Origin of the sequence: Mycolicibacterium sarraceniae (assembly GCF_010731875.1) — a bacterium.
GTDB lineage: Bacteria > Actinomycetota > Actinomycetes > Mycobacteriales > Mycobacteriaceae > Mycobacterium > Mycobacterium sarraceniae.
In genome coordinates this window covers 2,505,002-2,560,675 of sequence record NZ_AP022595.1, presented here as the reverse complement: position 1 = coordinate 2,560,675, position 55,674 = coordinate 2,505,002, and the positions used below count along the sequence as shown (strand labels likewise).

At 65.5% G+C, this 55,674-nt stretch carries 57 protein-coding genes, 1 tRNA gene and 8 pseudogenes (2 of these 66 only partly in view); 23 read left to right on the top strand and 43 right to left on the bottom strand.

Annotation, left to right across the window (positions count from 1 at the left end; genetic code table 11):
* Positions 1-336 carry the 5' portion of an NAD(P)/FAD-dependent oxidoreductase gene (locus G6N13_RS12855; protein ID WP_163697508.1) on the bottom strand. Its footprint begins 861 nt before the window's first position, so the window shows 336 of its 1,197 coding nt (coding positions 1-336); it begins with the start codon at positions 334-336; its stop codon lies off the left edge, out of view.
* Between the two features lie 66 nt (positions 337-402).
* On the opposite strand from G6N13_RS12855, the gene G6N13_RS12850 reads away from it, so the two are divergent.
* The gene (locus tag G6N13_RS12850; protein ID WP_163697506.1) at positions 403-1,575 is read left to right on the top strand and encodes an acyl-CoA dehydrogenase family protein; all 1,173 of its coding nucleotides are present in this window, start codon (positions 403-405) and stop codon (positions 1,573-1,575) included.
* Positions 1,576-1,660: 85 nt separating this feature from the next.
* Here G6N13_RS12850 and G6N13_RS12845 read toward each other — a convergent pair whose 3' ends face one another.
* Positions 1,661-2,719, bottom strand: a complete 1,059-nt coding sequence (locus G6N13_RS12845) for an NAD(P)H-dependent amine dehydrogenase family protein (protein ID WP_163697504.1) — start codon at positions 2,717-2,719, stop codon at positions 1,661-1,663.
* Between the two features lie 82 nt (positions 2,720-2,801).
* Here G6N13_RS12845 and G6N13_RS12840 point away from each other — a divergent pair, with 82 nt between their 5' ends.
* On the top strand, positions 2,802-4,001 hold the full coding sequence (locus G6N13_RS12840) for a lipid-transfer protein (protein WP_163697502.1): 1,200 nt from the start codon (positions 2,802-2,804) through the stop codon (positions 3,999-4,001).
* 294 nt (positions 4,002-4,295) lie between these two features.
* Here G6N13_RS12840 and G6N13_RS12835 read toward each other — a convergent pair whose 3' ends face one another.
* Entirely contained in the window at positions 4,296-5,921 is a 1,626-nt protein-coding gene (locus G6N13_RS12835) for a long-chain fatty acid--CoA ligase (RefSeq protein ID WP_163697501.1), read from the bottom strand.
* A gap of 35 nt (positions 5,922-5,956) precedes the next feature.
* Here G6N13_RS12835 and G6N13_RS12830 point away from each other — a divergent pair.
* Both G6N13_RS12830 and G6N13_RS12825 read left to right on the top strand, forming a co-directional pair.
* Positions 5,957-6,162: pseudogene (locus tag G6N13_RS12830) on the top strand (YnfA family protein); the annotation flags it as partial.
* 72 nt (positions 6,163-6,234) lie between these two features.
* The gene (locus G6N13_RS12825) at positions 6,235-6,546 is read left to right on the top strand and encodes a hypothetical protein (protein WP_163697499.1); all 312 of its coding nucleotides are present in this window, start codon (positions 6,235-6,237) and stop codon (positions 6,544-6,546) included.
* Here G6N13_RS12825 and G6N13_RS12820 read toward each other — a convergent pair.
* The 3 genes and pseudogenes from G6N13_RS12820 to G6N13_RS12810 all read right to left on the bottom strand — a co-directional run bounded on the left by G6N13_RS12820 (position 6,543) and on the right by G6N13_RS12810 (position 9,568).
* Positions 6,543-6,919: pseudogene (locus tag G6N13_RS12820) on the bottom strand (nitroreductase/quinone reductase family protein). The gene G6N13_RS12825 and the pseudogene G6N13_RS12820 overlap by 4 nt on opposite strands.
* A 21-nt stretch (positions 6,920-6,940) precedes the next feature.
* The gene (locus G6N13_RS12815; RefSeq protein ID WP_163697495.1) at positions 6,941-8,083 is read right to left on the bottom strand and encodes a YncE family protein; all 1,143 of its coding nucleotides are present in this window, start codon (positions 8,081-8,083) and stop codon (positions 6,941-6,943) included.
* Between the two features lie 487 nt (positions 8,084-8,570).
* Positions 8,571-9,568, bottom strand: a pseudogene (locus G6N13_RS12810) (oxygenase MpaB family protein).
* 101 nt (positions 9,569-9,669) lie between these two features.
* On the opposite strand from G6N13_RS12810, the gene G6N13_RS12805 reads away from it, so the two are divergent.
* The gene (locus G6N13_RS12805) at positions 9,670-10,266 is read left to right on the top strand and encodes a TetR/AcrR family transcriptional regulator (RefSeq protein ID WP_163697493.1); all 597 of its coding nucleotides are present in this window, start codon (positions 9,670-9,672) and stop codon (positions 10,264-10,266) included.
* 186 nt (positions 10,267-10,452) lie between these two features.
* Here G6N13_RS12805 and G6N13_RS12800 read toward each other — a convergent pair whose 3' ends face one another.
* Positions 10,453-10,737, bottom strand: coding sequence for a hypothetical protein (locus G6N13_RS12800; RefSeq protein ID WP_163697491.1), 285 nt, complete (start codon positions 10,735-10,737; stop codon positions 10,453-10,455).
* A gap of 96 nt (positions 10,738-10,833) precedes the next feature.
* Here G6N13_RS12800 and G6N13_RS12795 point away from each other — a divergent pair, with 96 nt between their 5' ends.
* The 3 genes and pseudogenes from G6N13_RS12795 to G6N13_RS25135 form a co-directional block, all read left to right on the top strand.
* Positions 10,834-12,303: an amino acid ABC transporter substrate-binding protein/permease gene (locus G6N13_RS12795; protein WP_179964982.1), complete on the top strand. Its 1,470-nt coding sequence runs from the start codon at positions 10,834-10,836 to the stop codon at positions 12,301-12,303.
* The gene (locus tag G6N13_RS12790; RefSeq protein ID WP_163697489.1) at positions 12,300-13,073 is read left to right on the top strand and encodes an amino acid ABC transporter ATP-binding protein; all 774 of its coding nucleotides are present in this window, start codon (positions 12,300-12,302) and stop codon (positions 13,071-13,073) included. Before G6N13_RS12795 ends, G6N13_RS12790 begins: the two co-directional genes overlap by 4 nt.
* A 251-nt stretch (positions 13,074-13,324) precedes the next feature.
* Positions 13,325-13,454: pseudogene (locus G6N13_RS25135) on the top strand (organic hydroperoxide resistance protein); the annotation flags it as partial.
* A gap of 219 nt (positions 13,455-13,673) precedes the next feature.
* On the opposite strand, the gene G6N13_RS12775 reads toward G6N13_RS25135, so the two are convergent.
* Positions 13,674-15,638 (bottom strand): glycoside hydrolase family 2 protein, encoded by a 1,965-nt coding sequence (locus G6N13_RS12775; protein ID WP_163697487.1) that lies wholly within the window; start codon positions 15,636-15,638, stop codon positions 13,674-13,676.
* 377 nt (positions 15,639-16,015) lie between these two features.
* On the opposite strand from G6N13_RS12775, the gene G6N13_RS12770 reads away from it, so the two are divergent.
* Positions 16,016-17,050, top strand: a complete 1,035-nt coding sequence (locus G6N13_RS12770; protein WP_235677747.1) for a CobW family GTP-binding protein — start codon at positions 16,016-16,018, stop codon at positions 17,048-17,050.
* Between the two features lie 14 nt (positions 17,051-17,064).
* On the opposite strand, the gene G6N13_RS26185 is transcribed toward G6N13_RS12770, so the two are convergent.
* The 7 genes and pseudogenes from G6N13_RS26185 to G6N13_RS25710 all read right to left on the bottom strand — a co-directional run bounded on the left by G6N13_RS26185 (position 17,065) and on the right by G6N13_RS25710 (position 22,511).
* Positions 17,065-17,421, bottom strand: coding sequence for an acyl-CoA dehydrogenase family protein (locus tag G6N13_RS26185; protein WP_163697485.1), 357 nt, complete (start codon positions 17,419-17,421; stop codon positions 17,065-17,067).
* A 238-nt stretch (positions 17,422-17,659) separates the two neighbouring features.
* Positions 17,660-18,064, bottom strand: a complete 405-nt coding sequence (locus tag G6N13_RS12760) for a hypothetical protein (RefSeq protein ID WP_179964981.1) — start codon at positions 18,062-18,064, stop codon at positions 17,660-17,662.
* A complete protein-coding gene (locus G6N13_RS12755; RefSeq protein WP_235677746.1) occupies positions 18,061-18,642 on the bottom strand; it encodes a hypothetical protein in 582 nt (193 codons plus the stop codon). Before G6N13_RS12755 ends, G6N13_RS12760 begins: the two co-directional genes overlap by 4 nt.
* A gap of 357 nt (positions 18,643-18,999) precedes the next feature.
* Positions 19,000-19,350, bottom strand: coding sequence for a hypothetical protein (locus G6N13_RS12750; RefSeq protein ID WP_163697481.1), 351 nt, complete (start codon positions 19,348-19,350; stop codon positions 19,000-19,002).
* Between the two features lie 175 nt (positions 19,351-19,525).
* Positions 19,526-20,295: pseudogene (locus tag G6N13_RS12745) on the bottom strand (ExeA family protein).
* A 38-nt stretch (positions 20,296-20,333) separates the two neighbouring features.
* Positions 20,334-21,856, bottom strand: a pseudogene (locus tag G6N13_RS12740) (DDE-type integrase/transposase/recombinase).
* Between the two features lie 34 nt (positions 21,857-21,890).
* Complete coding sequence (locus G6N13_RS25710) at positions 21,891-22,511, bottom strand: helix-turn-helix domain-containing protein (protein WP_163694516.1); 621 nt, start codon at positions 22,509-22,511, stop codon at positions 21,891-21,893.
* Between the two features lie 504 nt (positions 22,512-23,015).
* On the opposite strand from G6N13_RS25710, the gene G6N13_RS12730 reads away from it, so the two are divergent.
* Complete coding sequence (locus G6N13_RS12730; RefSeq protein ID WP_163697478.1) at positions 23,016-23,642, top strand: methyltransferase regulatory domain-containing protein; 627 nt, start codon at positions 23,016-23,018, stop codon at positions 23,640-23,642.
* A complete protein-coding gene (locus G6N13_RS12725; protein ID WP_220096749.1) occupies positions 23,594-23,839 on the top strand; it encodes a hypothetical protein in 246 nt (81 codons plus the stop codon). The genes G6N13_RS12730 and G6N13_RS12725 overlap by 49 nt, the downstream gene beginning before the upstream one ends.
* Before the next feature lie 11 nt (positions 23,840-23,850).
* On the opposite strand, the gene G6N13_RS12720 is transcribed toward G6N13_RS12725, so the two are convergent.
* Positions 23,851-24,648, bottom strand: coding sequence for a glycoside hydrolase family 16 protein (locus tag G6N13_RS12720; RefSeq protein ID WP_235678070.1), 798 nt, complete (start codon positions 24,646-24,648; stop codon positions 23,851-23,853).
* Positions 24,649-24,743: 95 nt separating this feature from the next.
* On the opposite strand from G6N13_RS12720, the pseudogene G6N13_RS26365 reads away from it, so the two are divergent.
* A pseudogene (locus G6N13_RS26365) lies at positions 24,744-24,911 on the top strand (tyrosine-type recombinase/integrase); the annotation flags it as partial.
* 100 nt (positions 24,912-25,011) lie between these two features.
* On the opposite strand, the gene G6N13_RS12715 reads toward G6N13_RS26365, so the two are convergent.
* The 3 genes from G6N13_RS12715 to G6N13_RS12705 all read right to left on the bottom strand — a co-directional run bounded on the left by G6N13_RS12715 (position 25,012) and on the right by G6N13_RS12705 (position 27,292).
* A complete protein-coding gene (locus G6N13_RS12715; RefSeq protein WP_163697473.1) occupies positions 25,012-25,449 on the bottom strand; it encodes a type I restriction enzyme HsdR N-terminal domain-containing protein in 438 nt (145 codons plus the stop codon).
* Positions 25,450-25,751: 302 nt separating this feature from the next.
* Positions 25,752-25,825 (bottom strand) — tRNA-Leu (locus tag G6N13_RS12710).
* A gap of 87 nt (positions 25,826-25,912) precedes the next feature.
* Positions 25,913-27,292: a cation:dicarboxylate symporter family transporter gene (locus G6N13_RS12705; protein WP_163697471.1), complete on the bottom strand. Its 1,380-nt coding sequence runs from the start codon at positions 27,290-27,292 to the stop codon at positions 25,913-25,915.
* A 106-nt stretch (positions 27,293-27,398) separates the two neighbouring features.
* Here G6N13_RS12705 and G6N13_RS12700 point away from each other — a divergent pair, with 106 nt between their 5' ends.
* From G6N13_RS12700 to mmsB, 5 genes are all read left to right on the top strand, one after another.
* Entirely contained in the window at positions 27,399-28,928 is a 1,530-nt protein-coding gene (locus G6N13_RS12700; protein WP_163697469.1) for a sensor histidine kinase, read from the top strand.
* Positions 28,925-29,605, top strand: coding sequence for a response regulator (locus G6N13_RS12695; RefSeq protein WP_163697467.1), 681 nt, complete (start codon positions 28,925-28,927; stop codon positions 29,603-29,605). Before G6N13_RS12700 ends, G6N13_RS12695 begins: the two co-directional genes overlap by 4 nt.
* A 164-nt stretch (positions 29,606-29,769) precedes the next feature.
* Complete coding sequence (locus G6N13_RS12690; protein ID WP_163697465.1) at positions 29,770-31,290, top strand: CoA-acylating methylmalonate-semialdehyde dehydrogenase; 1,521 nt, start codon at positions 29,770-29,772, stop codon at positions 31,288-31,290.
* Positions 31,287-32,453 (top strand): acyl-CoA dehydrogenase family protein, encoded by a 1,167-nt coding sequence (locus tag G6N13_RS12685; protein WP_163697463.1) that lies wholly within the window; start codon positions 31,287-31,289, stop codon positions 32,451-32,453. The genes G6N13_RS12690 and G6N13_RS12685 overlap by 4 nt, the downstream gene beginning before the upstream one ends.
* A 16-nt stretch (positions 32,454-32,469) precedes the next feature.
* Positions 32,470-33,339 carry a 3-hydroxyisobutyrate dehydrogenase gene (mmsB, locus tag G6N13_RS12680; RefSeq protein WP_163697462.1) on the top strand — a complete coding sequence of 290 codons (870 nt, stop codon included), beginning with the start codon at positions 32,470-32,472 and terminating at the stop codon, positions 33,337-33,339.
* On the opposite strand, the gene G6N13_RS12675 is transcribed toward mmsB, so the two are convergent.
* The 5 genes and pseudogenes from G6N13_RS12675 to secY all read right to left on the bottom strand — a co-directional run bounded on the left by G6N13_RS12675 (position 33,336) and on the right by secY (position 37,071).
* Positions 33,336-33,845, bottom strand: coding sequence for a MarR family winged helix-turn-helix transcriptional regulator (locus G6N13_RS12675; RefSeq protein WP_163702064.1), 510 nt, complete (start codon positions 33,843-33,845; stop codon positions 33,336-33,338). The genes mmsB and G6N13_RS12675 overlap by 4 nt on opposite strands.
* 347 nt (positions 33,846-34,192) lie before the next feature.
* A pseudogene (locus G6N13_RS12670) lies at positions 34,193-34,324 on the bottom strand (sigma-70 family RNA polymerase sigma factor); the annotation flags it as partial.
* Between the two features lie 75 nt (positions 34,325-34,399).
* A complete protein-coding gene (gene map / locus G6N13_RS12665; RefSeq protein ID WP_163697460.1) occupies positions 34,400-35,197 on the bottom strand; it encodes a type I methionyl aminopeptidase in 798 nt (265 codons plus the stop codon).
* 6 nt (positions 35,198-35,203) lie between these two features.
* Positions 35,204-35,749 carry an adenylate kinase gene (locus G6N13_RS12660; protein WP_163697458.1) on the bottom strand — a complete coding sequence of 182 codons (546 nt, stop codon included), beginning with the start codon at positions 35,747-35,749 and terminating at the stop codon, positions 35,204-35,206.
* Positions 35,746-37,071 carry a preprotein translocase subunit SecY gene (gene secY, locus G6N13_RS12655; protein ID WP_163697456.1) on the bottom strand — a complete coding sequence of 442 codons (1,326 nt, stop codon included), beginning with the start codon at positions 37,069-37,071 and terminating at the stop codon, positions 35,746-35,748. Before secY ends, G6N13_RS12660 begins: the two co-directional genes overlap by 4 nt.
* Before the next feature lie 287 nt (positions 37,072-37,358).
* Here secY and G6N13_RS12650 point away from each other — a divergent pair, with 287 nt between their 5' ends.
* The 5 genes from G6N13_RS12650 to G6N13_RS12630 are packed head-to-tail and all read left to right on the top strand — an operon-like array spanning position 37,359 to position 41,447.
* Positions 37,359-38,279, top strand: a complete 921-nt coding sequence (locus tag G6N13_RS12650) for a class I SAM-dependent methyltransferase (protein WP_163697454.1) — start codon at positions 37,359-37,361, stop codon at positions 38,277-38,279.
* Positions 38,276-39,211, top strand: coding sequence for an SAM-dependent methyltransferase (locus G6N13_RS12645; protein ID WP_163697452.1), 936 nt, complete (start codon positions 38,276-38,278; stop codon positions 39,209-39,211). The genes G6N13_RS12650 and G6N13_RS12645 overlap by 4 nt, the downstream gene beginning before the upstream one ends.
* 3 nt (positions 39,212-39,214) lie before the next feature.
* Positions 39,215-40,141 (top strand): class I SAM-dependent methyltransferase, encoded by a 927-nt coding sequence (locus G6N13_RS12640; RefSeq protein WP_163697450.1) that lies wholly within the window; start codon positions 39,215-39,217, stop codon positions 40,139-40,141.
* A complete protein-coding gene (locus tag G6N13_RS12635; protein WP_163697448.1) occupies positions 40,141-40,524 on the top strand; it encodes a class I SAM-dependent methyltransferase in 384 nt (127 codons plus the stop codon). Before G6N13_RS12640 ends, G6N13_RS12635 begins: the two co-directional genes overlap by 1 nt.
* An 8-nt stretch (positions 40,525-40,532) precedes the next feature.
* Positions 40,533-41,447: a class I SAM-dependent methyltransferase gene (locus tag G6N13_RS12630; protein ID WP_163697446.1), complete on the top strand. Its 915-nt coding sequence runs from the start codon at positions 40,533-40,535 to the stop codon at positions 41,445-41,447.
* A 23-nt stretch (positions 41,448-41,470) separates the two neighbouring features.
* Here G6N13_RS12630 and G6N13_RS12625 read toward each other — a convergent pair whose 3' ends face one another.
* Together G6N13_RS12625 and sppA are read right to left on the bottom strand one after the other, a co-directional pair.
* A complete protein-coding gene (locus G6N13_RS12625; RefSeq protein ID WP_163697444.1) occupies positions 41,471-43,039 on the bottom strand; it encodes an LCP family protein in 1,569 nt (522 codons plus the stop codon).
* Between the two features lie 116 nt (positions 43,040-43,155).
* Entirely contained in the window at positions 43,156-44,967 is a 1,812-nt protein-coding gene (sppA, locus tag G6N13_RS12620) for a signal peptide peptidase SppA (protein WP_163697442.1), read from the bottom strand.
* 50 nt (positions 44,968-45,017) lie between these two features.
* Here sppA and G6N13_RS25705 point away from each other — a divergent pair, with 50 nt between their 5' ends.
* Entirely contained in the window at positions 45,018-45,149 is a 132-nt protein-coding gene (locus G6N13_RS25705) for a hypothetical protein (protein WP_268948990.1), read from the top strand.
* A gap of 28 nt (positions 45,150-45,177) precedes the next feature.
* Here G6N13_RS25705 and rplO read toward each other — a convergent pair whose 3' ends face one another.
* The 17 genes from rplO to rplV all read right to left on the bottom strand — a co-directional run.
* Complete coding sequence (gene rplO, locus G6N13_RS12615; protein WP_163697440.1) at positions 45,178-45,621, bottom strand: 50S ribosomal protein L15; 444 nt, start codon at positions 45,619-45,621, stop codon at positions 45,178-45,180.
* Entirely contained in the window at positions 45,618-45,809 is a 192-nt protein-coding gene (gene rpmD, locus G6N13_RS12610) for a 50S ribosomal protein L30 (RefSeq protein ID WP_163697438.1), read from the bottom strand. The genes rplO and rpmD overlap by 4 nt, the downstream gene beginning before the upstream one ends.
* 2 nt (positions 45,810-45,811) lie before the next feature.
* The gene (gene rpsE / locus G6N13_RS12605; protein WP_099244152.1) at positions 45,812-46,519 is read right to left on the bottom strand and encodes a 30S ribosomal protein S5; all 708 of its coding nucleotides are present in this window, start codon (positions 46,517-46,519) and stop codon (positions 45,812-45,814) included.
* A gap of 22 nt (positions 46,520-46,541) precedes the next feature.
* Positions 46,542-46,949 (bottom strand): 50S ribosomal protein L18, encoded by a 408-nt coding sequence (gene rplR, locus G6N13_RS12600; protein ID WP_163697437.1) that lies wholly within the window; start codon positions 46,947-46,949, stop codon positions 46,542-46,544.
* Positions 46,950-46,952: 3 nt separating this feature from the next.
* Positions 46,953-47,492 carry a 50S ribosomal protein L6 gene (gene rplF, locus G6N13_RS12595; protein ID WP_108053308.1) on the bottom strand — a complete coding sequence of 180 codons (540 nt, stop codon included), beginning with the start codon at positions 47,490-47,492 and terminating at the stop codon, positions 46,953-46,955.
* 13 nt (positions 47,493-47,505) lie between these two features.
* Positions 47,506-47,904 carry a 30S ribosomal protein S8 gene (gene rpsH, locus G6N13_RS12590; protein ID WP_163697435.1) on the bottom strand — a complete coding sequence of 133 codons (399 nt, stop codon included), beginning with the start codon at positions 47,902-47,904 and terminating at the stop codon, positions 47,506-47,508.
* An 88-nt stretch (positions 47,905-47,992) separates the two neighbouring features.
* Positions 47,993-48,178, bottom strand: coding sequence for a type Z 30S ribosomal protein S14 (locus tag G6N13_RS12585; RefSeq protein WP_083736047.1), 186 nt, complete (start codon positions 48,176-48,178; stop codon positions 47,993-47,995).
* Positions 48,179-48,182: 4 nt separating this feature from the next.
* Positions 48,183-48,755 carry a 50S ribosomal protein L5 gene (rplE, locus tag G6N13_RS12580; RefSeq protein ID WP_163697433.1) on the bottom strand — a complete coding sequence of 191 codons (573 nt, stop codon included), beginning with the start codon at positions 48,753-48,755 and terminating at the stop codon, positions 48,183-48,185.
* Positions 48,756-48,759: 4 nt separating this feature from the next.
* Entirely contained in the window at positions 48,760-49,077 is a 318-nt protein-coding gene (gene rplX, locus G6N13_RS12575; RefSeq protein WP_108053305.1) for a 50S ribosomal protein L24, read from the bottom strand.
* Positions 49,078-49,446 (bottom strand): 50S ribosomal protein L14, encoded by a 369-nt coding sequence (rplN, locus tag G6N13_RS12570; RefSeq protein WP_011778596.1) that lies wholly within the window; start codon positions 49,444-49,446, stop codon positions 49,078-49,080.
* Between the two features lie 443 nt (positions 49,447-49,889).
* Entirely contained in the window at positions 49,890-50,786 is an 897-nt protein-coding gene (locus tag G6N13_RS12565) for a formylglycine-generating enzyme family protein (RefSeq protein WP_163697431.1), read from the bottom strand.
* Positions 50,787-50,877: 91 nt separating this feature from the next.
* Positions 50,878-53,229, bottom strand: a complete 2,352-nt coding sequence (locus G6N13_RS12560) for an arylsulfatase (protein WP_163697429.1) — start codon at positions 53,227-53,229, stop codon at positions 50,878-50,880.
* 134 nt (positions 53,230-53,363) lie between these two features.
* Positions 53,364-53,660, bottom strand: a complete 297-nt coding sequence (rpsQ, locus tag G6N13_RS12555; protein WP_163697427.1) for a 30S ribosomal protein S17 — start codon at positions 53,658-53,660, stop codon at positions 53,364-53,366.
* Complete coding sequence (rpmC, locus tag G6N13_RS12550; RefSeq protein WP_163697425.1) at positions 53,660-53,893, bottom strand: 50S ribosomal protein L29; 234 nt, start codon at positions 53,891-53,893, stop codon at positions 53,660-53,662. The genes rpsQ and rpmC overlap by 1 nt, the downstream gene beginning before the upstream one ends.
* Complete coding sequence (gene rplP / locus G6N13_RS12545) at positions 53,893-54,309, bottom strand: 50S ribosomal protein L16 (protein WP_094482954.1); 417 nt, start codon at positions 54,307-54,309, stop codon at positions 53,893-53,895. Before rplP ends, rpmC begins: the two co-directional genes overlap by 1 nt.
* A gap of 3 nt (positions 54,310-54,312) precedes the next feature.
* A complete protein-coding gene (gene rpsC, locus G6N13_RS12540) occupies positions 54,313-55,158 on the bottom strand; it encodes a 30S ribosomal protein S3 (protein ID WP_163697423.1) in 846 nt (281 codons plus the stop codon).
* Positions 55,158-55,674, bottom strand: the 3' portion of a protein-coding gene (rplV, locus tag G6N13_RS12535; protein WP_163697421.1) for a 50S ribosomal protein L22. Its footprint extends 11 nt past the window's final position; the window shows 517 of its 528 coding nt (coding positions 12-528); its start codon lies beyond the right edge, outside the window; its stop codon occupies positions 55,158-55,160. The genes rpsC and rplV overlap by 1 nt, the downstream gene beginning before the upstream one ends.

Below are 55,674 nucleotides of genomic sequence, written 5' to 3'. Positions count from 1 at the left end.
GTGCTGCAGGGCGATCCGGTCGTGCGCCTGTCGCACCTCGACGTCGGAGAAGCACGGCATCAGGTAGCCCTGCGCGACGAAACCGCAATCCAGCGGATAGCGCTCACCAGAAGCGATGTAGAACTCTTGGCTCCGCAAGCCCAGTCGGATGGCGGTCTCGGTACCGCCCTGCGCACGGACCATACCGGCGGCACGGCTGCTGGCGCCGTCACCCAGCGTCTGGGCTTCGAGCAGCACGACGCGGCCAGCCCCACGCTCGGCCAGTTGGACTGCCGTCCACGCCCCGACCGTGCCACCGCCGACCACCACAACGTCCGCACTGCGACTACTGGTCATACCTCAAGACCGTGACATAGACTGAACGCTCAGTCAATAGCTTCCAGCGAGCAGAGAGCACCGCGAATGTACGGGTTGACGACGCAAGACCGACGGATCCGTGACACCGCCCGCGAGTTCGTCGAGACTCTGATCCCCTACGAGTCCGAGGCCGAGCTGGCCGGCGGCCAACTACCCAAGGAACTGACCGCCGAGCACCACGCGAAGGCCATTGAGCTGGGCCTGTACGCCACCAATATGCCCAGCTCGGTGGGCGGCCCGGGATTTACTGCACTGCAACAGGTTTTGGTGCAGGAACAGGTCGGCCGGGTCACCAATGCGATCGCGTGGGTGATGCACACCCCGCCGCAATGGTGGGCCGGGGTGGCTACCGAGTACCAGAAGCAGCGCTGGCTGCTGCCCGCGGTCCGCGGGGAGAAGCACGAGGCGTACGCCATCACCGAGGAATTCGCCGGCTCGGACGTTTCTGCGCTGGAAACGACCGCGGTCCGCGAGGGCGATGACTACGTCATCAACGGGATCAAGTGGCACGTCACCTCGTTCAACCTGGCCGAGTACGTCTTCGTCCAGGCGGTGCTGGTCGGCGGGCCACACGAGGGTGACCACGTCCTGCTGGTGGTGGATCTGCCCTGGCCCGGGGTCGAAGTGGTGCGAACACCGCATTACTCGCACAATATCCCCGATGAACACCCGATCGTCTCGTTCACCGATGTGCGGGTCCCGGTCAGCCACCTGATCGGCGCCGAGGGCCAAGGAATGACTTTCACCCAGGACTGGTTCCGCTTCGAGCGGATCATGGTGGCCTCCCGCTGCGTCGGTGCTGCCCAGCGGCTGGTCGACGAGATGACCGCATTCGCACGGGATCGCATCGTCGACGGGAAGGCGCTCGGCGACCACCAGCTGGTGGCCGGCATGCTCGCCGACAGCGCCACCGAACTGTTCGCCGCCCGAAGCATGCTCTACGAGGTGGCCCGCGGGATCGATGCCGGGCTGGATCGCAAGGCGCTGCACGGGCAAGCATCGATGGCCAAGTTGTACTGCTCGGAAATGGCCGGCCGAGTGGCCGACCGGGCGGTGCAGGTTTTCGGCGGCCGCGGCTACATGCGCGAGAACGTCGCCGAGCGAATGTTCCGCGAGCTACGGGTGGAGCGAATCTGGGAGGGCGCCAGCGAGATTCAGCGCATAATCATCGGCCGTCAGCTGATGCAACGCGGCCCGGCGACACTACTCGGCTCCTAACGCAGCAGGGAGTCCGACACGGTGCCGAGCGCCTCGGTGGCGTAGCCCTTCCAGATCTGGGCGAACACCGGTAGCGCTGGTGCGGTCAGCGGGAGAGTTGCGGCGCCGCGCGTCCGGTGATGAGCGGGAGGTCGAAGAAGGTGGCGATACCCGGCTCCGCGGCCACCGTCGCGGGGATGGAGTTGACGCAGTGCGCGGCGGTGGCCACAACGCCCGGGTTGCTGATCAACCCTTCCTCGACGCTTTCGGGTTGCCAGCCCTTGACCGTGACGAAAGTATTCGGGTTGCCCCGCACCTGCATCTCGTAGCGCTCCCCTGCAGGACCGAAAGACCAAGCGGGGTCGAGGTTTTCTTCGCCCATCAGCCAGTTGACGGTGATGCGTACGACGATGGTGTTGGTCACCACAGCATCCCAATGGAAGCGCCGGCCGGCGACCTGGCCGGGCTCGATCACGCCCATCGGCGAGTCGATGGGTGCGGTCGCGACCGCGACCTCCTGGGAGGTGCGGATCTGGGGTTCGGCGGCAAAACCGAGGCGGTCGACGATCAGCCGAACCGATTGGAAGAAGCCACCGTTGAGCAGCTTCTGCATGGGCCCAGTCAGGGCGCTCTCCGGTGTGCCGCCGAAGCCCATCACGTGGCGCAGCACGTCGGGTGCGCCGTAGGTGCGCAGATCGGAGTATTCCTCGGCACGCACATACGTCACGCCTGTGGACATCACCGATAGCAGCAGGGGGAACAGCTCGGTGGCCGCACCCGGCCCGATGCCGGCACCGTGCAAGGTGACGTTGCCCTCTCGGGCAGCGGCCTCCAGCGGTGCGGCTTCGGATTCGCTCGGATAGAACCAACCGATGGGGCTGACGACGTTCTTGCCGGAGCGCAGCAGCGCGGTCACCTCGCCGAGGTTGGGCAGCAGCGGCGCGTAGATCACGGCGTCGGCGTCCAGCGCGAGAATGTCGTCAAGGCTGTTGGTGGCCGTGACCCCCAGCGGTTCGGAGCCGATGATCTCGCCGACGTCCTTGCCTGCCTTGTCGGTGGAATGCACCCAGCAGCCGGCCAGTTCGAGTTCTGGATGTTCGAGCACACCCTTGATCGCCGCCACCCCGACTGAGCCGGTTGCCCACTGCACGACCCGCAACGCCATTGCTGCACCTCCGTGGCAAACTAGAACAGGTTCTAGGCGGCTTACACTAGCCGGATCGTCAGTGTGGACGGAAGGGATTGTCATGGCCAACGCGAAAAACCGCGTGTTCGTCGTCGGGGTCGGAATGACCAAGTTCGAAAAGCCGGGCCGCCGCGAAGGCTGGGACTACCCCCAGATGGCCAACGAATCGGGCACCAAGGCACTGGCCGACGCCGGTATCGACTACGGCCAAGTTGAGCAGGGCTACGTCGGCTACTGCTCGGGTGACTCCACCTCCGGGCAGCGCGCGCTCTACGAGCTCGGCATGACCGGCATCCCGATCGTCAACGTCAACAACAACTGTTCGACCGGCTCGACCGCGTTGTATCTGGCGGCGCAGGCCATCCGCGGCGGGCTTGCCGACTGCACGATCGCGCTGGGGTTCGAGAAGATGCAACCCGGCTCCCTCGGCGGCGGTGCAGATGATCGCGAATCACCGCTGATGCGCCACATTGTCGCGCTCAACGAGACCGACGCGATGGCGTTTCCGGTGGCGCCGTGGATGTTCGGCGCGGCGGGCCGCGAGCACATGAAGAAGTACGGCACCACCGCCGAGCATTTCGCCAAGATCGGCTACAAGAACCACAAGCATTCGGTGAACAACCCGTACGCGCAGTTCCAGGAGGAGTACACCCTCGACGACATCCTGGGCGCGAAGATGATCTCCGACCCGCTGACCAAGCTGCAGTGCTCGCCGACGTCAGACGGTTCCGGCGCGGCGATCGTGGTCAGCGAGGCGTTCGTCGACGAGCATGGGCTGGCCGAACAGGCGGTGGAGATTGTCGGGCAGGCGATGACGACCGATTTCGCATCGACGTTCGACGGCAGCGCGGCCAACATCATCGGCTACGACATGAATGTTCAGGCCGCCCAACAGGTTTACGACCAGTCCGGCCTCGGCCCGCAAGACTTCCAGGTCATCGAGCTGCACGACTGCTTCTCGGCCAACGAGCTGCTGCTGTACGAAGCCCTCGGCCTGTGCGGCCCCGGTGAGGCGCCGTCGCTGATCGACAACGATGACACCACCTACGGCGGCCGCTGGGTGGTCAACCCGTCGGGCGGGCTGATCTCCAAGGGTCACCCGTTGGGTGCAACCGGCCTGGCGCAGTGCGCCGAGCTGACCTGGCAGCTGCGCGGTACCGCCGACAAGCGCCAGGTCGACAACGTCACTGCCGCACTGCAGCACAACATCGGGCTGGGCGGGGCGGCCGTCGTCACCGCCTACCAGCGCGCCGAGCGGTAGCGCAGCCCCTGCGCGGGACCGACTGGCGAGCGGTCGGCCCGGCACGGTTGCAGCATCACGTCTCGCATCGCGTCGAGCACTGAAGTGCCCGCCGGCTCGCAGCCCGTGCACACGACGGCGGTGATGCCTTTGGCGCTGGCGCGCAACCGTTGAACGCCCGGCCACGTGGCATCATGCCGGCATCCCGTACCCCCCACGGATTGTTTTATTGAAAATGATTTTCGGCAAGCGCCGAGTTGGGCTGTAGCGCGCAGAGGACGTTACTGGAGATTGTTTTCAATACGGGAGGTGCCGCTAGAGGTGCGTGACGTCGTAGACCTCGTCGGCGTGCCGGGCCCGGATTGTCTTCTTGTCGTACTTGCCGACGCTGGTACGCGGAATCTCGTCGATGAACGTCCACCGTTCCGGCAGCCACCACCGAACAACTTTGTCGGACAGAAAGTTCCGTAGCTCCTCCGCGGATGCCTCAGCGCCTTCCTGAAGAACAATGGCGGCCAGCGGCCGTTCCTGCCAGCGGTCGTCGGGCACGCCGACCACCGCGGCCTCCCGGACGGCCGGGTGGGCGATCAGCTGATTCTCCAGTTCCACCGACGAGATCCATTCACCGCCGGACTTGATCACGTCCTTGGCCCGGTCGGTCAGCGTGATGTAGCCGCGAGCATCGATGCAGCCCACGTCGCCGGTGCGCAGCCAGCCGGCTTGGAACTTCGAATCGTCGGTGTTGCGGTAGTAGGAGCCGGTGACCCACGGCCCGCGAACCTCCAGCTCGCCCACCGATTCGCCGTCGGTGGGCAGCACACCGCCCTCGTCGTCGACGATGCGGGCTTCAACGCCGCACATCGGCCGGCCGGCCGTACCGCGTATCTCCCACTCCTCTTCGGGGGACAACCCCGGCGGCGGCCAGGCCACCGTGGCGATCGGCGACGTTTCGGTCATCCCCCACAGCTGGCGGATCTGGACGTCGAATTTCTCCTCGAACGCCTTCATCAGCGACACCGGCACGGCTGAGCCGCCGCAGGACACCAGGCGCAGCGACGAGATGTCGTGGCCGGGGTTGCGGTCGAGATGGTTCATCACGTCGTTCCAGATCGTGGGTACCGCGCCGGCCACCGTAGGGCGCTGGGTTTCGATCAGGTTGACCATCGAAGTGGCGTCCATAAAGCGATCCGGCAACACCAGATCGGCGCCAGCCATCATCGACGCATACGGCAACCCCCACGCGTTGGCGTGGAACATCGGCACGATCGGCAAGGCCTTGTCCGAGAAGCTCAGACTCAGGCCGTTACCGCTACAGACTGCCATCGAGTGCAGGTAGTTCGACCGGTGGCTGTACACCACACCTTTCGGATGCCCGGTGGTGCCACTTGTGTAACACATTGCGGCGGCTGAGTTTTCATCGATCTCTGGCCAGTCGAACTCGTCGGATTCGGCGGCGATGACCTCGTGGTAGCGCAGCACCCGCTTGCCCGAAGCTTCCAACGGGGCCAGATCGCCGTCGCCGACCGCGATCACCGTGTGCACCGTCTCCATCCGCGGCAACACGGGAGCCAGGATCGAGGTCAGCGACAGGTCGGCGATCACCACCTGGTCCTCGGCCTCGTAGGCGACGAACTCGATCTGCTCGGGGAACAGCCGGATGTTCAGCGTATGCAGCACCGCCGCCATCGACGGCACGGCGACGTAGGCCTCCAGGTGTTCCTGGTTATTCCACATGAACGTGGCGACGCGCTGGTCGCCCGTGATCCCCAGGCGCCGCAGCGCGTTGGCCAGGCGAGCGGCCCGCTGGCCGACCTCGCGGTATGTGGCGTGGCGGTAGCCCTCTCCCGTCGCGGTGGTCACTGTCCGATCGCCGTGGACTGCGACGGCGTAACGCAGGATCGCGGCGACCGTCAGGGAGAAGGACTGCATCGTGCTCTGCATAGGCCCGAATCTAGCGCGACGGGCATACCCATCGGATGCTGGTGCTCAAATCGACTGCGTTTTCGTGGTGTCCGCGCTATTGGAGATCGGCGGCTCCTGGCTGGAGTGGCAGCTAATCCGAGAACACCGCGGACTCCTGTGGGCAGGGCTTGGTGTAATCGCCTTGGTTGCTTACGGTTTCGGGCCGAACCTGCAGCCTGACGCGCACTTCGGCCGGGTTTTGGCGGTGTCTGGGCGGATACCGGCGGGAACGTTTCCCCCCCCGGCGGCGATGTGAGAGGAGGATAGGGGAACACAACGAGGAGGCGCGATCATGCGGAACACATTGACACTTGCCGCAGTGGCGGCTGTGGGTGTCGTTTTCGCGGGGCCGGCCGCGCCGGCGTGGGCCGATTCTGCGCAGGCCACAATCAGCCAATTGCAGCAGCAGGGTTACACCGTCAACCTCGACCGCATCGGGACCGGGCCGATATCGAAGTGCGTTGTCACCAACGTGCGCAATCCCCAGACTCTCACCCAGTGGGTGCCCTACGCGGGTCCAGGTCGTGGCGATGACCGCACCATCCTGGTGCCGGTCCTCACCAGCCAGACGGTCTCGGTGTCATTGGACTGCAGCGCGCGCTAGGCGAGGTCGACGCGGATGGTGAGCAAGTTGTCGCCCATCGTGCGTACCCCGGCACTGTTCATCCGCGGAAGCTCGGCCAGTCTGGCGCGCGCGTCGTCCTCCGGGAGCGGGGTGGCTGTCCCGCTGCGAACACGAACCCGCACATGGGGGTTGGCCTCGATATTGCGCACATACTGCGATCGATCACCGAACTCCGACACGAACCAGAACTCGCTGCCGGTCAGTCGGCCGCCGAGCGGGGACCGCCGCGGTTGCCCGGATTTGCAGCCGGTGGTCTCCAGCAGAGTCTGAATCGGGACCAACCGCATCACCGGGTTGGAGCGATGTTGCTCTGAAAGAGGGTGGCGAAGCGCTGCCGGGGAGACGAAGTCATGGCTCCATCGTGGCAGGCGGTTCAGGATGCCGCGACGGCCAACGGCCGCGGCTGCTGCGCGGCTGTCTCGAGGCGAAGTGCGGTGATCGCACCGGCGTAGTCGGCCGCGTACAGCCGGTTACGAACGGGGTCGGCGGCCAGGCAGGACAGCTGGGGGCCGATGACAACGCTGTCGACAATCTCGGAGGTGGCAGTACACAGCACGGCGATCTCATTGCGGTCGACGATGTAGGCGCAGTTGCCTGTGCGGCTGAGTACCAGCTGCGTGGGCACGCCACCCATCGCGATGGTGTCGGTGACACGGGCACCGGCGACGTCGATGACGTGGACGGCTCCGCCGAACTCGGCATCCCAGCCGGTACCAAACACGGTGCGGCCGTTGGGCATAACCGCGATGTCGCCGATGGATCCAGAGATCGTGACGAGGTCGTATACCACTCTGTCGCAGGTACCGATGATCGCCAGCAGGCCGCCGAACGGAGTGGTGAGTGCCGCGAACAGGCGGGTGCCGTCGGCGCTCACGCACAGCGATTCGACGGTGGAGCCGGGGGCGGCGGGAATCTCGACGCTAGCGATCCTGCCGGTTTCGATGTCGACGACGGCGATGTCGACGATGTCGTCGGCGGTGCGCGCGACATAGAGGACGTCAGCAGTGGGGCTGACCGCAATTCCGCAGGCGGTCATCTCAAAAGTCTTGGCGGCCAGCGGCATGCCGGTTCTGGTGTCGACGGCGACGACGGCGTCCGCCTCGTTCGAGGCGGCGCTGACGTATGCACGCTCGCCGACGACTACGGCCGAGTACGGCTCACTGAGGCCCTCGATGGTGGCGGTCACCTTCAGCGTGGCAGCGTCGATGACGCACACCACATCCGCGCCGTAGTGCGCGGTGACTAGGTGGCGGCCATCCGGGCTGACGGCCATATCACTGACCGGGCCGTGTCCGGCAGCGAGCGTCCTTGCGATGGTGACGACCGGGGCCGCGATCGGCTCGGTCAGCGGCTCAAGTCCGGCACCGCCCAGTAACTGCGGGAGCAGATCGCTGATCGGAGTGCGCCTAATGCTCGGCAAGGACGACAGCCACAGCGCGTCCGCAGCGGCGGTCCGCTCGGCCACCGCGACACCGGTGCCTTTAGACCCTTCCGAAACTCCCGTTGCGTTTGCCATGATCTCGTACCTCCGCCGGCCTGAACGCGGCCGGTCATTGTCTTTGGTCGTTGTGCGTTACCTGGCGGTAACTGCCTTCGACAAGTGTAGCGAGCGAATTCGCGGAGAATTCGCGGCTTTTCGGAACCCAATTCGCGAGCACCCCGTGGATCTCAGGGTGCGCTAAGACAAGGATCGTTATCAATTCGTTGCAATGCCTCGGGCATGTCCCACAAATGGCCTCTGAACTGCAAATACTGATGGATTCAAGATCATGAATCAGATGCTTGAATGAGGCGCGGGCTTAGAATTTCTTACCCCGCCACGGATAAAAGAGGCCGAAATCACAGTGCCTCGGTCGCGTCCTAAATTCCTAAGGGGATTTCTTACTTTATTGACGTCGCTGGCAGCCGTGCGAGCACAGGTAGTCGAACTCTCGATCTTGATCCTGATCAAGTTCGCTGATCGGCATGGTCAGCAACTGCAGCTCAGCCTTTCGCTAGTGGCCTCACACCATCTGCTCGACGGTGTCGCGGTTGCGCACCGGATCGCTGCCGAGTACGTACGCGGGCTCGGTGTGGTCGACAGTTGTGCCATTGGCGACCCGCTGCTGGGCTTGCGTGAACTCGGCCAGCGGCCCCATCGCCGCCCATGCCCCATTGAGCGCCGCCCAGGTGGCGGCGCGCCGCGCGGCACGTTCGATCGGATGCGGCGGACGGTACGCAAGCATGTCGGCAGCCCAGTCCGGCATGCTGTCGCGGATGGCCCAGTCGAAGAACTTGGCCTCCGGCGGGACGTCGGGATTCTGCGCCAGGTTGGGCCCGGTGAACTGGGCGGCACCGTGGGTCAGGGCCAACTTCGGCAGGTATGAGCGCAGGCAGTCGAGTGTCTCACCCTTGGTCGCCGGCAGGTCGGTACCACCTAGTGCGTGGCCGACCCGAACGAACTCGCCGTAGTAGCGGTCGAGGTTGCGTAACGGGCTGGGGTGGTAGAGCTCGTGCGCGGTCGCGATACCCCAGACCACGGTGGCGTAGTTCAGCGCAGCCATTCCGGGTCGTCGGCGTCATAAGCCAAACCGTCGGGACGAACACCCTTGATGGTGTGGTGCATGGCACGCACCGCCTGGGCCACGCGTTCGGCAGTCGCGGTGGAGCCGTAGGCGGTCCCGATGAAGAACGCCACCGAGTGGGCCAGCCGCACGCCAGAACCCTTGAGGTCGAGCTTGCCGGTAGGGTTGCCATCCTCATCGCGTTCGGCGACCCGGGAATGGTCGGAGCCCATCCAGTAGATGCTCGGGTCGAAACGCTCGATGAAGGCGGCGCATTGCAGTCCGAAGATCAGCATCGGGGTGTGCGAGTGGACATGCCAGACCGCACTGCCGGGGCCGAACCAGCCCGGATCGCCTTCGGGCCCGGCGAATTCCAGGCCGCGGAAGAACTGGCTCCGGATGTTCTTGTCGAAATCACCCCTGACCTTGTTTGCGAGAAGGTGTTGCGGCAGCGGCAGTTTCATCTCGGCTGGCTCCTAACACTCGGCGGCCCGCCCTTTGGTCACGCTCGTATCCAAAATAGCACGGTAACGCCCGCCGGCCGGTATATCCTCTGCCAATGCCGAGTGCCACCCGGTGGGCCGGGGTGTCTCCTGCCGACCGCCAGGCCGAGCGTCGCGCACTGCTGATCCGCGCCGCGTTCGCTCTGTTCGGCGAGGGTGGTGAAGCCGCGCTGTCCGTACGGTCGGTGTGCCGGGCGGCCGAGCTGAACACCCGGTATTTCTACGAAAGCTTCACCGACACCGACGCACTGCTCGGCGCGGTCTACGACGAGGTTGCCGTCGAACTCGGCGCCATCTTGACGGCGGCCATGGCCAGCACCCGCGACGAACGAGTACGGCTGCGCGCGGGCATTCGCGCCGTGCTGGACTTCAGTTCTGCCGACCCGCGCCGGGGCAAGATCCTGTTCACCGAAGCTCGCACCAATCCAGTCCTCGCGGCTCGACGCACCATCGCCCAGGACCACGTGCGTGAGCTCGTGCTCGACGAGCAACGTCGGACCGCACCCGAATCCGACCGGGTTGCAACCGAAGTCGGCGCCGCGATGTACGCCGGGGCGATGGCCGAGTTGGCCCAGCAGTGGCTGGCCGGCACCCTCGGCGACGATGTCGATGCCGTCGTCGCCTATGCGGTTCGGCTGCTGCTCCCGAACTGAGTCCACCAGTCGTCGACGACCTGATCGAGGAGCGCGCCGACGATCCCCGATGGCGACCCCGAGAAGCGCATCCGGGAATTGGAATGTCCGCTGACCGACCAGGCTCATACCAGCGAATTGGGGACCGTTCGGCCCTCCCGGTGGCTGGCCAGCGGGAGGGCCACCGCCACCGATGCCGCCCGCCTATTACGGCCCGCCGATGCCGCCGCCGTCGGCTCCCGCCCCCTCCTCCGGTATCCGCGTCGGCTGTATTGTGCTGGCGCTGATGGTCGTTGGGCTGATCGTCGGCGGCGGCGCGATCCTCGCCACGTCACTGTTCGCCTTGTTCACCCGGTGCGGCACTCGGGCCGGAATGCACACCGCCCGCGCCCGGTGCCGTAGGTCACCGGGCCGCACGCTGTGGCGGTCTGCACTCGGAAGGTCATGGCACTCCTCGTCGCCGACGGTTGCGCCCAGCCTGACCGATGTCACGGCGCACCGCGGGCGATTCACGTTTCCCGCGCACACGTCACGTCATGGCATTAGCGTGAACCACGCACCCATAGTCTGGAAACGGGAGGGAACCGCATGCCCACCAGATGGTTACGGCGAACGTCTCGCCGAGGTACCGGACCGGCCGCTGCCGCCGTCCTACTGACCGCCCTAATCGCGGTGTTCGCCGCGGGGCTGGTCGACCCAGCCCGCGCGTCGGCCGACGGCGAGACGTATGTAGTCGCCACCGACACCACCTTCGCGCCATTCGAATTCCAGGACAAACAAGGCAAATTCGTCGGAATCGATATGGATCTCATCCGAGCGATCGCCGACGACCAGAAGTTCAAGGTCGACATCAAACCTCTGGGCTTCGACGCGGCACTTCAAGCCGTCCAGGCCAACCAGGTCGACGGCGTGATCGCCGGCATGTCCATCACCGACAAGCGCAGGCAGGTTTTCGACTTCTCGGAACCGTACTTCGAGTCCGGCATACAGATGGCCGTGCTGAACAACAACAACGACATCAAGTCCTATGACGACTTGCGCGGCAAGAAGGTGGCTGTCAAGAACGGCACCCAGGGCGCCACCTTCGCCAACTCCATCAAGGACAAGTACGGCTTCCAGGTTGTCTCGTTCGCGGACTCGTCGTCGATGTTCGACGAGGTGAAGACGGGTAACTCGCAGGCAGCCTTCGAGGACTACCCGGTACTGCTCTACAACATCGCGCAGGGCAGCGGGTTCAAGACCGTGGGGCCGAAGGAAGACCCCACCGGCTACGGGTTCGCCGTCAACAAGGGCCGCAATGCCGAGTTCATCTCGAAGTTCAACGCCGGATTGGACAACCTCAAAAAATCCGGCCGCTACGACGAGATCATCAACACCTACCTCAGCGATAAGGCCAACACCGACGACACCTCGTACCTCGGCCTGATCAAGAGCACCTACCCGCTGCTGCTCAAGGGCCTGAAGATGACGATCTTCCTCACGGTCGTCTCGATCTTCTTCGCGCTGATTCTCGGCATCGTCTTCGGGCTGGCCAGGGTGTCCAGGTCGATCTGGCTGCGCGCGATCGGCACCACCTTCGTCGACATCTTCCGCGGCACCCCGCTGCTGGTGCAGGCGTTCTTCATCTACTTCGGCATCCCGACGGCCCTCGATTTCCAGATGTCGGCGTTGATGGCAGGCGTCATCACGCTGTCGCTCAACGCCGGTGCCTACATGACCGAAATCGTCCGCGGCGGAATCCAATCCGTCGACAAGGGCCAGATGGAAGCCGCCCGCAGCCTTGGCATCGGCTACATGTCGACCATGCGAAAAGTGATTCTGCCGCAGGCAATCCGAACGATGATTCCGTCCTACATCAATCAGTTCGTGATCACGCTGAAGGACACCTCGATCCTGTCGGTGATCGGCATCGCGGAATTGACCCAGACCGGGCGGATCATCATCGCTGGCAACTACAAATCGTTTGAGATGTGGCTGATTATCGGCATCATCTACTTCATCGTCATCATGGCGCTGACCAAACTCTCGGATCGCCTCGAGAAAAGGATCGTGAAATGACCGAACTCGTCCCCGAGGCCGCGGCCGCCGAGCCTGCGGGCACCGTCAAGATCCAGATCGAGAATCTCAAGAAGGCTTTCGGTGAGCTGGTGGTGCTCGACGGCATCACCACCGACATCAAGCAAGGTGAAGTCGTGTGCGTCATCGGGCCGTCGGGCTCGGGCAAGTCGACGTTCCTGCGCTGCCTGAACAAGTTGGAGGACATCACCGCAGGCAAGGTGACCGTCGACCATTTCGACCTCACCGACCGCAAGGTCGACCTGGACAAGGTGCGCCAGCACATTGGCATGGTGTTCCAGCACTTCAACCTTTTCCCGCACATGACAGTGCTGCAGAACGTCACCCTGGCACCGCTGGTGACCAAGAAGTTGAACAAGGCCGCCGCCGAGAAGAAGGCGATGGAGCTTCTCGCCCAGGTCGGCCTCTCCGAGAAGGCCAACGTCAAGCCGTCCACCCTGTCCGGCGGGCAGAAACAACGCGTGGCAATCGCGCGCGCGTTGGCGATGGACCCGTCGATCATGCTGTTCGACGAGGCCACCAGCGCGCTGGATCCGGAGATGGTCGGCGACGTCCTCGAGGTGCTACGCCAGCTCGCCCAGGGCGGCATGACGATGGTGGTGGTCACCCACGAGATGGGCTTCGCCAGGGAGGTGGCCTCTCGGGTGATCTTCATGGCCGACGGCAACATCGTCGAGGACGACACCCCCGACGAGCTTTTCGGCAACCCGAAAAGCCCACGGCTGCAGGAGTTTCTATCGAAGGTTCTCTGACTATGCCGCAGCGCATCGGACACGGGTTGGCGAGTACGTAGATCGTCGTACCGATCCGGTGTTCGGTCCCACCCGCACACAGGCCGCCCGGATCGCGAGGATCTCACCGTCTCTGACGTGTGAAGGCGTTCATCGCAGGCATCACCTACTTCTGGCAAGCTGTCGTCGCTCATGTCGCGGCCGCCCTACCCGGATGATTCCTGGTCGGCCGACGGTTTCTAGCGAAGCAACGAAGAAGAAAGCAAGCTGATATGAAGGTTCGGTGTGCTGCAGGGGCATTGGCCACCGGGGAAGGCCGCGATGGCCACGGGCGGACCTCCGACGGAACGCTCGACCTCGATCTGAGCATCCAGAAGGAACTGCGCGGTTCAGGTGTCGGAATCAGCCGGCTGAGCGGCTCAGCAGAACTCGTACTGCACATCCCAGAAGCCGGGTGCCGGATCCCACCGGGCCGAGAAATGCCCGCCCAGTGCGGGATTGGCGTCGTCGATCATGCCCTGCCCGCCGATCCCCGGGATAAAGCCGGGAGGATCTCAGTTGATGGACAACGGATCTCCGGCGGTCTGCGGTTCATCGCACCACGCTAGACCACCATGGCCGTTACCGGCTAACGTCCGCCGGCGCCATACCGGGCGTCCCTGCGGCGATCACCGCGCGGTTGCATTCCGCCACAACCGGAATCGGCATCTTGACCTGCCAGCGGTCGTAACTCAGGAAGCCGTTGACCTCGTTTTCGACGTCGGTGGTCTGGGTGTAGATGGCCGCGGAAAGACCCGTCCTGCGGACAATGTCCGCCAATCTGCGGCTCACCTGGACGTAACGATCGGTGAGACGCGCAGGGCTGGCGGCCATCTCGTAGGCCTCCGGCCGCCCCGGCCACCGGTTGCCGTCAAGCACCAGCCCCAGACCGCCGTATTCGCCGTCGACCCGCACCCGGTTGTCCACCGGGACGGGGCCTTTCGAATGCATCTTCATCAGATCGTCATGGATTTGGGGCTCGCCAGGGCCGACGTAGGTGTGATCGTCGTAGATATCCCCGGCCAGGGTGTCACCGCGCGACTTGCAGCAGTTCACCCCGCTGTTGGCGTCCACCATCCGGGTCGGGTCCGCCGTCTTCACCACGCCCGCGATCCGGGCCGCGTCGAACTCACCCCAGCCCTCGTTGAACGGCACCCAGCCGACGATCGAGGTCACGCTGCGCAGCTGGTCGATCATTGCCAGCAGCTCTTTTTCGAAGTTGGCCTTCGCGGACGGCGACGGCTCGGGGGCCGGCCCGACCGGGATGGCCAGGGACACGGCCAGTGCGGGCATGTCCTGCCACACCATCAGCCCCAGTTTGTCGGCCCAGTAATACCAGCGGGCCGGCTCGACCTTGCCGTGCTTGCGCACGAAGTTCATCCCCAGTTCCTTGATCCGAGTGAGGTCGGACTTCAGTGCCTCATCGGTGGGGGCGGTGTAGATCCCGTCGGGCCAGTAGCCCTGATCGAGCGGGCCGTGCAGGAACGTGATCCTGTTGTTCAACGCGATTCGCGGCCGACCTCGCGGATCGGGCATGACGCCGATCGTGCGCAGCCCGGCATAGCTGGACACCGCGTCGACGACCTTGCCTGTGGAATTCACGAGCGCGACCTGCAGGTCATATAGGTGAGGATCGTCGGGCGTCCACAGATGCGGGTTGCGGATCGGCAGGCGCATCGTGTCACCCGCACCGGCAGACCCGACCGCGACCACCCGGCCACCTGGCTCGGAGGCGAACGCCACCACACGTTGGCCCCTGGTCCCGGCGACCCGGGGCGTGACCGACATACTCGTCAGATCGGTGCTGATGTCGAGCTTGTTGATGAAGGTGGCGTTAACCGGCTCCATCCACACCGTCTGCCAGATTCCCGATGCACCGGTGTAGAACAAGCCCTTCGGACTGTTGCGCTGTTTCCCGATCGGGAACGGGTTGGCGTCATTGCGATCCTGGACCCGCACGGTGATCTCTTGGGCGCCCGGTCCCCGCAGCGCGTCAGTGATGTCAACGCTGAACTCGGTGTAGCCGCCCTCGTGATGAGCGACCTGTTTGTTGTTGACCCAGACGGTGGCGATCTGGTCCACTGCACCGAAGTGGAGCAGCACATGCTGTCCCAGCCAGGTGCTCGGCAGTTTGACGATCTTGCGGTACCACATTTCGTCGTCATGGCGCGCGATCCCGGACAGGGCTGACTCGACGGGGTACGGGACGAGGATCTGCTCGCCGTAGGCCGCCGGCGGCGGTGGCCCCGCCAGGACTGTCCCCCCGGAGCGACCCAGGTAGCCCCACACCCCGTTGAGATTCAGCCACGCAGTCCGCGTCATCTGCGGGCGCGGGTAGTCGGGCAACGCATTGTCGGGCCCCACCAGTGCGGTCCACGGCGTGGGCAGCACCGCGGGCTTCGGATGCCACAGGACGACCGCATTGGCGGGCGGGCTAACGACCGCGGCAAAAGCCAACAGGGTCAACGCAACTGCCGCGAATCGACGGGTCCAGATGCGACCGCGGTAGCGGCGACCGCTAGGCGGCGGCGCGATATCGTCGGTCAAGGTTGTTTCCCCCGGGCTAGAAACCAACCACGGTGCGCGCGCCCCTGCGCGACCGCAGTTTTCACAGCAAACGAATCCATCCAGCACCGCCGCAACGTGGTCCGGCGGTGCGCTGCGGGTCGGCCCGAGGCCGGTGGGGAGGATGCGATGCCGTAAGTACTCTAACGGGCGAAAACCCAGTTCGCCACTACCTAACAACGTGTTTCGCGCAGCAATTTTCCGGCCGTTGGCCCGGTCCGAGCAGGTCCTGCAACTCGGGCTGACGCCATCGTCTCAGCCTCGGCTTTCAGCCCTCGACAGATACCAAATTCATCGTTTCCAGCAAACTCGCCGCGGCGTGTCGCAGCGGTGCCCGTCCGGTGTGGCACCATCGCCAGGTGGTGTCACGGACCAGCGACCGCGGGGCGACGATCCCGGTCATCGCACTCACCGGGTATCTCGGCGCAGGTAAGACCACCTTGCTCAACCACGTGTTGCGCACGCCGTCAGCTCGGATCGGGGTGGTAATCAATGACTTCGGGGAGATCAACGTGGACGCCGGATTGATCAGCGGGCAGATCGACGAGCCCGCGTCGATCGCCGGCGGTTGCATCTGCTGCCTGCCCGACGACGGCCAGCTGGATGCCGCACTGGCCCGGCTCGCGGACCCCAAGTTGCGCCTGGACGCGATCATCGTGGAAGCCAGCGGCCTGGCCGACCCAGCGGCGCTGGCCCGCATCATCGCGTTCACTGAGATCAATGGCGTCCGCGACGGCGGTGTCGTCGACGTCATCGACGCCGTGCGGCATTTCGACACCGTGGACTCCGGCGGGGTGGCACCCGCCCGCTACGGTGCGGCGACGTTGGTGGTGGTGAACAAGCTCGATCAGATCCAGGACGCCGATCGCGACGCGACGCTGCGGCGTGTCGAAGCCAGGGTGCGGGAACGCAATTCACGGGCTCACGTCATTGGGGCGATCGGTGGACAGATCGACCCGACCCTGCTCTACGACGTCGCCGCCGCGGCCGACGAGATGGGTCAACTCTCCTTCCGCGAGGCCTTGTTCGACGAGCCCGCGCACCGGCATGACCATGTGCACGCCGAATCGGTGACGGTCACCGGCGATGGACCCGTCGACCCCGAACGGCTCCTGGAGCTTCTCGAGAATCCCCCCTCTGGCGTGTACCGGATGAAGGGTGTTGTAGCGGTGCGGCATCGGTCGAGCGTCCGCGGCTATGTGGTCAACGTTGTCGGGCCCGCGGTCCACATCGCCCGCGGCGCTTCATCATCCGGCGCGCGGAGCCACCTGGTAGCGATCGGAACACATTTCGACGCCGCGACTGTCCGGACCCGGATAGCCGACGGACTGCGAGTCGCCGACGGGCCGATATCGACGATCGCGCAGCGGCGCTGGCAGCGCTATCTCTCGTAGCCTTCACCACGCCTCTACCAGGTCGTGTCTGACAGCATGGCCAGCTCGCAACCGTCGGCTTCCTCCCGCAATGCGGCCGCCGCGGCAATCTCGCCGGCCTCGTCGAGCAGCGGCGTACAGCGACCGACCAGGCCGATGGGCAATGTCGCGCTGAGCCGAGACCCGAAGTTCTGATTGGCCATGATGATCTGCGGCAGGTCGAGCCCAGGACCGCCGGCGTCGCTAGGGGCGGCGATCCCGTACAGACCCGCATCGGCAAGAGCCTCCCCATGCGACTCCGGGACGTGTCCTGTCCGGTCCACCGCCAGCGCAGCCGGGAACAACACCGCGTCGGCGATCTCGTGCGCCCGCTCGACCAGGTCCGATCTCACAGCACGACGTGAGCGCGATTACCGGGATAATCGCGGGTATGAGTGGGGCCATCGAGGCTGCCGCCTATGCGGACGCAGCCGTCGAGCGGATTCGCGCCGATCCCATGAAACGGCCGGCGCTGCAGCGCGAGATATACCGATTCCCAACAAAAGTCGACCGCGGGTACCTTCCCCAACGACGCGCGGCGTCGGCGTTCATGCGCTGGCGAGGTAGATCTGAAGGCCGGTAGCGTCTGGATCAGCGATTACGACCTGACAGTCGTCCCCCCAGGGCCTCGGCCTGATACGAGCGCGCCTGGCCGCGGACAAGTTCAACGGTGTCACCTACGTCCACGGTGATGACCTCCTCGGCCGGCCTTGCCACGAAAGGGATCTGGAGCAGTCCGGAGAAGTCGTCGGTCATGGCAACGGTGTGCGCACGGGCGAACAACGGCTGCGCGTCGAACACCCGCACCCGGAGCTTCTCGCGGCTGAGTCTGCCCAACTCCCGGCCGGATTCGGGATCGGTGATCACCGGACCCGTGCGGGTGTTGACCGCGAAGATCATCCCGACGGTTACCCCGGCCTCGGTGCCGCGGTTGATGACCAGCGTGTAGTCATCTTCAACCAGGGCGACCTGCCCGGTGATGGCCGTTCCGGTCACGATGCGGCTCGCGAATTGCTTTCTCGCAATGCCGAAGTGGATCCGGCCTGGATCCTCGGCTGCAAATTGTAGTCTTCCGCCCGCAGCGGTACGTCGAAGAAGCTCGTGACGTCTTGTTCGGTGCCCAAAGTGAGCTCCACGGCCGTCTTTGCCTGGAAGAGCGCGATCACAGCCTGCTGGTGATGTTCGGTGCCGAATGAGGTGAGGGCCTGCCCGAGTTTCGCGTCGACGTAGTGCATTGATCGCTGCAGATCCGATGCGGCGGGTTGCCCCGCCGTCGACCGCCCAGGCACCTCGATGCCAAGCCCGGTGTACCACCGGTGGCCAAGGGCCCCGAGGACCGCGGCGCACACCGGGACGACTACGACGGTGCAGACCAAGCCCAGGGTGGTGTGGAAGGTGATCGCGCCGACGACGCCGAGAAGCATCAGGGTGCCCGCGCTGGAGAATAACTGCACCGCAGGCGGCACCGCTGCGATGAGACGCCAGAACTGCCGGACGGCGCGCGCCCCGGATCGTGCGATGCCCGCAATGAACCTGGCGATTGCCGTGACGGCTCTCAGTGCGGTCCGGCCCATCTCGTCAGCTCGCTCACGCGAGACCGGAGACTTCGGCAACGACCACGTGCGCTGATGGGTCGCCGGAGGTGCCAGAGCCTCGGGTCCTGTCGACTGCTCCGCAGCCGCCGGTTCCGGCGCGGGAGGAGCGACAGATTGCTCATTCGGCCCGTCGACCGCCGGTTCCGCCGTAGTCACATTCGCATCAATAGCCACACCAGCATCATCCCCCGGATCCATCCGAATCGCGGCCCTGGCACGCCGAGACACCAGCCCAAGATCGAACAGGTTCCTCGACGACCAGGGTTTACGGCAACCGGATAAAGGGGCTGACCCGCGGCGGCGGCCTTCGACGAGGTCGTCCGCGAGCTGGACGGCTTACCCGAACCGACTGCCGTCGAAGGACGTGTGACCGCGCTGCTGCCCCGATCCCGACCCAGCGCTGGCACGGGTTCCCTTGTCCACCTTGGTGGCCGGCTGCCGAGCCGCCTTGGTGGGACGAATCGGCACGCTCAGGGTCGGCGTCTCGGAGTTCACCACGGACTGGGGCACCTCGTTGGCTGCGACCAGGGTCTGCGCGGCCGCAGGCTTCGCGGCGCTTCGGGCGGCCGCGGAACTGCCGGGGGCTTGCCACCCGATCGCCTTCGCGATGGTCCTGGCGAACTCCATCATCGCGCCGATGGGCCCGACAGCGGCGCCGGTCGCCAGCGGGACATGGATGTGCAGCACGCCGAGCAGGTCGTTGTCGTAGGCGTTTGTTGACCGTCGCTGTGGATGCAGTTGATGGCGTCATCGTGGATGCCGATGGTGTTGATGTAGCGAAGGCCCTGTCCGCGTAGCGGGCAGGGCCTTCGTCTGCATGGTGACGGCGTCCTCGGTGCGGTGACGTCGCATGGTCGGTGATTCAGTCGTGGCCTGTTTCAGTGACCGCGATCCGGGCGGCTTTCTCATCGACGATCGCGGCTTTCGCGGCGAACGCCGCGGTCAGTGCGTGCACGGCGAGGTTGTTGACCGCCCGGGGGTAGCCCCGGGCGGCGTTGTGGATCAGGGTGATCGCGTCGTCGGAGAACAGGGTGTCGGTGCGGCCGGCGATCGTGGCGTGGTGGCCGATGTAGTCGGCGGTATCGGCGGGGGCCATGCCGGCGATCGCGTAGCGCATCGCGATGCGCTGATCGAGTGCGGCCAGCACGCCCAGACGCAGGCGATGCCGCAGGGTGGGTTGCCCGACGAGCAGGGCGGCGAAGGGTGACCCGGAGTCCATGTCGTGGTTGGTGAGCATGCGGATCGCTTCCATTTGGGTGTTGTCGAGCAGGTGGGCTTCGTCGATGACCACGACGGGGTTCGGCCGCGTTCGGCGTGTTCAGCGGCCAGGGCCTCGGCGGCCTGGGGCCAGGGTGGCGGTGTAGAAACTGGGCACCCGCCCCAACGCGGTGACGATGTGGTGCAGCATGCCGCGGACCCCGACCGAGGGGTTGGGCAGGTAGATGATGACGTGGCGGGCCGGATCGAGCGCGGCGGTCGCGGCCCGGATCGCGACGGTCTTACCGGCACCGACCTCCCGGTGATGACCCCGATCGCATGCTGGTCCACACACCAGGAGATCCGGGCGACGGCTTCGCTGTGGCCGGGGTGGCGGTGCAGCATCCCGGGGGCCAGAGCGCGGCCGAAGGGCATCCGGGTGAAGCCGTAATACTGTTGCAGCCGTTCGATACTCACGCCGACACCCCATCCTGGTCGTCAAGGCTGGCGATGTCGTCGATGCTGAGTTGTCCGGGGATCTGGCCGTCGGTACGCGCGGTGGTGGGGTGGCGAACAGGGCGTTGTATCCGATGCGGTGATCGGCGCGGATCTGCTCGTGGTGGGTCTGGGCGGTCAGCGCCAGGTAGTCGATCCCGGTCGCCGCCGGGGCTGGTTCGGGTGTTTCGGGTCGGGCTTTGGGGTGGGTATGGCGGGTGATGATGTGCGGCACGGCCCGGCCGTAGCGGACCTCGCGGTAGCGGACTTCGATGGTTTCCAGGTCGAAGGGTGAGAACACCAACTCCACCCGCCGCCCGATCAGGGCCGTATCGACTTGAAAGGTGTTGCCGTGCAACGACACCGTGGCCGTTTTGGTGACGGTGCGGTGCTCCGACCACAGGAACGCCTCGGTCAGATCCGCGGATGTCGGTACCGCCGGGCCGCGGCCGAGCCGGGTCCAGCCTTGCTCCCAGCGGTCCAGCGGGGCGTGGCCGGTCTCGGTGTGGGTGCGGCGGTGGTACTCGGTTTCGACCCACGCGGTGAACAGCCGGTTCAGTTCCAGCAGCGCGGTGCGGTGATCAACCCCGGTAGCGGCGAGCTGTTCGGCGGTGGTATCGACGATCTCGACCAGGAACTGCTCACGCACGGTGCGGAAGAACCGTTCGATCTTGCCTCTGCCCTGGGGGCGGTGCGGGGTGGAATGGACCAGGCGCACGCCGAGTTTCGCGCACGCCCGCAGCAGCCAGGCATCGACGAAGGCCGACCCGTTATCGACATAGACGCTGGCCGGGACCCCGCGGGCGGCCAGTGCGGGTTGCAGCGCGGCACCCAACCGGACGGCGTCCTCGGCGAAGCCGAAACGGTAGCCGCAGACCAGCCGGGAATGATCATCGAGGAAGGCGAACAGATAGGTTTTCCTCCCGCCGATCCGCGGGCCGTGCAGGGCGTCCCCGGTCCACCGGTCGTTGGGGTTGGCGGCTTCGAACCGGCCGAACACCACCGGGGCATCCCCGGCGGCCGGGCCGATCAGCTCCAGGCGGTGGAACAGCCGCAGCAGGGTCGATTCCGAGGGCGCCCACCCGGTCGCGGTGCGCAGGATCCTGCCCACCTGCGCGGCGGTCCGGGCCGGGTTCTCCCGCTTGAGGGCCGCGGCCATCTCCAACACTGCGGTATCGGTGCGCGGCACACACGTCCGGGGGCTGGGCACCAACTCGACGAACCCGCCGGCCCGATACCGGCGGATCCACCGATCCAGGGTGTCCCGGGAATACCGCACCGGGGTCCCGAACGGGTCGGTGTGCTCACCGGAGGCGATCTGGCGGACCAGCCGGCCCCGGGCCTTCGTCGACAGGCCCTGATCCAACGCCGGGCAGATCAACTGGTAGCGGAACAACCCCACCGCCTGGGCCCGCGCCCGGCGCTTCTCATCCTCACCCAACACCGCACTGACTCCTTCACCGCTGGCGATGCCGCCCAAACCCGTTGCCAGGGCAGTCATCCCCGCGACGATGGCCCATCGACCCCACCGCGCATCAGAGGGCAACTGGTGTTGCACCCACCCACCCCGACACCGGCGGCCACTCCGGCGCGAGCAGCCGGGCACCGCTGCACGCCACCGCCACTGAAACCGCCGTCACCGCGCCGACCAGCCGTCCCGGCCCGAACCGGGACACCATCGCCGCCCTCGCCGCGCCCACCGCAGCCAGAACATCCCCGACAGCTGTGCCGGTCGCCGGAGGTATCGACACCTCCACCCCCGCGGTCACCGCGACCCCGATGAACCACTGGCGCACCGCCTCGACCCGCCGACCGATCACCCGCAACCAGCGCCGGACCGTGCACGCCGGGATACCCGCCGCCGCGGCGATCCGCCGATGCCCGACACCGGCCGCCCGGGCCTGCAACACCGCCCATACCAGCTCCGCGGCATACGCCCTGCGCAGCAACAACGACACCGGCAACAACACATGAGTCACCGCACACCCCCGGCACCGCGACCGGCGAGGCCGGACCGGACCCTCCAGCCCGACCACCCGCCGCGACCGCCCGAAACCCCACCGGGCCAGCACCCCGTCCGGGCACGACGGACACGACAGCTCCCCAGCCGCCAACCGGGACTCGACGCGAACAAGATCGACCTCTACGGTCACCATCAGTGCCTCCGAGCACTACAGCGCGGCACCCCGCCAAGCCGGCCAAGACTTCAGCGGGGTGCCGCGCACCATCAGTTCCTCGACACACTGACGGTGCAGACCACCAAGATCAAACCCCGGTCACACCAACGACCACATCGGCACGCTCAACGACGAAGGCCCACCCCGTGGTCGTCGTTCCCAGCGACGGTCAACAGGCGTTCAACGGCCACAGCCTGATTCAGTCCGGCACGGCGACGGCAACCTCCGATCCCGGCCTCAACTTCGCGGTTGCGACGAACAACAGCACGGCCAGCGCAAGCGGCGGCACGGCATCGGTGGGCTGCGGCGACCGCAACACCGCCACCGTGGGCCGGTCGCCGGGCGCCGCCGGTAGGCGCGGCGCGAGTTCTCGAAATCGATTGTGGCGCTGCCGGAAACCTAATCCCGGGTTGGAAGTCCAAGGAGATCGTGCGCGACGCGATGCTGTTCGCCGCGCGCGATGGCGGGTCGCACCAGTAACAGGTGATCGAGGCCCGTGCCATGGTCGATTTCACCGACATGCTGCAGCGAGCGGGCGCACACGGCGTGGCGTTCCTCGCTGAGGCGCAACCCGAACTGATGTTCCCCGCCAACTACGGCGCCACAGTGGCCGAACACGTGACACAGCAATGCGGGGGTTCGCATCCCGTGATCGAGCAATACCTGGATTTCGCCGTCGATCGCGCATTCCGCCAAACGCTGTACGTGCATCCCGATCGCGCTGCCGCACTCAGTCACACCCTGGACCACCGCAACTTCGACGGTATGCACTTCGCCGCCGAGATATTGGTGGTGGACGGCCCGACCAAGCTTGATCACTCGGCCCAGAACTATCAGTTGTCCAGTGGTGCAACGGTATCGATCGACGATCCGGCGTTGAAGGTTGCTTGCGATACGTTGACGTGGCAGTCGCCGTGGACGCTATCGCGGGAGCAGCTGGTGAATTTGCTGAGCAGCGAACTCGGCTCGCCTCCCGACGAGGTCAGCGAGCGGATCGACCAGCTGCTGGAGTTCCTGATCGTCAATGGGCAAGCGCTGGTGACGACGCCTACACGTTCAACGTGTGGCATGAGACCGTGGCGCTCGGCTCGCTGGACGCGCACGGGTTGACACTGCTCGACGGTTCGCGCGATTCGGCAGCCCTGGTCGAGGAGCTGCTGCTTCTGGCGCGCGACGGCCGGATTCATCTCGAACTCGACGGCGGGCAGGTACTCACCGATGAGGCGGTGCTGCGCGACGTCTTCACCCAGTACGTCGACGCCCTACCGGAACGCTTGGAAGAGATGAAGTTGGCTGCCGCCGAGTAAGGTCCGGCCGGCTACCAGATGCGGATCCAGTCGACGAGCATCGACGCCGGGTAGGTGCCCAGAGATGGATCACCGCCGCCGGGTCCCCCGACCGCAAGGGTGAACATCGGCGACATCCAATAGCCGGGATTGTTGAACGGCCAGCGTAGGTCGGTGGGGTTGCCATGTACCGGGATGGGTTTCGGCGGCACCGTGAAGTACGGTTTCGCGCCGTCGACATAGTCGCGCCAGAATGTGAATCCATCTTGATCCCAGCGCATCCGCCAGGTGTGCCAGGCGCCGTCAATCAATCCGGCGATCGACTTGCTTTCCCACGTTTTCCCGTTCGATGCCGCGTGCACCGTCGTTCCCGGAGCCCAACTGCGATTGCCGTAGAACTCGAAAACATCGACCTCCCCGTCGGGGAGCGGATCTTCGTTCACGGCCCAGTAGGCGGGCCAGGCTCCCGAGGTCAGGCAGTGGAGCTTGGCGCGCACTTCCCAGGTGTAGCCCATGGGAACCCGCCAGTTCCCCCGCACCTTGCCGCTGAAGTACTGATCGTCCTCTCGAGTCGCCATCAGCACGAGATTCGAGTTTCCGTCGAGGAACACATTGCGCCGGTCATCGCGGTACTGACTCGCGACCGGCGGCCAGACATCGTCCTGCCAGTTCTGGACGGACCAGTTCGCGGGATTGGGGGCTGAGCCGGCCGGGCCGTCGAAATCGTCCTGGAATAGGTAGGCCGCCCCCTGGGCTTTCGCGGACTCAAACGGGATGGCAGCAGCCAACAATCCCAGCCCCGACATCAACACCATGCTGCGACGGTCCAATTCGGGCACGGTTAACCATAGAGCGAAACTCACCCAGGACGTGACTGTTCCGCGCTCGTGGCCCCGGGACGCCTGTTACCAGATCGCAAACGCCTGGGATACGGAAGTGTGACGCGTCATCGGATCGCGTTGTGCCACTAGCGCCGTGGCTGGCAGATGAGATACGGCGATACCACACAACGGTTCACCCGTTCGGGGTCGGCAAGTACCCGCACGCTCCACTGTTTCCCGGGCGGCGCAATCGCTATGTGTTCGATTGGGCCTCGTCTTTTTCGAGCGAACGAATCTTGCCGTGGCAACGACTGAACAAGCCGTTGAGCTGCTTCAGCGGGAGCCCAGGACGGAATGGCAGCGACTTGTCCGTTAGCTGGAGATCGCTAGCGTTTGGGTTTGATTTGAGGCCAGTAGGACCTTTGTAAGTTGCGACTTGTGCGGGATCATCGTCTTCCCGCCGGGGCTGTCGGTGCCCCTCATCGGTTCCCCGGTAGCCGTGTTTAAGAGCTCAAGATCGCCGCCATTCGTGAGCACGACGAAAGGCACCTTCGCGGCCTTGCCGTAGTCGAGTGCTTGTGTCCTATCCGTGTTCGACAGTCGATGCGACTGCCGCTTCGCCTCAATGAGGAACTTCGGCTTGCTTGCACCGGCAGTAACCGAGATATCGACGAATTTGGGCGATGAACCCGACCCAGATGTCGGTAGTTCGAAGGTGAGATCAGTGTCGACGTCATAGCCACGTCGGACGAGGTATGGAAGTATTCGCTTGACGACCGTCTCGGTTTCCGAGATTCCGGGTGACGGCATTAGATGAAGCTCCCTCGAAACATGCGTGCCCTCCCGACAATGCTGCGTTGACACTAGCCGTATACGTCGAGGTCAGACCTCAAGATGCGTGACTTGGCGGGTCGGCCTGTCGGCACTGTGTCGAGGCGACGATATCGCGCGCATCCGACAAACGACGCGAACAGCGCGCCAAAGATCGCTCGCGGAGTCGGTGCAAGGAGTGCACAACCCCGCTGCTGACGCGACGCTGACGCGGACGGGCCGAACGGCGCCGACCGCTCAAACGTTCGATGCGAAAATAGCCTCTAACAGCATCGATACGGTGCCCCCAGTGAGACTCGAACTCACACTGTGCGGATTTTAAGTCCGCTGCCTCTGCCAATTGGGCTATGGGGGCGCACCGGCGTAAACCCGGTTCAAGCACCGTACCCACAGGGCGACACCCCGGGCGAAGGGGTCACCCGGGGTGTCGCACGCTCTGCAATCAGGCGGCGACCGCTTGCTTCTTCTCCGCCGACCCGCGACCGTCGTCGTCGAGCATCGTCACCTCGTCGAACGGGTCGCGGCCGGCCAGCACCCCGTTGACCTTGTCCATATCCACCGTCTTGGTCCACGACCCGACCAGCAGCGTGGCCACCGCATTGCCGGAGAAGTTCGTCACCGCCCGCGCCTCCGACATGAACCGGTCGATCCCCACGATCAGCCCGACCCCGTCCAGAAGCTCGGGCCGATGCGCCTGCAGCCCGCCGGCCAACGTCGCCAACCCGGCCCCGCTCACCCCGGCCGCACCCTTGGACGCCACGATCATGAACACCAGGAGGCCCAGCTGCTCGCCCACCGACAACGGATCGCCCAGCGCGTCGGCGATGAACAACGACGCCATCGTCAGGTAGATCGCCGTGCCGTCCAGGTTGAACGAATACCCGGTCGGCACAACCACACCCACCGTGCTCTGCTGCACGCCGAGGTGCTCCATCTTCGCGATCAACCGCGGCAGCGCCGACTCCGATGACGACGTCGCGAAGATCAGCAGATACTCCCGCGCCAGGTAACGCACCAGCTTGAAGATCGACACCCCGGCCACCATCCGCAGTAGCGCTCCGAGCACCCCGAACACGAATACCACGCACGTGAGATAGAAGCCGAACATCAGCACGAGCAGGTTTGTCACCGCGCTCCACCCGGTCTGCCCCACCACATTGGCCATCGCGCCGAACGCGCCAATTGGGGCTAGCCACAACACCATTGCCAGGATCTTGAACACCAGGCGCTGCAGATGCTCCACTCCACGAAGGAGCGGCTCACCCTTGCTGCCCATCGCCTGGATCGCGAAGCCGACCAGCAGCGCCACGAACAACCCCTGTAGCACATTGCCCTCAGTCAGCGCCGAGAACAACGACGTCGGGATGATGTGCTGGATGAAGTCCATCAAACCGCCTGACTTGTGCGCGGTTTCGGCCAACTCCGCACCCTTGCCGGCCGTGGACTCCGAGATGTGCAGGCTGTTACCGGGATGCAGCAGATTGCCGACCAACAGGCCGATCCCCAGTGCGACCGTCGACATCACCAGGAAGTAACCGAACGCCAGACCGCCGACCTTGCCGACGGTCGCGGCCTTCCGTACCGATCCGATGCCCAGCACGATCGTGCAGAAGATGACCGGAACGATCATCATCTTGATCAGCGCCACGAACATCGTGCCCAGGACACCGACGTCCTTGCCGACCCCAGGGGCCACCAGGCCGACGATGACGCCGCCAACGACCGCCGCAATGACCGCGAGGTACAACCAGTGCGTGCGATCCCGGCGCTTGGGCGCCTCGGGCTTGTCGTCGCCCCCAGCACGATCCACAACCGTGGTCATGAGCGGTTTCCTTCCGGTTCGTCTAGCAATACGTCTGCAAGGATGGTTTACCCCCACGTGACGCACGTCACGCTTTAGTTCATTACGTTCAACGCGGAGGTCAGCAGTGGCAGTACTCCCCCGCTCGTTGGCCGGGCAAGCCTTCGCCCTGCAGGCCGCCGTCATCGTCCTGGTGGTCCTAGCCGGCAGCACCCTGGCCCTACTCGACGTCAAACGCCACGGCGACGCCGCCGCACGCCAACAGGTCACCGCGATCGCCGTCGCGCTGGCCGACTCCCCCTCGACCGCGAAGGCCATCGAAGACGGTGACGCCGCGCGGGTTCTACAACCGGTCACCGAGGCAGTCCGCACCAGCACCGACCTCGCGTTCATCACGATCATGGCCCCCGACCGCACCCGCTTCACCCACACCAACCCCAGCCAGATCGGCCAGAAGTACATCGGCACCATCGAACCGGCCCTGCGCGGGGAGACTTACACCGAGATCTACACCGGCACCCTCGGCCCGTCGGTCCGCACGATCGCCCCGGTGCGCAACGCCCGGGGGCAGATCATCGGCCTGGTCGCCGCGGGTATCACCACCGAGAGCCTGGCCGCGCGATGGCGTTCGCAATGGCCGACGATCGTCGGTGTCGGGATCGGCGCGCTGGCCCTGTCCTTCGTCGGCATCTGGGCGATCCGCCGACGGGTCCTCAACCAAACCCACGGGCTGGCCCCCGACGAGCTGCGGGTGATGTACGACCACCACGACGCCATCCTGCGCTCGGTCTCCGAAGGGCTGATCGTCTTGAACCGCAACGGTGTGGCCCTGGTTAACGACGAAGCCCGCCGTCTTTTGGCCCTTCCCGCCGGTCCGATCAGTCGCACCGATCTTCCAGAGTTCCTGCGCGGCAACGACCCCGGCGCGCGCGACGAGGTCCGCCTCACCGACGACCGGGTGCTCGTCGTCAACCGATCGCAGGTGAGTGCTTCGGACTCTGAAGTAGTCACGATCCGCGATCGCACCGAATTACAAGGCGCGCTAGGCGAATTGAGCTCCCTGCAACGGTTCACCGACGCACTGCGCGCGCAGGCGCACGAGTCAGCCAATAAGTTGCACACCGTCATCACCCTGGTCGAGATGGGCCGCCCCGATGAGGCCGTTAAGTTCGCCACCCAGGAGCTGGCGCTGTCCCAGCAGCTCGTTGACCGGGTCTCCGACGCGGTCGCCGAACCCGCGCTGGTTGCGCTGCTGCTCGGAAAGACCGCCGAGGCCGACGAACGCGGGATCGAGCTGACGATCACCGAGGACACCCACCTGCCCGCCGAGGCGCTGTTGAGTTCGCAAGAGATGGTCACCGTGCTGGGAAACCTGATCGATAACGCGATGGACGCCTGCGACCGCGACGACCCGTGGATCGAGGTCACCGTCAACCAGAATGGCGAGCTGCAGATCCAGGTCGCCGACAGCGGCCCGGGCATGGACACCGCAACCTTCCAGCGAGCCATGCAACGCGGCTACTCGACGAAATCCGGTGCCGACGCCGGCCACCAAGGATTGGGGCTCGCACTCGTCGCGCAGATCGTCAACCGCCACGGGGGCACCCTGAGCGCGGATCTCACCTACGGTTCGGTGGTGACGGTGACCATCGCATGATCAACGTCCTGATCGTCGAGGACGAACCGCTGATCGCCGAGGCACACCGCACGTATCTGACTCGGCTGCAAGGGTTTACCGTCGTCGGGCTGGCGCACACCGCCCGCGACGCGATGCGGATCGCGTCGGAGGCCGAAACCCCCGTGGATCTGGTGCTACTTGATCTCGGCCTGCCCGACGCCAGCGGTATCGCGCTAGCCTCGGCGCTGTCGGGGTTGCGGCCAGCACCCGACATCATCGCGATCACCTCCGAACGCGATCTGGAGATGGTGCGTGCCGCCGTCGCCCACGGCGCGCTGGCCTACCTACTCAAACCGTTCACGTTCGCCGCCTTCCGCGATCGCCTCGAGCGCTACCGTCGCTACCGCGACGCCCTGCCCGCCGGCACCGACGCCGCCAGTCAGGCCGAAGTCGACCGGGCCCTAGGCGAGTTGCGGATCAGCACCGACAAATCGGTGGCGCCCAAGGGTGCGGCGCCGGCCACCACCGACGAGATCGCGCGCGCGGTGCGCGACCGCAGCGACGGCTTGACCGCCGGCGAGGCCGCCAAGCTGGTGGGGGTATCGCGGGTGACGGCCTGGCGCTATCTGGAACGCCTCGCCGACGACGGCACCGTCACCCGCCTCACCGAATACGGCAAGACCGGCCGGCCAAGCACGCGGTATCTGTGGCGGTAGACCCCCGTCATCGAGACTGCGTCCAGATCGCATTTCGGCGACAAAATTCGCTCTCAATGCAGTCTCGACGCGCTCACCGCAGTCTCGACAGACCCCCTTGCGGACCCGGTCAACGCGTTACTAGGATGTCCTAGTATTCAGCCGCCGGGAGCCTAGGGGCAGTCATGAGCACAACCATCCAGCACTTCATCGACGGCAAGCGCAGCAGCCTGTCCAGCACGCGCACCGCCGACGTCCTCAACCCCAGCACCGGCGAGGTCCAGGCCCAGGTGCTCCTGGCGTCGACCGCCGACGTCGACACCGCGGTGACTTCGGCCGTCGAGGCGCAGAAGGAATGGGCCGCCTGGAATCCCCAGCGCCGGGCCCGCGTGCTGATGAGGTTTATCGAGCTGGTCAACGCCAACACCGATGAGCTCGCCGAGCTGCTGTCGATCGAGCACGGCAAGACTGTCGCTGACTCGCGTGGTGACATCCAGCGGGGCATCGAGGTCATCGAGTTCGCCATCGGCATCCCGCACCTGCTCAAGGGTGAGTTCACCGAGGGCGCCGGCGGCGGTATCGACGTGTACTCGATCCGGCAGCCGCTCGGTGTGGTCGCCGGCATCACCCCGTTCAACTTTCCCGCGATGATCCCGCTATGGAAGGCCGGCCCCGCCCTGGCATGCGGAAACGCGTTCATCCTCAAGCCATCCGAGCGCGACCCTTCCGTGCCGGTGCGCTTGGCCGAACTGTTCCTGCAAGCCGGTCTGCCGGCCGGGGTGTTCCAGGTGGTGCAGGGCGATAAGGAAGCCGTCGACGCCATCCTTCACCACCCCGACGTCAAGGCCGTCGGCTTCGTCGGTAGCTCCGATATCGCGCAGTACATCTACTCCACCGCAGCCGCGAACGGTAAGCGTTCGCAGTGCTTCGGCGGCGCGAAGAACCACATGATCGTCATGCCCGACGCCGATCTGGACCAGGCCGTCGACGCCCTCATCGGCGCCGGCTACGGCAGCGCCGGCGAGCGGTGCATGGCCATCAGCGTCGCGGTACCCGTCGGCGAGGAAACCGCAAACCGATTGCGCACCAGGCTCGTCGAGCGAATCGCCGGTCTGCGCGTCGGCCACAGCCTGGACCCCAAGGCCGACTACGGCCCACTGGTCACCGGTGCCGCACTCAAGCGGGTCCGCGACTACATCGATGCCGGTGTGGCCGCCGGCGCCGAGATCGTGGTCGACGGCCGCGAGAAGGCCAGTGACGAGCTGACATTCGCCGATGCCAGCCTCGAAGGTGGCTTCTTCATCGGTCCGACACTGTTCGACCACGTCACTACCGACATGTCGATCTACACCGACGAGATCTTCGGCCCGGTGCTGTGCATCGTGCGCGCCCACGATTACGAGGAAGCCCTACGGCTGCCGAGTGAGCATGAATACGGCAACGGTGTCGCGGTGTTCACCCGCGACGGCGACACCGCCCGCGACTTCGTGTCCCGGGTGCAGGTCGGCATGGTCGGCGTCAACGTGCCGATCCCGGTACCGGTGTCCTACCACACCTTTGGCGGCTGGAAACGCTCCGGCTTCGGCGACCTCAACCAGCACGGGCCGCATTCGATCCTGTTCTACACCAAGACCAAGACCGTCACCGAGCGGTGGCCTTCGGGCATCAAGGACGGCGCCGAGTTCGTCATCCCGACAATGAAATGACCTTCCTGACACTCGAGGACGACGAACGCGTCATCGCCGAAACGGCGGCGGCATTCGCCGCCAAACGCCTTGCGCCGTATGCCTTGGAGTGGGATCACTCCAAGGAGTTCCCGGTCGATGCGCTGCGTGAGGCCGCCGAGTTGGGGATGGCCGCGATCTACTGCGCCGAGGACGTCGGTGGCAGCGGGCTGCGGCGCCTGGACGCGGTGCGGATCTTCGAGCAGCTCTCCGCGGCCGATCCCGCACTGGCAGCGTTCATCTCGATCCACAACATGTGCGCCTGGATGATCGACACCTACGGCACCGCCGAGCAGCGCAAGTCCTGGATTCCCAAGCTCGCCTCGATGGATGCGATCGCTAGTTACTGCCTCACCGAGCCCGGTGCCGGCTCGGATGCGGCAGCGTTGCGTACCAAGGCCGTCCGCGAGGGCGACGAGTACGTGCTCGACGGGGTCAAGCAGTTCATCTCCGGGGCGGGCAGCTCCGACGTATACGTGGTCATGGCGCGAACCGGTGCCGACGGCCCGCGCGGCATCTCAGCATTCGTGATCGAAAAGGACACGCCGGGGCTCAGCTTCGGTGGCCAAGAAGAGAAAATGGGCTGGAACGTTCAGCCCACCGCACAGGTCATTCTCGAAGGTGTGCGGGTCCCGGCATCGGCGATGCTTGGCGGCCCCGAGGGTGCGGGCACCGGTTTCGGTATCGCGATGAACGGCCTCAACGGTGGCCGGCTCAATATCGCGGCGTGCTCGCTGGGCGGCGCGCAAACCGCCTACGACAAGGCTGTTGGCTATCTGGCCGACCGCCAGGCCTTCGGGGGATCGTTGCTCGACGAGCCCACCATCCGGTTCACGCTCGCCGATATGGCCACTGCGCTGGAGACCTCCCGGCTGATGCTGTGGCGCGCCGCGATCGCCCTGGACAACGACGAGCCGCACAAGGTCGAACTATGCGCGATGGCCAAACGCTACGTCACCGACTCCTGCTACGAGGTGGCCGATCAGGCCCTGCAGTTGCACGGCGGTTACGGCTACCTGCGGGAGTACGGGGTCGAGAAGATCGTTCGCGATCTGCGCGTGCACCGAATCCTGGAGGGCACCAACGAAATCATGCGTGTGGTCATCGGGCGAGCAGAAGCTGCCCGGGCGCGCGCAACGGCATGAGGCAAAGGAGCCATACATGACGACGATCGCGTTCTTGGGGCTCGGTCACATGGGTGGGCCGATGGCGGCCAACCTTGTCAACGCCGGCTACACCGTGCGCGGCTTCGACCCGGTGCCCACGCTGCGCGCGACCGCTAAGGGGAAGGGCGCCAAGGTATTTGACACGGGCGCCACCGCGGTCGCCGACGCCGACGTCGTCATCACCTCGCTGCCCAACGGGGCGATCGTGAAAGCCTGTTACGCCGAGGCGCTCCCGGCCGCAAAGCCCGGAACTCTGTTCATCGACACCTCCACCATCTCCGTCGACGATGCGCGTGAGGTCAACGCCCAAGCCACGGCCGCCGGTATGAGCCAGCTCGACGCCCCCGTCTCCGGCGGTATCAAGGGTGCGACGGCCGGCACGCTGGCCTTCATGGTCGGCGGCGCGGCCGACGCGTTGGAGAAGGCCCGCGCGGTGCTGGATCCGATGGCCAGCAAGGTGATTCACTGCGGGTCCTCGGGTGCGGGGCAGGCCGCGAAGTTGTGCAACAACATGGTGCTCGCGGTGCAGCAGATCGCCGTCGGTGAGGCGTTCGTGCTGGCCGAGAAGCTCGGCCTTTCGGCGCAATCGCTGTTCGATGTGATCACCGGGGCCACCGGCAACTGCTGGTCGGTACATACCAATTGCCCTGTGCCCGGCCCAGTTCCGACGTCACCAGCCAACAACAACTTCCAGCCGGGTTTCGCCACCGCGCTGATGAACAAGGACCTGGGCCTGGCGATGGCCGCGGTGTCATCGACCGGTGCGACCGCCCCGCTGGGCACCCATGCGGCCGAGATCTACGCCACGTTCGCCCAAGAGCATGCCGATCTGGATTTCAGCGCGGTCATCGAGACCCTGCGCTAAAAGTCTCCTGCATGATGGCGCAGCGTTTCGATCGACGCCACCAGCGCGCGGGCTTCCTGCGCGGATACTCCGACATCGGCGAACACCTGATCGTTGAGTGTTCGGGTGGCATCCTCCACGGTCGAGCGACCGATCTCGGTGATCTCCACCAGCGTCGTACGCCCGTCGGTGGGGTGCGGCACCCGCTTCACCAGCCCGTCTGCCTCCAGCCGCCGGATGGCGTGGGTGACGCTAGTGACGTGCACCTGCAGCCGGTCGGACGCCTTGGTGATCGGCAGCGCGCCGGTGCGGCTGAACGCCAGCAGCCGCAGCAGCTCGAACCGCGAAAAACTCAGATCGTAGGGCCGCAGCGCGTTCTCCACCCGGGCCAGCAGAATCTGGTGCGCGCGCATCACGGAGGTCACCGCCACCATGCCCTCGGCGACGTCGCCCCACCCGCAGCGCTCCCAGTTCCGGCGCGCCGCGGCGATCGGATCCGGCTTATCGGGCAGGTCTGAAGCAGGCATCCGCCCATTCATACCGCATCCGGGCACCGCGGTGGGCCACCACCGCCGCTCCGCCACCGCGGCCAGCACTGCCCGCGTCGAGAACCGCTCCCCCAACGTGATTCGCACCCCGCCGTCGCCGTAGTGGCGGACCCGCACCCCGGCCGGGTCGAACACGTCCTGCCAGGGCTTGCCTGCCGGCGGCAGATACACGAAGTTCGCATGTCCCTCGGTGACGTAGACACCCACGGCCCGCAATCGCATCAGCAGATAGCATCGTTCGGCGGCGATCACCCGAATATGGCCGTTGCAGCTGACGGTCCGCGTCGTAGCACGCCGCGACGGCCACGAGGCTGGAATTGTCCGTGCCGAACGGCAACTGCATGCGCCACATCCTCGGCACGCGCCGGATCGCCAGTGAGCCGCAGTGCATAGCGCCATAACGCGGCCGGGTGCTGGTCGTCGAGCACACGCACCAACGCGGCCTCCGGGTCGTTCATCACTCAACCTCCCGGCTGAGACACGTAGCCGGTGAGTGTCTGGTTCAAAGTGTGCGCCGCAGTGGGCGCGAAAGGCTAGGCCGTGAGGATGCGCGGACCGTGCTCGGTCACCGCGACCGTGTGCTCCCAGTGCGCGGCCCGCGACCCGTCGGAGGTGACGACGGTCCATTCATCGGCCAGGATCCGGGTCTTGGTGGTGCCCAGTGTCAGCATCGGCTCGATCGCCAGCACCGACCCGACGACCAGCATCGGCCCGCGGCCTGGCTCACCCTCGTTGGGCAGGAACGGGTCCATGTGCATTTCCCGGCCGATACCGTGCCCGCCGTAGCCCGCGACGATGCCGAACTTCCGGCCGTAGGTCCGCTCGGCGGCATGGGTGCCGGTTTCGATGGCGTGCGAGACGTCGGTGAGCCGGTTACCGGGGATCATGGCCGCGATACCGGCTTCCATCGACTGTTTCGTGGCCGCCGATAGAGCGTCGTCCATCGCGATTAGCGTGCCGATACCGAAGGTGACGGCGGCGTCGCCATGCCAGCCCTCAATGATCGCACCGCAGTCGATCGACACCAGGTCACCAGCTGCGAGCGTCTCCTCGGGCGTCGGAATCCCATGCACCACACGGTCATTGACCGAAGAGCAGATGCTGGCGGGATAGCCGTGATAGCCCAGGAACGACGGGATGCCGTTGGCCTGACGGATCACCGTCTCGGCGACGTCGTCGAGATCCTTGGTGGACACCCCGGGCGCGGCGGCCGCCTGGACGGCGCGCAGGGCCGCGGCGACAACTGAGCCGGCAGCGGCCATCGCATCCAATTCACCCGGCGTGCGGGCGGGAACCGTCTTGCGACTACGCAGACCGGGCAGCGAGACCATCGAGCGTCAGTGGCCGAGTGCCTGCAACGCCCGAGCGAACACTTCGTCAGTGCTGCCGACAGCGTCGACGGTCTTCAGTTCGCCACTGTAGTAGTTCAGCAGCGGCGCGGTCTCGTCGCGATAGACCTTGAACCGGTTGCGGATAACGTCCTCTTTGTCGTCTTCGCGGCCGCGGCTCATCAGCCGGGCGACCAGCTCGTCCTCGGGCACCCGGAATTCAAGAACGGCATCCAGCTTCAGCTCACGGCGGCTGAGCATTTGCTTGAGGGCCTCGGCCTGCTCGACCGACCGGGGAAATCCGTCGAGGATGAAGCCGCTGGCGGCGTCCTCGTCGTCAAGCCGGTCGTCGACCAGAGCATTGGTCAACGTGGCCGGAACCAGGTCACCGGCATCGAGATACTTCTTTGCTTCCAGCCCCAGCTCGGTACCCTCACCGATGTTGTGCCGGAAGAGGTCACCGGTGGAGATATGCGGAATACCGAGTTTCTTGGCCAGATCGGCGGCCTGGGTTCCCTTGCCCGCACCGGGCGGACCAAGCAAAACAATTCTCACTTCAGGAACCCTTCGTAGTTGCGCTGCATCAGCTGGCTCTCGATCTGTTTGACCGTATCCAAGCCGACGCCAATCATGATCAGAACCGCGGTTCCGCCGAACGGCAAATTCTGGACGCCACCGCCGCTACCCATCTGCAGGAACACGTTCGGCAGGACGGCGATCACACCCAGGTAGATCGAGCCGGGAAGGGTGATCCGGTTCAACACGAAACGCAGGTAGTCGGCGGTGGGCTTGCCCGGCCGGATGCCGGGGATGAACCCGCCGAACTTCTTCATCTCATCGGCACGCTCGTCGGGATTGAACGTGATCGACACATAGAAGTAGGTGAAGAAGATGATCAGGCCGAAGTAGATGCCCACGTACACGGGATCGGCGGGATTCGTCAGATAGTTGGCGACAAACCGGTCCCACCAGCCGTTACTCGGGGTGGTCCGCCCACTCTGGATCAGCTGAGTAACCAGGTGCGGGATGTAGATCAAGGACGAGGCGAAAATCACCGGGATAACGCCTGCCTGGTTGACCTTCAGCGGCAGATAAGTCGACGTGCCGCCGTACATCCGCCGGCCCACCATGCGTTTGGCGTACTGGACCGGAATGCGACGCTGGCCCTGCTCGACGAAGACGACGCCGACGATGATCACCAAGGCGGCCACGCAGACGGCAGTGAAGATCAGGCCGCCGCGGCTGTCGAGGATGCTCTTGCCCTCGGCGGGGATGCGGGCGGCGATACCGGCGAAGATCATCAGCGACATACCGTTGCCGACGCCACGCTCGGTGACCAGCTCGCCCATCCACATCACCAGGGCGGCGCCGGCGGTCATCACCAGCACGATGATGACCAGGGCGAAGATGCTGGTGCTCTGGAGGATGTCCAGCGAGCAGCCCTGCAGCAGGCCGCCGTTGGCAGCCAGCGCCACGATGCTGGTGGCCTGCAGGATTGCCAGCGCGATCGCCAGGTAGCGCGTGTACTGGGTCATCTTGGCCTGGCCGGCCTGACCTTCTTTGTGCAGCTGTTCGAAGCGTGGGATCACCACCGTCAGCAGCTGCACGATGATGCTGGCGGTGATGTAGGGCATCACGCCCACCGCGAACACCGTCAACTGCAGCAGCGCACCGCCGGAGAAGAGGTTGATCAGCGAATAGATCTGCCCCCCGCTGCCGCCGGAGACCTGCTCGATGCACTGGTGGATGTTCTTGTAGTTGACCCCGGGGGACGGCAGCGATGCGCCGACCCGGTACAGGATCACAACACCCAGGGTGAACAGGATCTTTCGCCTCAGGTCTGCCGTCCTGAGCGAAGAGATGAAAGCCGAGAGCACTCTTCCTCCTGGGCAGCCGGACGGGAGTCTCAGCGTGCCAATGGGGCTGGTCTGGCCAGCGTTCGGGTAATCCTGCCTTGCACCGATCGCCGCCAGGATTCACGCCTGCAGCATCGCGCGCTCAAACAGTCTACGAGAGTAACAGTTGGCCCAGGCAGGGCGGGAATCCGCAAATCGCTGCGAGGCGGGCCCGCCCGCGCTCACAGAAGACTTACAGCGCGGATCGCGTACAGTCGAGAGTGATTATATTGGCTAAGTATAGGTTGCCGGGAAGTAAAGGGCTGACGATGACGCGTACCGATAACGACACCTGGGATTTGGCGTCCAGCGTGGGAGCGACCGCGACACTGGTCGCCGCCGCCCGCGCCGCGGCCAGCCGGGAGAGCGAACCCCTGATCGACGATCCTTTCGCCGAACCCCTGGTGCGCGCAGTCGGCGTCGACTTCTTCACCAAAATGGCCAGCGGGGATCTCCCCACCACCGATGAGCAGTCGGCCATGGGCGTGACCCGGATGACCGACAACATGGCGGTGCGGACGAAGTTCTTCGACGAATTCTTCCTCGGCGCAGCCGCCGCAGGGGTACGGCAGGTGGTCATCCTGGCCTCCGGGCTGGACTCGCGCGCCTACCGTCTGGATTGGCCGACCGGCATGGTCGTCTTCGAAATCGACCAGCCAGAAGTCATCGCGTTCAAGACGCAGACCCTGGCCGAGCAGGGTGCCACACCGACATGCGATCGCCGCACCGTGGCTGTTGATCTGCGCAACGACTGGGCAAGCGCATTGCGGGAAGCCGGCTTCGACCCCACCACCCCCACCGCGTGGAGCGCCGAAGGCCTACTGGGGTATCTACCCCCTGACGCCCAGGACCGCCTGCTGGACACCATCACCGACCTGTCCGCAGCGGGTAGCCGGATCGCCATCGACACAGCACCCCCGTCGAATGAGCAGGAACGCGAGGAGTCGCGCGAGAAGATGGAGGAGATCGCGGCGCATTGGCGCGAGAACGGCTTCGACCTCGACTTCGGCAGCCTGGTCTACCTGGGCGAGCGCAACGAAGCCAGCACCTACCTCGGCGGCCACGGCTGGCAGGTCAGCAGCTCCCCCGTCAACGACCTATTGGCCGCCGGCCGGCGAGGCACCTTCGACGAGGACGAGCCGATGGGCAAGCTCTACTACCTCAGCGCCGTCTACGGCGGCACCCGTTGAGCCGCAGCGACTCTGACAGCTGGGACCTGGCCACCAGCGTCGGCACCACCGCGACCATGGTCGCCGCCGCCCGCGCGGTCGCCAGCCGCGAAGACAACGCCCTCATCAATGACCCGTTCGCCGCGCCCCTGGTCCGCGCCGTCGGTATCGACATCTTCACCAAGATGGTCGACGGCGACATCGACCTCGCAACCGTCGACAGCACGGACACCGCCCGGGTGATGACCGACGTCATGGCCGTGCGAACCCGCTTTTTCGACGACTTCTTCCTGGCGGCGACCGGAGCCGCTGGGCCGGCGACGTCAGACTCAGAAGCGGGAGTGCGCCAAGCCGTCATCCTGGCCTCCGGTTTGGACTCCCGGTCATATCGACTGGATTGGCCAGCCGGGACGGTGGTCTATGAGATCGACCTGCCCACAGTCATCGAATTCAAGACCGAGACACTGAGCGCCTTCGGCGCCTCCCCTACCGCCGAGCTCCGCTCGGTGGGTATCGACTTGCGCGAGGATTGGCCGGCAGCCCTGCGGGCCAACGGTTTCGACGACACCAAGCCGACGGCGTGGAGCGCCGAGGGCCTGCTGGTCTACCTGCCGCCAGACGCCCAGGACCGGCTGTTCGACAACATCACCACGTTGTCGGTGCCGGGAAGCCGGCTGGCCACCGAGTACCACTCGGACGGCGGCCGCGGTCTGGCCGACCGATCCAAGGCGATCAGCGACCAGTGGCGGGATAAGGGACTGGACCTCAACATGGCCGACCTCTTCTATACCGGGGAACGCAACGCCGTCACCGGCTATCTCGAAGGCCTTGGCTGGGACGTTAGCTCCCAAGCTCGCGCCGATCTTTTCGCGGCCTACGGCCGACCGTTCCCCGAAACGAACTTGACCGAATCACTACGGAACTCCTTGTCCGTCACCGCAATCCGGAAGTAACCCATGAGCGACTCAATCAGATACGACGGCGACACCTGGGACCTGGCCTCCAGTGTGGGCGCCACCGCGACCTCCGTGGCCGCCTCGCGCGCGCTGGCCTCCCAGGGCCCGGACGCACTGATCGACGACCCGTACGCCGACGCGCTGGTCAAGGCCGTCGGCGTCGACTATCTGATCCGAGTGGCCAACGGCGAGGCCAGCGTCGATGAAGACGACCCGATGCTCAACCGGCGCCGGATGACCGAACAGATCGCCGTGCGGACCCGGTTCTTCGACGATGTCTTCACCAACGCGGCGCGTGACGGCATCCGACAGGCGGTCATCCTGGCCTCCGGGCTGGACACCCGCGCCTACCGGATGAGCTTTCCGGCCGGCTCGGTGGTGTTCGAACTCGACCAGCCCCAGGTCATCGAGTTCAAGTCGCGCGTGCTGGCCGAGCAAGGGGTTTCGCCCACCGCCGAGCGGCGCGCCATTGGTGTCGACCTGCGCGACGACTGGCCGACAGCGTTGCGAGAGAACGGTTTCGACGTCAACGCGCCGACGGCGTGGATTGCCGAAGGTTTGTTGATCTATTTGCCACCGGAGGCGCAAGACCGGCTGCTGGACAACGTCACCGCGCTGTCCGCTCCGGACAGCCGCTTCGCCACCGAATTCATGGCCGGCGGTATGGCATTGCCGGACAGTTGGCGCGAGCGCTTCAAGAGCTATTCAGCACGGATCGGCTCGGACATCGATCTGCCGGCGCTGTTCTACGACGGGGAGCGCCATCCGGTCAGCGACTATCTGAGCGAGCGCGGCTGGCGAATCAACACGCAGACCACCCGGGAATCGTATGCCGCCAACGGTTTCGAGCTGCCCGATGACGAGATGTTGGCGCAGTTCAGCGACAACGCCGGCTATCTGACCGCGACCCGCACGAAGGAGTGGTGATGGCTCGCTCCGCGGGTGACACCTGGGATCTGGCTTCCGGCGTAGGCGCGACGGCGACGGCCGCAGCCACATCCCGAGCCCTGGCCCACCGGGCGACACTGATCGACGATCCGTGGGCCGAGCCGTTGGTCAAAGCCGTCGACATGGAGATGTTCCTGCAGATCCTCGACGGGCAGGGGTCCGCCGACAACACCGAGAACGATCTGCAGCACATGGCGCAGGGAATGGCAGTGCGCACAAGGTATTTCGACGGCCTTGGCTGGCACGTCACCGGCGAACTGGTGCAGGAACTGTTCGAGGCCACCGGATTCGAGAACAACGACGACGACGAGATGGCCAAGCATTTCACTGGCTTTCAGCACATCTCGGCGACCCTCGGTTAGGAGACGATATGACCCGCACCGACAACGACAGCTGGGACCTGGCATCCAGCGTTGGGGCCACCGCGACGGCGGTGGCTGCCGGGCGAGCCTTGGCCACCAAGGACCCGCGCCAGCTGATCGACGACCCATTCGCCGATCCGCTCGTCCGCGCGGTCGGCGTCGACTTCTTCGTCAAGATGATCGACGGTGAACTCGATACCGCCTTGTTCGGTGACATTTCGACCGACCGGGTGCAGGGCATGATCGACGCCATGGCGATGCGCACCAAGTTCTTCGACGACTACTTCACCCGGGCGACAACCGGCGGTATCCGGCAGGCCGTGATCCTGGCTTCCGGCCTGGACGCCCGCGCGTATCGGTTGCCGTGGCCTGCAGGCACCGTCGTGTTCGAGATCGACCAGCCGCAGGTGATCGATTTCAAAACCGGTGTGTTCGAGGGATTGGGTGCCGCGCCCACAGCGACGCGCCACACCGTTGGCATCGATCTGCGGGAAGACTGGCCCGCCGCGTTGCTCGCCGCCGGCTTCGACCCCGGCGCACCGACCGCGTGGCTTGCCGAAGGACTGCTGGTCTACCTGCCGTCAGAGGCCCAGGACCGGCTGTTCGACATCATCACTTCGCTGAGTGCACCCGGCAGCGCCGTGGCCACCGAATACGTGCCCGGCATCGTGGATTTCGACGCCGCGAAGGGCACGGAGATGACTTCCGCCGCCCGGGAGCAGGGCCTGGATCTGGACATGGGGTCCCTGGTCTACTCCGGCCCGCGCAGCCACGTGATGGAATACCTCGGCGGCACGGGCTGGGAGGTCACCGGCACGCCGGGCGACGAGCTATTCGAGCGCAGCGGGCTGCCGACGCCCCCCGAAGGCGACCGCGACGATCCATTCGGTGAAATCGTCTACGTCAGCGCCATTTTGAACTAGTGGACGTGCGTGGGTCGTCGGCGCTATTTCACGCAGGGTACCGATTCCCCGCTCATGTGACTGAGATCGGTAGGAGCCGGTGACGCCGTCCCGGTCGCGGTGGCCGAGACTGTGGATATAGCTGCCGGGCCCGCACTCGCGCTGGCGCTATCGACGCTGCGTACGTATTCCCCCGCCGGAAAGTCGGTGCCTACAGTCAGTTCCACAACGCCAGCAGACAACGCATCGTTCGGCGCAGCAGCCAGATTGAGCTGTGCCGCAAGCGATTTCCCGGCGTCCTCGGCCCCCGGCCCGTAGTCCACGGCGCTGGTATTCGAGACTGATTCGGCAGTGCTGGTCCGACCTTGCTGGAATCCGTTGGCGGTGAACGTCTTCTCCAGCTGGGCGGCCAAACCGTCATAGCTGGAAGCATTCACCACGCTGAGCGTGGCGCCCACACCGTACATCGGGTCGCTCGACGGCGCGGCGCTCGCCGACGAACTGGCCGCCGCGGTGTCATCGGCCGACAGCAAGTCGTGCACGATCGACCGTACGGCGGGCAAATCGATGAGGTTGACGTCCTCACCATCGGGGGCTTGCCCGAAGCCGGTGATCGGAAGGGTGTACAGCGACGGCGGATGCTTGGTCATCGATGAGGCCCGTTGCGCGAACCCAGCCAGGTCCATCTCGGCGTCGATAGCCAGGTTCTGCTTGGTTATCTCCAGCAGCTTGTTCATGGCCAGCGGATTGTCGAGGTCTCCGCTCCGTCTCAGCGCGCTGACCAGGGAGACGATGAACGCTTGTTGGCGCCGCGTGCGGTCCATGTCGGTGAAATTGGCGTCATTGATATCGCGGCGCTGGCGCACGAACGCCATCGCCTGCGCCGCGTCGAGTTGCTGCTCTCCCTGGTGGAACGCAGCCCCGGAGAAGTCGTCAGAGGTATCCGCGTTGAGGCAGACGGTGATTGGCGCCACGGCTTTGGCGATCTCGAAGAACGCGCCCAGCGTCACCTCAACGAAATGATCGATGGGCACCTGCAGGAGTCGACCCACCGTGGCGATCTCCGCCTTGCGTCCGGCTTCGCGTCCCCTCTGTTCCTTGGCCTGCGGGTCCAGCGAGTTGTTCAACGCGGAGTCGTTCGCGATCGTGTCGAGAGCATGTTGATAGGCGAGTCCATAGGCTTGCTTGATCTTGCCTTGGCACGTACCGGTGGGGCAGCCGGCAAGGTCGACGTAGTCGTCACGAGGGATCGAAATTGCGGTGGGGGAACCACTCGACGGGATGTGCACCAGGATGAGCACGTTGGCGTTGTACCCGCCGACGGTCTCGTCGCCGGCGTGAAGCGCGTCGTAGACGTCCTGGGGTAGCGGATTGCCGTGTTGGTCGAGGCGGCTGTCGAGACCCATGATGAGGATGTTCTGTGCACCCCGGGTCGATGTCGGGTCACCGGCGAGGGCCCCCGACGTGATGATCCCACCCAACGCGTGGTGCAATCCCACCCAGCCCAGACCAGTCATCCCCAGCACAGCCACGGCGCCCAGCGCCCCCGCTGCCCTGGCGACCGAGAGCGGACGTTTCCGGCTGCGAGCTTCGGGGTTCGACGTCACCGGCATTCGCGGCCTCGGCCACTCACAGGTGATCGACACATAGCAAAGGAGGGTATTGCCCCGCAGACCAGCCACCGACGCGCCACGCCGCTATTGTCGAGCTCAACGGGCCGTACCAGCACCTACGAGAACCGACTGTCCCCCAGCCACAGCAGGCTGGTGCCAGTGAGCGCGCGCTCACCCTGATCGAGCACACCCCTGACCGACTGGCCGAGCAGTGCTGCAACGGCCTCGGGCAGTGACGCCGCCGCAGGCTGCGAAGAGGCCTTGGGGCGCAGGAAGTCCCGCAGAGATGAGCTGGGATAGCTGACTAGTTCGACCTCGGCGTCGATGTCGATTCCGGCGAGCACCTTGGCCCGCCCCACCGCCCTGCGCAGACCGCCGAGCTCGTCCACCAGTCCGTGATCCAGCGCATCGGCACCGGTCCACACCCGACCGCGGGCCACCGCGTCGACGGCCTCGACCGTCATGTGGCGCGCCTCGGCGACCCGCTGGATGAAATCGGTATAGAACAAATCGGCCTCGGCCTCCACCAGAGCGTGCTGCTCCGGGGTGAACGGCGCGTCGACTGACCAGGCGTCGGCATTGTCGTTGGTACGCACACTGTCCGAACCGACCCCGAGACGCTCTTTGAGTTCCCGCGCGACAAGCTTGCCGGTCAGCACCCCGATCGAACCGGTAATGGTTCCGGGGTTGGCGACGATGGCGTCAGCGCCCATCGCGATGTAGTAGCCACCGGAGGCGGCCACCGCACCCATCGACGCGACCACCGGCTTGCCCTTGGCCCGCACCCGTGTCACTTCCCGCCAGATGGTCTCCGAGCCGGTCACCGAACCGCCGGGACTGTCGATTCGAACCACCACAGCCGAGACAGCGTCGTCGGAGGCGACCTGCCGCAGCGCGGCGCCGATGGTGTCGCCACCGGCGCTGGAGCGCCCGAACGGAAGGCCCTGCGGGCCCCCGCGACCACTGACGATCGACCCCGCCACCGTGACCACCGCGATCTTCGCGCGCTTCTTGCGGCCCGGCACCGACGGCATCGGGGGCATCGGCACCGACGCCCCGCTCTTGCGGATCTGCGCGTAGCGGGACAGGAACAGCCGGGGCGGGGCATTGTCGTCGGAGTCGGCGTCACCGGTCTCGGGTGAGATGCCCTTCACACCGATGAGTTCGGCGATGCGGGCGTAGGCCTCATCGCGGAACCCGATGCGGTCGACCAGGCGACCGGCGACCGCGTCGTCGCGCAGCAGCGGTGCGCGGTTGGCCAGCTCGTCAACGGCCGCGACCTCGATGTGGCGTGATTCGGCGATGGCCTGCCACACCTGGCTGTGCAGGCTGGTGATCAGGCGGGAGTCGGCCTCCCGGTGGGCGTCGGTGTAGTGGTCCTGGGTGAACAGGTTGACCGCCGACTTGTACTCACCGCGGGCGACGAACTGGGCCTCGATGCCAGCCTTGCCCAGCGCCTCGCGTAGGAACAGCGCGTTGGTGGCGAAACCGATCAGGCCGACGGTGCCCGTCGGCTGCATCCAGATCTCCGTGAACGCCGATGCCAGGTAGTAGGACAGCGTGCCGGGGTAGGTCTCGGCCCATGCCAGCGCCGGCTTGGCTTCGGTGAAGGCGGCAATGGCGGCCCTCAGCTCCTGCACCGGACCGGCTGGTGCCGCCGAAAGCTGAACGCGCGCAATCAGTCCGGCCACCCGCGGATCCTCGGCGGCGCGGTGGATCGCGGCGACGGCGTCACGCAATAGCATCGTGCGGCCGCCGCCGGTGATGAAGGACAGCGGGTCGAAGCCGCTGGCCTCCGGCGGCACGGACTGTAAGTCGAGTTCAAGGATGCAGCCGCCCGGCACACCGTGGTGCCTGGCGGTGTCGATGCGGCGCAGCGCATCGCGGATGTCGTCGGCACCCGGAACGGCGGGCAGGAAGGCGAACATACCGTCAAGGCTACCGGCGCTGATGCTGGGCAAGCTCGTGCGGTGCAGCGGTGAGGTACTCGATCTCGATACCGCAGTTCGACGTCGATGACGACAGCGTGCGAGCCCGCGAGCGGGTGCTGGCCGGGCTGCCGCCGACGTCATTCCACAGCTGGGCGTACACGAAAAAAGCCCCCGCATGATGCGGGGGCTTTCTCGTGGAGTACTAGCTCACAGCTCGGTGGCCGAACCGCCTGCGGCGGTGATGGCCTCGCGGGCGCTGCCGCTGAACTTGTGAGCGGTGACGTCGACCTTGGCGGCCAGCTTGCCGTCACCGAGAACCTTGACGAGCACGTTCTTGCGAACGAGGCCCTTGTCCACCAGCTCGTCGACACCGACGGCACCGCCCTGCGGGAAGGCCTTGGCGATATCACCGACGTTGACCACGCCGTACTCGGTGCGGAACCGGTTACGGAAACCCTTGAGCTTGGGCAGCCGCATGTGGATCGGCATCTGCCCGCCCTCGAAGGTCACCGGCACGTTCTTGCGGGCCTTGGTGCCCTTGGTGCCACGACCGGCCGTCTTACCCTTGGAGCCCTCACCGCGACCGACGCGAGTCTTCGCGGTCTTGGAGCCGGGAGCCGGCTTCAGGTCGTGCAGTTTGATGACGCTCATGATTTGGCCTCAACCGCTTCTACTTCGACGAGGTGGTGCACGACGTTGATCAAGCCGCGCGTCTGCGGGGTGTCCTCGCGAACCACCGACTGACGAATCTTCTTCAGCCCCAGGGTCCGCAGGCTCTCACGCTGCTTCCAGCGCGCACCGACGATGCCGCGCACCTGGGTGATCTTCAGGTCTGCCATAGTTATGCGCTTCCTTCACGCGCGGCTGCAGCAGCCAGCGCTTCGCTTTCCCGACGGGCGCGCAGCATGCCGGCCGGCGCGACGTCTTCGATGGGCAGCCCACGACGAGCGGCCACCTCTTCGGGACGCTGCAGCAGCTTGAGCGCGGCAACGGTGGCATGCACCACGTTGATCGCGTTATCACTGCCCAGCGACTTGGCCAGAACATCGTGCACGCCAGCGCATTCCAGCACCGCACGGCACGCGCCACCGGCGATGACACCCGTACCGGGGCTGGCCGGACGCAGCATCACGACGCCCGCCGCGGCCTCGCCCTGCACGGGATGGGTGACGGTGCCGCCGATCAGCGGGACGCGGAAGAAGTTCTTGCGAGCTTCCTCAACACCCTTGGCGATCGCGGCCGGCACCTCTTTGGCCTTGCCGTAGCCAACACCGACCAGGCCGTTGCCGTCGCCGACGATGACCAGCGCGGTGAAGCTGAACCGGCGACCACCCTTGACCACCTTGGAAACACGGTTGATCGTGACAACGCGCTCCAGGTAGTTGCTCTTCTCGCCGCCGTCGCGACCGCCGCGTCCGCCACGGTCTCCGCGATCGTCGCGGCGGCCACGGCCACCGCGGTCGTCACGTCCCCCGCTGCGCTGTACGTCGGTCCGGGTGCCGGCTGAGGGGGCGCCGGTATCCGGCGCTGCGCTCTGCTCCGACATCATGCGGTCCTTCCGTTGTAAGTCATTAGAATTTCAGTCCGTTCTCACGGGCGGCATCGGCCAGCGCCGCGATGCGACCGCCGTAGGTGTTACCACCGCGGTCGAACACCACGGCGTCGACACCAGCGGCCTTGGCGCGCTCGGCGATCAACTGACCGACACGCACGCTGTGCGCCTTCTTGTCACCTTCGACTGCACGAACGTCGGCCTCGATGGACGAGGCCGCCGCGAGCGTGGTGCCGTCGGCGTCATTGACCAACTGCACATGGATGTGCCGCGACGAGCGGTTGACCACGAGGCGGGGCCGCTCGGCGGTGCCGACGACCTTCTTGCGCAACCGGTTGTGCCGACGGAGGCGCGAAACCCGGCGCGCGGCCGAGACACTCGTGCCGACCGGGGTGCGATCGACGGCTGCCTTCTCTGCTTGAGCCATGGCTTACTTACCTGTCTTTCCGACCTTGCGGCGGATCTGCTCACCCTCGTAGCGCACGCCCTTGCCCTTGTACGGGTCCGGGCGGCGCAGGCGACGGATGTTGGCCGAGATCTGACCGACCTTCTGCTTGTCGATACCCGTGACCGAGAACTTGGTGGGCGTCTCTACCGCGAAGGTGATGCCCTCCGGAGCCTCGATGACCACGGGATGGCTGTATCCGAGCGCGAACTCGAGGTTGCTGCCCTTGAGCTGCACGCGGTAACCAACACCGAAGATCTCCAACTTGGTGGTGTAACCCTCGGTCACACCGGTCACCAGATTGGACACCAGCGTGCGCGACAGCCCGTGCAGTGAGCGGCTGAGCCGCTCGTCGTCGGGCCGGCTGACCACGATGGCGCCATCGTCGTTGCGCGCCACGGTGATCGGCTCAGCGATCGCCAGCTCCAGCGTGCCCTTGGGGCCCTTGACGGACACGTTCTGCCCGTCGATCGTCACATCCACACCGGCGGGAATCGCCACCGGCTGCTTTCCAATACGCGACATGTCTAAGCCTCCCTCACCACACGTAAGCGAGGACTTCGCCGCCCACGCCCTGACGGGACGCCTGGCGGTCGGTCAGGAGGCCGGAGGACGTGGAAATGATCGCCACGCCCAAGCCGCCGAGAACCCTCGGAAGATTGGTGGATTTTGCGTACACCCGCAGACCGGGCTTGGACACCCGGCGCAATCCGGCGAGGCTGCGCTCGCGGTTGGGGCCGTACTTGAGCGAAACGATCAGCGACTTGCCGACCCGAGCATCCTCGGTCCGGAAATCGTTGATGTAACCCTCGCGCTTCAGGATCTCGGCGATATTCGCCTTGATCTTGCTGTGCGGCAAGGTCACCTCGTCGTGATACGCCGAATTGGCGTTGCGCAGACGTGTCAAGAAGTCTGCGATCGGGTCCGTCATGGTCATGACTGGGCCTGTCTACCTTCCTCGCAGCGGTTCCCCCTGGGTGGATTACCTTGGGGGGCCTACTGCGCACCTGTTCTGTAGGGGTCTGTTACCAGCTGGACTTTTGCACACCGGGCAGTTCGCCGGCGTGGGCCATCTCTCGCAAGCAGATTCGGCACAAGCCGAACTTGCGGTACACGGCGTGGGGACGTCCGCACCTGTTGCAGCGGGTGTATCCGCGCACGGCGAACTTCGGCTTCTTATTGGCCTTGTTGACCAGTGCCTTCTTTGCCATCTGCTCAGTTCTCCTTGAAGGGGAAGCCCAGCGCGCGCAGCAGCGCCCGACCTTCATCGTCGTTCGTCGCCGAGGTGACGACAGTGATGTCCATGCCGCGCGGCCGGTCGATCGAGTCGACGTCGATCTCGTGGAACACCGACTGCTCGGAGAGACCGAAGGTGTAGTTGCCGTGGCCGTCGAACTGCTTGGGGCTCAGGCCGCGGAAGTCGCGGATACGCGGCAACGCGATCGAGACCAGCCGGTCGAGGAACTCCCACATGCGGTCGCCGCGCAGGGTGACCCGTGCGCCGATCGGCATGCCCTCGCGCAGCTTGAACTGCGCGATCGACTTGCGGGCCTTGCGGATCTCGGGCTTCTGGCCGGTGATGAGCGCGAGGTCGTTGACCGCGCCGTTGATCAGCTTCGCGTCGCGGGCGGCGTCACCGACACCCATGTTGACGACGACCTTGACCACGCCGGGGATCTGCATGACGTTGGCGTAGTTGAACTCGTTATTGAGCGCTGCCTTGATCTCTTCGCGGTAGCGCGCCTTCAGCCGGGGCTGAACCTTCACAGTGTCTTCAGTGGTGGTCATCGCCTCAAATATCCTTGCCATTGCGCTTCGAGACCCGGACCTTCTTGCCGGTCTCTTCGTCGACGCGGTAGCCGACGCGGGTCGGGTTGCCGTCGGAGTCGACCACCATCACGTTGGAGACGTGGATGGCCGCCTCCTGGGTGACGATGCCGCCCGACGACGCGCCACGCTCGTTGGCCGACTGCGCGGTGTGCTTCTTGATGCGGTTGACGCCCTCGACGAGGACCTTGTTGCGAGTCGGGTAGGCCTCGATGACCTTGCCCTTGGCGCCTTTGTCCTTACCGGCGGTGACCAGAACGGTGTCGCCCTTGTGCACCTTCATTTACAACACCTCCGGGGCCAGCGAAACGATCTTCATGAACTTCTTCTCACGCAGCTCGCGCCCGACCGGGCCGAAGATGCGGGTGCCACGGGGATCGTTGTCGTTCTTGATGATGACGGCGGCGTTCTCGTCGAACTTGATGTAGCTGCCATCGGCCCGGCGGCGCTCCTTGGCGGTGCGCACCACGACGGCCTTGACGACGTCACCACGCTTGACGTTGCCACCGGGGATAGCGTCCTTGACGGTCGCCACAATCACATCGCCGATGCCGGCGTAGCGCCGCGACGAGCCACCCAGAACACGGATGCACAAGATCTCCTTGGCGCCAGTGTTGTCGGCGACCTTGAGCCGCGATTCCTGCTGAATCACTAGATCTCCTCGACCTGGTTATTTCTGTGTGCACGGCAGATACCGACCTGACGTGCGCGGTCTTTGTGGCCCAAAGAGCACGCAGGGTTTTCTCGCATGAGATAACCGAGGTCTGCCCTGGGCAACCCCTAAATACTAGGTGACGAGCGGAAAAGCTCCAAATCGCTGCACTTCGCCGCATCGCGGTCCGCCTTGATCACCCGGATGACGTCCCCGCCCAATTGCGCGACCTTGGACAATCTGGCGAATACCTTTTTGGCACAGAGACATCGCGGTACCTGCGCACATACCGGCAACGTAACTCGTATTCGGTCACAGCTCGCTCTTGCCGGGCCCGACTGCCGACGCTGAGCTTCCTCATGGCGGAGTGTTGACTGCGGGTGCCGACAGATTCCGCCCAGGCTGTTGTTATCGCGTGAGAGTGCGGGTGCAGGTGTCGACAGTTACAGGCTCGGCGCGGCTCGGGAATCCGCCGCGCACCGAAACCCAATGTGGGTGGTCGAACTGTCCTGCGATTGCGGGGAACGCGCGGCGGGCCGGTACCGGTGGCAGTACTCCGGCGCGCACAGGTGCGACCCGCCTTTGAGGGTCTGGTTGACCGCCGGATCAGGGTCCGCGGGCGGCGGACAGCAGGCACTCTGCTGCTGAACAACGTGGTGAGAAGAAAACCGTGTGGTGGTCCACTCCCAGACATTGCCGATCATGTCGACCAGCCCATAGCCGTTGGCCGGGAACGTCCCCACCGGCGAGGTCCCCACCCAGCCGAGTGCGCCGTCGTTGCGATAGGGAAAGCGCCCCTGCCAGGTGTTGGCCATCAGCGCCCCCCCGACCATCGGGGCGTCACCCCAGCTGTAGGGAGCGGTGCTGCCCGCCCGAGCCGCGTACTCCCACTCCGCTTCGGTCGGCAGCCGCCGGCCGGCCCAACGGGCGTAGGCACTCGCATCGGGATACGCGATCTGCACGACGGGATGGTCCGGCTTGTCGGCGACGTCGCTACCGGAACCGAACGGAGCACGCCAGCTCGCGCCCGGTGCCCAGTCCCACCACTGCCGCCAGTCCTGCAGATTCACCGGGCCCGGCGTCGGCCGAAAAACCAGCGCCCCAGGCTGCAGATCAGCCTCGGCGACACCGGGATACAGCGCCGGATCGAGCGGGCGCTCGGCGATGGTGACGTACCCGGTGGCGGCGACGAACGCGGCGAACTGGGCGTTGGTCACCGGGTGCCGCTCGATCGCGAAGGCGCTGACGGTCGCCGTGTGGATCGGCGCTTCTTCCGGATAGAAGCTGGTCGACCCCATCCGGAACGACCCGCCGGGCACGGCGACCAGCTCGGTGAGCATGGACTCAGGGTATGACGATGCTGGATTCACCGGTCAGCTCCGAGGCAGCGGCGCACACCAGCCGAGTCACCTCATCAGTATGACGCGATGGTCAGTCCCTGGCGAAGGCCGCCGAGAGTTGGCGCTCGGCATCAACGTAGGCAGTGCCCGACACATCGACCACCACCCTTGCGATGGTTCCCCCGCTGAAGTCGAACGGTGCCGCATACGAGCTGCACACCGCCTGACCGAGATTGCGTCCCACGCTGACCCCACCGCCGGCCAAGCCGAAGGTGAAGGGATGGGCCTTGACGCCGGCCAGGCTGGCCACCGCCGCACCGTCGACGTAGAGGGTGACGTCGCCCAGTGGCGTGTGGCTGCCGTCGACCACACCGGTGCGCGCGTACGCCACGCCCACGATGTGGTCCCCCAGCGGAAGCGGGTCAGGGGCGATCACCCGCTGCTCTTCTTCGCCGAAGAAGTTGTAGACGAACTGCAGCCGACCGTCCGCGACGAACAGGACGTAGCCGCCGTGACCCGCACCCTGTTTGAGGATGACGCCCTGCACGTCGGGGCCCTCGATGTTCACGTCAGCCAACACCGAGAACGAGCGGCCATTGATCGACACGCACGCACCCATCGCGACCGGCGCGGTATGCGGGTAGTAGACGTAGCTGGACCGGTCGCCGGCCAGTGACGGACGGGTGCGGGTGACCATCTCGAACACATTGAGGTCGGAAAGCGGTAAGCCGTTGTACTTTTCGGCTTCGGCGAACCAGAGCTTCTGCAACTCGTCGAGCTTGTCGGGGTACTCGGCGGCCACATCATGGCATTGGCTGCGATCGTTCTCGATGTTGTAGAGCTCCCAGCGGTCGGCGTCGAAATGCGACCAGCCCGACGGCGCGGCGGGGTGCACCGTGTTGGCGAACCAGCCCTTGTGCCAGATACCGCGGGTGCCCAGCATGGTGTAGAACTGGGTTTCCTTACCGGTGTCAGCCGTCGAATCCTCCAGTGCCGCTTTGAAACTCACCCCGTCGAGCGGCTTTTGCGGGATGCCTTTCACCGTCTGCGGCACATCGATACCCAGCAGTTCGTAGATCGTCGGCGTGATGTCAGCGACATTGACGTAGTTGTCGCGCACCTCGCCGTGCGCGGCAATTCCGTTGGGCCAGGAGATGATCGCGGTGTCGGCGATGCCGCCTTCATGGGAGGCGTAGCGCTTGTAGAGCTTGTATGGCGTGTTGAACGCCATCGCCCACCCGATCGGATAATGGTTGTACGTTTTCGGAGAGCCCAATTCATCGAAAAACGGCATACTCTCCTCGACGGTGTCGACGTAGCCGTTGAAGAACTTTCCTTCGTTGACCGAGCCGTTGGGCCCACCCTCACCGCTGGCGCCGTTATCGGAGATCACCACGACGATGGTGTTGTCCAGCTGCCCGGACTCTTCCAGATAGTCCAGGACCCTGCCAATCTGGGCGTCGGTGTAGGACAGGAACCCCGCGAACACCTCGGCCATCCGGGCGAACAGTCGCCTCTCCTCGTCATCGAGGGAATCCCAGGGCCGCACGGTGTCCTGTAAGGGCCACGGCTCACCGTTGGGTCCGGTGACATCCGCATACGGATTCACCCCGGATAGTTCGGTATCGGGTGGCACGATGCCGAGCTTCTTCTGGTTCGCCAAGACGATCTCGCGGTAGCGCTCGTACCCCATGTCGAACTCGCCGGCGTAGCGGTCAGCCCACTCCGTGAACACGTGATGCGGCGCGTGGCCCGCGCCCGGGCACAGATAGGTGAACCACGGCTTGTCCGGGGCGACCATCGTCGAATCCCGGATGAATTCGATCGCCTTGTCCGCCAAGTCTTTCGAGAGGTGATACCCCTGCTCCGGGGTGGCCGGTGGTTCCACGGGGTGGCCGTCGTAGACCAGCTCGGGATACCACTGGTCGGTCTCCCCACCCATGAACCCGTAGAACCGCTCGAAACCACGCGACAGCGGCCAGTGCCGCCGAGTTGCAGCGAGGTTGGACTCCTCGATCGGGGTGAGGTGCCACTTGCCGACGCAATAGGTGTTGTAGCCGCGCTCGGCGAGTACCTCCGAAATCAGCGCGGTGTCATCGGGAATGCGACCGTTGATACCCGGGAAACCTTCGGTGAACTCCTCGACCATCGCCATCCCGACCGTGGTGGCGTTGCGGCCCGTCAGCAGCGATGCCCGGGTTGGCGAGCACAGCGCGGTGGTATGGAACTGCGAGAGCCGGACACCGCGCTCGGCGAGGCGCGTCATCGCCGGCATCGACACCAGCCCGCCGAAACAGTCCCACGTGGCGATGCCGATATCGTCCCACACCAGGTAGAGCACATTGGGTGCGTTCTCGGGCGCCTCGGGGGCGGCGTACGGGCCCCAATCCGGCTCGGAATCGCGAATATCCAGCTCAATCTTGCCGTTGAACTCCGTCGTCATGCGCTCAGACTCCCACGCGCCGGACCGCTTTCGGGTGATTCCGCGTCCGCTGTGGGCGAATTCGCAGGACGGAGGTCAGACAAAAACGCGCCGCGGCTCAACAGCCGCGACGCGTGTTTGTCAGGAACGAAGTGTTACTTGGCCTGCTCGAGGACCTCGACCAGGCGCCAGCGCTTGGTCGCCGACAGCGGACGGGTCTCCATCAGGGAGACGCGGTCGCCGACACCGGCGACACCGTTCTCATCGTGCGCCTTGACCTTCGTGGTCGTGCGGATGATCTTGCCGTACTTCGGGTGCTTCGTGCGCGACTCGAGTTCGACGACGATCGTCTTCTGCATCTTGTCACTGACCACGTAGCCGATGACGGTCTTACGACGGCCACGCGTCTCCTCGGCCGGCGGAGTGTGCTTGGGACCCTTTGTTTCTGCCATCACGATTCCTCACCAGCGGGTCCGGAGGCCAGACCCAGTTCACGTTCGCGCAGCACGGTATAGATGCGCGCAATCTCCTGACGCACGGTGCGGAGCCGGCGATTGTTGTCTAGCTGGCCGGTAGCCATCTGGAAGCGCAGGTTGAACAGCTCTTCCTTGGACTCCCGCAGCTTGTCGGTCAATTCTTCGTCGGTGAGTTCACGCAGTTCACCGGCGCTGACGCCCACTGCCATCAGAACTGCTCCTCTCGGGTCACGATGCGCGCCTTGATCGGCAACTTGTGGATCGCGCGCGTCAGGGCTTCCCTGGCGATCTTCTCGTCGGGGTAACTGAGCTCGAACAGCACGCGTCCGGGCTTGACGTTGGACACCCACCATTCCGGTGAGCCCTTGCCCGAACCCATGCGGGTTTCCGCGGGCTTCTTGGTCAGCGGGCGGTCCGGGAAGATGTTGATCCACACCTTGCCGCCACGCTTGATGTGCCGGTTGATGGCGATACGAGCGGACTCGATCTGCCGGTTGGTGACGTACGCGTGCTCCAGTGCCTGGATGCCGTAGTCACCGAACGTCACCGATGTACCACCGCTGGCAATACCACGCTGCCTGGGGTGGTGTTGCTTGCGGTGCTTGACTTTACGGGGAATCAACATGGTCTAGCTCTCCGTGCTTTCAGCGACGGTCTCGACAGCGGCGGCCTCGGCCGTGACGGGGACTGCCGATTCGGCGGTCTCTTCACTGGCGGCGCGGCCGGCTTCGGTGCTCGTCGCGGTGGTGCCCGACGAACCGCTCCGGCGCGGACGGGTTGCGCCCGAGGGACGCTCGCGGCGCGGACGGTCGGCGGCGGGTGCGGCGGCGGTCAGCTCACGCTTGCCACCGACGATGTCGCCCTTGTAGATCCACACCTTCACACCGATACGGCCGAACGTGGTCTTCGCCTCGTACAGTCCGTAGTCGATGTCGGCGCGCAGGGTGTGCAGCGGAACCCGGCCTTCGCGGTAAAACTCCGAGCGGCTCATCTCCGCGCCGCCGAGGCGACCCGAGCACTGCACGCGGATGCCCTTGACGTTGGGCTGGCGCATGGCCGACTGGATGGCCTTGCGCATCGCGCGACGGAACGCCACACGGTTGCTCAACTGCTCGGCGACACCCTGGGCGACCAGCTGTGCCTGGCTCTCGGGGTTCTTCACCTCGAGGATGTTCAGCTGAACCTGCTTGCCGGTCAGCTTCTCCAGGTCGGCGCGGATACGGTCGGCCTCGGTACCACGACGGCCGATCACGATGCCCGGACGCGCGGTGTGGATGTCAACGCGAACCCGATCACGGGTGCGCTCGATCTCCACGTCGGCTATGCCGGCGCGCTCGAGGCCGGTGGCCAGCAGCCGCCGGATTGCCACGTCTTCCTTGACGTAGTCGGCGTATTGTTTATCGGCGTACCACCGGGACTTCCAGTCGGTGGTGATACCGAGCCGGAAGCCGTGGGGGTTGATTTTCTGGCCCACTACTCCGAGCCCTCCTTCGTCTGTTCGGCGGTCGCCTTAGGGGCGGCAGCCTTCGTGGCCGGAGCTTTCTTAGCCGGAGTCTTCTTGGCCGGCGCGGTCGCAGCAGCCTTGCTGCCCTGCGCCCGGCGCGAACGAGCCGCACTCGCCGAAGCCGAGCCGCGCTCGCCGCGAGCTGGACGGCTCTCGACGATCACGGTGATGTGGCTGGTGCGCTTGCGGATTCGGAACGCGCGGCCCTGCGCGCGCGGCCGGATGCGCTTGGCGGTGGGGCCCTCGTCGGCCATGACCGTTGCCACCACCAGGGTCGCCGGGTCCAGGCCCTCGTTGTTCTGAGCGTTGGCAGCCGCCGAGGCGATCACCTTGGCAACCGGCTCACTGGCCTGCTGCGGTGCCCAGCGCAGGATGTCCAGCGCTTCCTCAACGGACTTGCCGCGCACCAGGTTGATCACCCGGCGTGCCTTGCTCGCCGAGATCCCCACGTATTTCGCAACCGCGGTGGCGGAAGGAAATTCAGTC

Excerpts from the sequence above, each read along its gene's own strand:
- G6N13_RS12850 (WP_163697506.1), top strand. The coding sequence starts at position 403 with ATGTACGGGTTGACGACGCAAGACCGACGGATCCGTGACACCGCCCGC.
- G6N13_RS12845 (WP_163697504.1), bottom strand. The coding sequence starts at position 2,719 with ATGGCGTTGCGGGTCGTGCAGTGGGCAACCGGCTCAGTCGGGGTGGCG.
- G6N13_RS12840 (WP_163697502.1), top strand. The coding sequence starts at position 2,802 with ATGGCCAACGCGAAAAACCGCGTGTTCGTCGTCGGGGTCGGAATGACC.
- G6N13_RS12835 (WP_163697501.1), bottom strand. The coding sequence starts at position 5,921 with ATGCAGAGCACGATGCAGTCCTTCTCCCTGACGGTCGCCGCGATCCTG.
- G6N13_RS12825 (WP_163697499.1), top strand. The coding sequence starts at position 6,235 with ATGCGGAACACATTGACACTTGCCGCAGTGGCGGCTGTGGGTGTCGTT.
- G6N13_RS12815 (WP_163697495.1), bottom strand. The coding sequence starts at position 8,083 with ATGGCAAACGCAACGGGAGTTTCGGAAGGGTCTAAAGGCACCGGTGTC.
- G6N13_RS12805 (WP_163697493.1), top strand. The coding sequence starts at position 9,670 with ATGCCGAGTGCCACCCGGTGGGCCGGGGTGTCTCCTGCCGACCGCCAG.
- G6N13_RS12795 (WP_179964982.1), top strand. The coding sequence starts at position 10,834 with ATGCCCACCAGATGGTTACGGCGAACGTCTCGCCGAGGTACCGGACCG.
- G6N13_RS12790 (WP_163697489.1), top strand. The coding sequence starts at position 12,300 with ATGACCGAACTCGTCCCCGAGGCCGCGGCCGCCGAGCCTGCGGGCACC.
- G6N13_RS12755 (WP_235677746.1), bottom strand. The coding sequence starts at position 18,642 with ATGGGCCGGACCGCACTGAGAGCCGTCACGGCAATCGCCAGGTTCATT.
- G6N13_RS25710 (WP_163694516.1), bottom strand. The coding sequence starts at position 22,511 with ATGGTGACCGTAGAGGTCGATCTTGTTCGCGTCGAGTCCCGGTTGGCG.
- G6N13_RS12715 (WP_163697473.1), bottom strand. The coding sequence starts at position 25,449 with ATGCCGTCACCCGGAATCTCGGAAACCGAGACGGTCGTCAAGCGAATA.
- G6N13_RS12705 (WP_163697471.1), bottom strand. The coding sequence starts at position 27,292 with ATGACCACGGTTGTGGATCGTGCTGGGGGCGACGACAAGCCCGAGGCG.
- G6N13_RS12695 (WP_163697467.1), top strand. The coding sequence starts at position 28,925 with ATGATCAACGTCCTGATCGTCGAGGACGAACCGCTGATCGCCGAGGCA.
- G6N13_RS12690 (WP_163697465.1), top strand. The coding sequence starts at position 29,770 with ATGAGCACAACCATCCAGCACTTCATCGACGGCAAGCGCAGCAGCCTG.
- G6N13_RS12685 (WP_163697463.1), top strand. The coding sequence starts at position 31,287 with ATGACCTTCCTGACACTCGAGGACGACGAACGCGTCATCGCCGAAACG.
- mmsB (WP_163697462.1), top strand. The coding sequence starts at position 32,470 with ATGACGACGATCGCGTTCTTGGGGCTCGGTCACATGGGTGGGCCGATG.
- G6N13_RS12675 (WP_163702064.1), bottom strand. The coding sequence starts at position 33,845 with ATGCCTGCTTCAGACCTGCCCGATAAGCCGGATCCGATCGCCGCGGCG.
- map (WP_163697460.1), bottom strand. The coding sequence starts at position 35,197 with ATGGTCTCGCTGCCCGGTCTGCGTAGTCGCAAGACGGTTCCCGCCCGC.
- G6N13_RS12650 (WP_163697454.1), top strand. The coding sequence starts at position 37,359 with ATGACGCGTACCGATAACGACACCTGGGATTTGGCGTCCAGCGTGGGA.
- G6N13_RS12640 (WP_163697450.1), top strand. The coding sequence starts at position 39,215 with ATGAGCGACTCAATCAGATACGACGGCGACACCTGGGACCTGGCCTCC.
- G6N13_RS12635 (WP_163697448.1), top strand. The coding sequence starts at position 40,141 with ATGGCTCGCTCCGCGGGTGACACCTGGGATCTGGCTTCCGGCGTAGGC.
- G6N13_RS12630 (WP_163697446.1), top strand. The coding sequence starts at position 40,533 with ATGACCCGCACCGACAACGACAGCTGGGACCTGGCATCCAGCGTTGGG.
- G6N13_RS12625 (WP_163697444.1), bottom strand. The coding sequence starts at position 43,039 with ATGCCGGTGACGTCGAACCCCGAAGCTCGCAGCCGGAAACGTCCGCTC.
- sppA (WP_163697442.1), bottom strand. The coding sequence starts at position 44,967 with ATGTTCGCCTTCCTGCCCGCCGTTCCGGGTGCCGACGACATCCGCGAT.
- rplO (WP_163697440.1), bottom strand. The coding sequence starts at position 45,621 with ATGAGCGTCATCAAACTGCACGACCTGAAGCCGGCTCCCGGCTCCAAG.
- rpmD (WP_163697438.1), bottom strand. The coding sequence starts at position 45,809 with ATGGCAGACCTGAAGATCACCCAGGTGCGCGGCATCGTCGGTGCGCGC.
- rpsE (WP_099244152.1), bottom strand. The coding sequence starts at position 46,519 with ATGATGTCGGAGCAGAGCGCAGCGCCGGATACCGGCGCCCCCTCAGCC.
- rplR (WP_163697437.1), bottom strand. The coding sequence starts at position 46,949 with ATGGCTCAAGCAGAGAAGGCAGCCGTCGATCGCACCCCGGTCGGCACG.
- rplF (WP_108053308.1), bottom strand. The coding sequence starts at position 47,492 with ATGTCGCGTATTGGAAAGCAGCCGGTGGCGATTCCCGCCGGTGTGGAT.
- rpsH (WP_163697435.1), bottom strand. The coding sequence starts at position 47,904 with ATGACCATGACGGACCCGATCGCAGACTTCTTGACACGTCTGCGCAAC.
- G6N13_RS12585 (WP_083736047.1), bottom strand. The coding sequence starts at position 48,178 with ATGGCAAAGAAGGCACTGGTCAACAAGGCCAATAAGAAGCCGAAGTTC.
- rplE (WP_163697433.1), bottom strand. The coding sequence starts at position 48,755 with ATGACCACCACTGAAGACACTGTGAAGGTTCAGCCCCGGCTGAAGGCG.
- rplX (WP_108053305.1), bottom strand. The coding sequence starts at position 49,077 with ATGAAGGTGCACAAGGGCGACACCGTTCTGGTCACCGCCGGTAAGGAC.
- G6N13_RS12565 (WP_163697431.1), bottom strand. The coding sequence starts at position 50,786 with ATGCTCACCGAGCTGGTCGCCGTGCCCGGCGGGTCGTTCCGGATGGGG.
- G6N13_RS12560 (WP_163697429.1), bottom strand. The coding sequence starts at position 53,229 with ATGACGACGGAGTTCAACGGCAAGATTGAGCTGGATATTCGCGATTCC.
- rpsQ (WP_163697427.1), bottom strand. The coding sequence starts at position 53,660 with ATGGCAGAAACAAAGGGTCCCAAGCACACTCCGCCGGCCGAGGAGACG.
- rpmC (WP_163697425.1), bottom strand. The coding sequence starts at position 53,893 with ATGGCAGTGGGCGTCAGCGCCGGTGAACTGCGTGAACTCACCGACGAA.
- rplP (WP_094482954.1), bottom strand. The coding sequence starts at position 54,309 with ATGTTGATTCCCCGTAAAGTCAAGCACCGCAAGCAACACCACCCCAGG.